The following is a 56,083-nucleotide window of genomic DNA, read 5'->3' as shown; positions in this document are numbered from 1 at the left end:
TCCGCCCAGCCAGAACAGCGGCACGGCCACCGCGGCCAGCAGATACGCGGTGCCCACGACCCGCGCGGCGCCGAACCGGTCCACCAGCCCGCCGGCCAGCGGAGCCACCGCGCTGGAGGTCAGCCCGAAGAGGCCGAAGAGCCCGGCGGTCGCGGTGGACAGGCCGTACGACGGGCCGGTCAGCAGCAGCGCGAGGGTGGTCCACAGGGCGCTCCAGGCGCCGAACATCCCCGCCTGGCGCAGGCACGCCCGCCACAGGTCGGGCGAGCGGCGCAGCAGGCCCGGCAGCTCGGCGATGCCCGAGAACAGGGCGCCCTGCCGTGTCCGCCGCTCCGCCGGCAGGACGAGGGCGGTGGCCAGTCCCAGGGCGAGGGTCAGCACCGCCGACCCGGCGAAGACCCAGCGCCAGCCGAAGGCCTGCCCGGCGAGGCCGCCGAGGACGCGGGCCGCGACGATACCCGTGAACAGCCCGGCGATGACGGCCGCGACGTGCCGGGCGCGCCGGTCGGCGGGCGCGCGTTCGGCGACCAGCGGGACGAGCAGCTGCGGGACGACGGTCGCGGCGGCGGCGGCGAACACGGCGGCGGCGAGGGCCGCGGTGCCGGGAGCGACGGCGGCGACGACCAGGGCCACCGTGGTGGCGACGGAGAGACCGGCGACGAGCCGGCGCCGGTCGACGCGGTCGCCGAGCGGGGCGAACAAGAGGAGTCCGGCGGCGTAGCCGAACTGGGCGACGGAGGCGATCCAGGTCACGGCCGAGGGGACCGTGCCGAAGTCATGGGCGATGAGGGGGAGCAGCGGGGCCGCGAGGTAGATGTTGGCGGCCGTGACGGCGGTGCAGACGGCGATGAGGAGGAGGAAGAGGGAGCCGGAGGCGGGCCGTTCGCGTGCGGGGACCCGGACCTCGTGTGCCTGCTGGGTGTCGGTGGCTGACGGCATGAGCGGAGCTACTCCTTCTAACCCATAACTAACCAGTTGGTTGGAACTGTGCAACAGCGTGCACGGCCCCCGCATTCCCGTCAACCAAATAGTTGGTCACCCGTCGGCGGCGCTCTACCCTGTCCGCATGGGAGCAGTCAGGGACCCCGAGGCCACCAGGACCCGCATCTTCGACGCGGCGCGCGCCGAGTTCGCCCGGCACGGCATCGCGGGCGCCCGCATCGACCGCATCGCCGAGCGGGCCAAGGCCAACAAACAGCTGATCTACGCCTATTTCGGCAACAAGGCGGAGCTGTTCACCCGGGTCCTGGAGAAATCGATGCTCGACCTGGCCGTCGCCGTCCCCGTGGACCCCGACGACATCGAGGGCTGGGTCGACCGCGTGATCGACTACCACGCCGCGCACCCCGAGGTGCTCCGCCTGCTCTTCTGGGAGGGCCTGGAGTACGGCTTCGACACCGAGCTGCCCGATGAGAACGGGCGCCGGGAGCACTACCGGAAGAAGATCGACGCACTCCGGGACGGCCAGGAACGAGGCGTGATCACCGACGCGATCCCGGCCCGCGACCTGCTCTTCCTTCTCATCGGCCTGGCCAACTGGGCCGCCGTCGTCCCCCAGATGCGCCGCATCGTGGTGGGCGCCGAGGACGCCGACCGGGACCGCCTGCGCGCCTCGGTCAGGGAAGCGGCCCGACGACTGGTCGCCCGCTGAGCCCGGTGTCACGCGCGCCCGGCCGACTGTGGCGTCGCGGGGCGGGCGGCCGACCGGCCGTGGTACCTGGCGCGGTCGGCCGGCAGGCCACGGCGCCGGGCGCGGTCGGCCGTCCCCGGTGTCCCGCGCGGGTGGCGCCCGGTGCGGCCGGCTGCCCCGCGCGGCCGGCCGACCCCGGTGTCCCGCGCGGTTAGGGCTGTCCGGTCGATCATGTAACTGCTTCGGGTCTGAGGCGTTGGACGCCGTGAGTAGCCGGAGGAACCGGCAGTCGGCTACCGGACTCACAAGCAGTATGAGGGGTTCACTGTGTTGACCGGTGACAGCGTCGAGCGGCCGTGGGAGTAAGGGCGGCGTCGGCTTTTCACTCATTGAGGTGAGCAGGTCTGTGAGGTTCCGCGGTTTCTGCACGGGCTAACCCAAGATCGCTTCGAGAGTCCGGGACAGCCCCGGATCCGAGCGATTGGGGAACTGTCGATGATGCGGTTTTTGCGGACGGCGGTTGTGGCGCTGGGCGCTGTGGCGGTGATGGGCAGCGCGGCGGCGGTGCAGGCCGCTGACCTTCCGCCGGCGGGCACGCTCACTTACGCCGTTACGGGCAGCACACCCAGCCCGAAGGACATCGTCATGCACTGGGAAGGCACCTGCACCAAGCCTGGAAAACGGCACCATCTCCGCGTGAATGTGCCGGGCTGGGGAGGTAGCCAAGATGTTCAATGCGAGGACGACGGAACCTACCGGGCGGCCTTCATGATCTACGACTACGAGTCCCGGGGTCTGAAGCGCGGGCACAACTTCGACTACACGGGGTTTCTGCTTGGCTTCTCCGAGGAGCCCGCTACGAGCAGTGAGTTCAGCGGCACGGCCACGCTGTAGTACGGCCTCCCTGCACTGTCGCAGGCGTACACCTCACCCACCGGCCGGAATGCTTCCGCCGGGAGGAGACTTCGTGCAGCCGGTCAGTGCGAGGCAGTTCGCAGCCAGATGGCCAGGGCTGCTGCTGTGGCGGTGCCGAGGAAGACATATCCGCGCTTGTCGTAGCGGGTGGCGACTGCCCGGGACTGTTCCAGGAGATTGATCGCCCGTTCGACGGTGCTGCGCTTCCTGTAGCGGTCCTCGTCGAAGCCTGGTGGTCGTCCGCCGCGCGAGCCCTCCCTCAGGCGGGCGGCCTGGCTGTCGGTCTTCTCCGGGATCTGTGGCGAATGCCGCGTCGTCGCAGGTACTCGCGACAGGGTCCGTTGCTGTAAGCCTTGTCGGCCGCCACGCTGTCGGGCTTCTGGCGTGGCCTGCCCGGACCGGTCCTGGGGATGCGGATCTTCTCCAGGACCGGGCTGAACTGGGTGCAGTCCGCACGCTGTCCACCGGTGACCACCACGGACAGCGGGCGGCAGCGGCCGTCCGCACTCAGGTGGAGCTTGCTGGTGAACCCACCCCGCGAGCGGCCCAGGCCCTCACCTCCAGCACCACCTCCACCAGACGGGCGACCACGCTCCACCACGGCGTATCGCCCTGGTGTTCTACCTCTTCGGCCCCCTTTGAGGCCGACGTCGGCGGCGGCTGAATTCGAGCGCCGGCAGCGTGCTGGTGAGCGCGCACGATGGTGGAATCGACCGTGATGTCCCAGTCGATCTCGCCTGCCGCGTCGGCCGCGGCCTGGACCTGCTGGAGCAGACGCTCCCACGTCCCATCGGCTGACCACAGCCGGTGGCGTTCTTAGACGGTCTTCCACGGACCGAACCGTGCAGGCAGGTCACGCCACTGCACCCCGGCCCGCACCCGGTGCAAAATTCCGTCGATCACCTGCCGATGGTCCCGCCACCTGCCACAACGCCTGTTGCTGACCGGCAAGAACGGCCGCAGCCGTTCCCACTTGGCATCTGTCAGATCACCCCGCCCCATGTTCACATCAACGACCCGAGCGCTGAGTAGTCACATGATCGACCGGACAAGACCTAGTTGATCCCGATCCGCGCGAGCAGGTCGACGATCCTGCTCTGCACCTCGGTGCTGGTGGACCGCTCGGCGAGGAACAGCACGGTCTCGCCCGAGGCCAGCCGGGGCAGGTCGGCCTGGTCGACGGCGGCGGTGTAGACCACGAGCGGGGTGCGGTTGAGCTGTCCGTTCACCCGCAGCCAGTCGATGATCCCGGTGTGTCCGGCCCGCCGCCGGTGTACCTGCATCAGGTCCATCACCACCAGATTCGGCCGGAACTGCCCCGCCAGCGTCACCGCGTCGTCGTCGCTCGCGGCGCGCGCCACCTGCATCCCGCGCCGCTCCAGCGTCGAGGTCAGCGCCAGCGCGATCTCCGCGTGCTCCTCGATGAGCAGCACCCGCGGCGGATGCTGCTCACTGTCCCGGGGGGCCAGCGCCTTCAGCAGAACGGCGGGATCGGCGCCGTACGCCGCCTCGCGCGTCGCCTGCCCGAGCCCGGCCGTCACCAGCACCGGAACCTCGGCCGCCACGGCGGCCTGCCGCAGCGACTGGAGCGCCGTACGCGTGATGGGGCCGGTGAGGGGATCCACGAACAGGGCGGCGGGGAAGGCCGCGATCTGCGCGTCGACCTCCTCGCGCGAGTGCACGACGACCGGCCGGTACCCACGGTCGCTGAGCGCCTGCTGGGTCGTCACGTCCGGCGCGGGCCACACCAGCAGCCGGCGCGGGTTGTCCAGCGGCTCCGGGGGCAGCTCGTCGTCCAGCGGCTGCGGACGCGGCGTGTCCGCCACCTCGACGGCCCCACCGGGCCCGTCCAGCGGCTCCGGCCCCTCGGCGGCGTCGGGCTCCGGCGCCCCTATGGCGTACGACCGCCCGATCCCCTCGGTCCCCGGCGCCGGCCGCGACGGGGGCAGGGGAGCCTGTCCGCCCAGCGACGGCTGAGCGGGCGCCGGAGCGGCCGACGGGTGCGGCCGGGCCGCCTGCTCCGGCTGCGGTTCCGGACGCGTGGCCGGGTCGGGGGGCGTACCCAGCCGGCGCCGCCGGCCCGAACCGCCCGGCGCGTGCGGAGGCGGCGTGGCCGTCGGCTGCTGCACCTGCGCGGCCTGACGCGCGAACGGCACGCCCTGTCCGAGAGTACGGACGCTGAACGCCCGCCCCTGCGTCGAGTCGGGGTCGACCGGCCCGCCACCCGCGGCCTCCGCGGGCAACGGCTGCGCGGCCCGCTGCGCCGGTCCACCGGGCAGCGGGGTACCGGGCGCGGGCATCCCCGCACCACCGGTGTCGCCGGCACCCGGCCACTGCCGGGGGGCACCGGGCGGCACGGGCACGCCCTGCCCCGCCGCACCGGTCTCCGTGGGCAGCGGAAGGGCACCCGGCGGTACGACCGGGCCACCGGCGGACGGCGTCCCCGGCTGTCCGGCCGGAAGCTGCGCCGCCGGGGCCTGGGCCGGTCCGGACCGGCCGTGCGTGCCCTGGGCCGGTACGGCAGCGGCCTGCTGCCCGGCCTGGGCGGCGGACGCGGGCTGCGCGGCGGTGCCGTGGGCCGGGGCGGCCGACGGCTGTGTTCCCTGGGGGCCGGGCACGGGCCGGCCGTGCGCCGTGCCCTGGGCCGGGACGACGGGCTGGGTGGCCGTCGCCGGCCGGCCCGGGGCGACGGCACCGGGGCCCGCCTGCGCGGCGCCCGGAGCCGCGGCCTGCGGCTGACCGGCGGGCGGCACGGGACCGGCCTGGACCGGGATGCCCGCCCCGGACGTACCCTGCGCCGGAACGCCGTGTCCCGGGATCCCCTGACCCGGAGCCGTCGGTACGGCCGCGCCGTGCGGGGCATGGCCGGGGGCGACGGGCGCCGCCGGCACCGGCTGCACGGGTGCCGCCTGTCCGGGTGCCGCCTGTCCGTGGACGGCCTGTCCGGGGACGGTCCCCGGCGCCACCGCCCCGGCGGCCCCGGCCGGCTGGGCCACGGCCCGGCGGCGTCGGCCGGTCGGAGCGCTGGTGGGGTGCGGCTGCGGCGGGGTGTGGTCCTCGGACTGGTCGAGCGGTACGGCGTCGTGCCGGCCGCCGTCACCCGGGAAGCCCGGAGTGCCCGGGGTGCCCGGAACTCCCTGGACGGACACCGGCTGCTGCGCGGGCACCCGCACCTGACCGGGCAACGCCCCGGCGTCGGCACCCGCAGCCACGGGGGTCGCGGGAGGCGCGGGGGCCATGGAGGCGTCCGTGGCCGGCTCCGCGGGAACACCGGCGCCCGCCGCCACGGGAACGACGGCATCCGGAGCCGCCACCGGCACCACGGGGGCCGGCCCCGTACCCGGAGCCGCCGTGTCAGCCGTGTCCACCATGTCCGGGGCCCGGTCGGCCTCGGCCGGGGGCAGGGCGAAGACCGCACGCGGGTTGCCCGCCCCCGCCTCCTGGGCCGCGGCCCGCTCCGCCGCCGCGGCCAGCGCCCGCCGGCGCCGCCCGGTCGGCTGCCCGTCGTCATCCGCCGGAACCGCCGGCGCACCTTGGCCGGGAGCCACGTCCGCACCGTCGGCCGGGACCGTGTGCGCCGCGGTGCCTGCCGCGGGCAGGGCCGGCTGCAGGGCGCCGGAGTCGTGGCGGCCGCGCCGGCCCGCGGGCACGGGCACGCCCTGCGGCGGCACGGTGCCACCGAGCCCCGTACCGGAGGCGGCCGCCCCCGCGGCATGCTCGGCCGCGGTCACCACGGCACCCTCGGCCACGCCGGCAGCCTCACCGGTACCGGCGCCGTCGTCGCCGATGCCGGAGGGCCGCCCACGGCGTCGCCCGGTGCCGCCGGACGCGGACGTGGCCTCCGGAGCCTCGGCGGGTACCGCGGCCGGTAGCGCGGCCGGCTCCCCGGCGGGGGACGCAGCTCGCCGCCGGCGTCGCCCGGTCGGCAGGGGCGCGTCCGCGTCACCGGCGTCAACGGCACCGGCCACGTCACTCTCCAGGAAGGCGTCCGTGGAGCCCCGGCGCGCACGCCGCCGCCCCCCGCCGACCCCCTGCTCATCCATGCCGGCATCGTCGGCAGCGGCCTCGGTGGTGGCGCCCGGCGTCCGCTCCGGAAGGGCTGCCTGCCCCGGGAGCGCTGCCTGGCCCGCGACTCCGGCGACCGCACCCGCGCCCCCCGCGACCGCACCCGCTCCGCCGCCGAGCGGCACCTCGAGCACGTACGCGCTGCCGCTCATGCCCGGCACCTCGTGCGTCTGGAGGACACCACCGTGGGCGCGCACGATCCCGCGCACGATCGGCTCGTGCACCGGGTCCCCGCCGGCGTACGGCCCGCGCACCTCGATGCGTGCGACCTCTCCGCGCTGCGCCGCCGCCACGACGACCGTGTTGTCCAGGTAGCCGCCCGCCGATACCGGCGTGTTGCCCGTGGCGTCGACTCCGGCGACGTCCGCCACGAGGTGGGCGAGCGCGGTGGCGAGCCGCTGCGGGTCGACCTCCGCCTCGATGGGCGGCGCGTGGACGGCGAACTGCACCCGCCCCGGCCCGATCAGCTCGACGGCGCCGTCCACACCGGCGGCGACGACGGCGTCCAGCAGCACCTTCGTACGGGTGATGTCATCCGCGCCCGTGTCCAGCCGCTGGTATCCGAGGACGTTGTCGATCAGCGTCGTGATGCGTGAGTAGCCGGCCGAGAGATGGTGGAGCACCTGGTTGGCCTCGGGCCACAGCTGCCCGGCGTCGTCGGCGGCCAGCGCGGACAGTTCGCGGCGCAGCTCGTCGAGCGGCCCGCGCAGCGACTGCCCGAGCAGCGTGAGCAGCTGCTCGTGCCGGCCGGCCAGAGCCTCGTACCGGTCCTTCTCCCGCTCGGCGAGCGAGGCGTACCGCTCCTCGCCGGCCGCCACCTCCTCCGCGTGCTGCTCGCGCAGCTCCTCCAGCTCGGTGACGTGCTGCTGGCGCAGTGCGGTGAGATCGGAGGCGTGCTCCTCGGAGAGCCGCTCCAGCTCCTCCGCGTGCGCCTTCTCGAGCGTGGCCTTCTCCTCCGACAGGGAGTCGAACGGCCGCCGGTCGGTGAAGGTCATCACGGCACCGACGAGCTGGTCCCCGTCCCGTACCGGCGCGGTGGTCAGATCCACCGGCACCTTCCGGTCGCCCTTGGCCCACAGCGCCTGCCCGCGCACCCGGTGCTTGCGCCCGGAGCGCAGGGTGTCGGCGAGCGGCGACTCCTCGTACGGGAACGGCGAACCGTCGGCACGCGAGTGCAGCACCAGGGTGTGCAGCTCCTTGCCGCCCAGTTCACCGGCCCGGTACCCCAGTATCTGGGCGGCGGCCGGGTTGACGAGCACGATCCGTCCGTCGGTGTCGGTGCCGACGACACCTTCCGACGCGGCCCGCAGGATCATCTCCGTCTGCCGCTGCGAGCGCGCCAGCTCCGCCTCGGTGTCGACGGTTCCGGACAGGTCCCGGACCACGAGCATGAGCAGCTCGTCACCGGTGTAGCCGTAACCGTCGTACGCCTGCTGCCCGTTCTCCAGGTTCGCGCTCGTGACCTCGACCGGGAACTCGGTCCCGTCGGTCCGCCGCGCGACCATCCGCGTCGGCTTCGTACGCCCGCGGGGATCCATGTGATCGGGCCGCCGCATGGAGCCGGGGATGAGCCGGGAGTCGAACTGCGGCAGCAGGTCGAGCAGACCGCGCCCGACGAGCGCGGTCCCCGGCGCCTCGAAGGCCTCCAACGCGATGGTGTTGGCGTTGACGACGGTTCCGTTGGCGTTGACCAGGACCAACGCGTCCGGCAGCGCGTCGAGTATGGCTGCGAGGCGAGCAGCGCCTCGGGATGGCCTGCTGCTCACGAGACGCCTTCCTCCCTGTTACCGCACCTTGCCGACCGCTCGGGCCATCTTGCCAACCGGCCCGCGACGTGTCACGCGAGGGAGTCTAAGCGCACGGGTCGCGCTCGGGGCGCCGGATGAGAGGGAGGTCCCACGAGGAAGTGACGCCGAACGTGTGACCACGTGCACCGGCTCCCCGATCCCTCCCCCGGACCTTTACGGAACCACTGCGTCCGCCAAGCCCCCTGCCTGGCCCTCCGCCCGCCGTCTACGCGCCGGCGCGCGGCAGCAGGGGCACCATCCGGTCCCACCGCGCGATCTGGCACCCGTCACCGCGGTCGTACGAGGCGTCGACCGGGCGTCCGGCCCAGACGCCGGTGACATGAGCGGTGGCCGGGCCGCCGTAGAGCGGGGTACAGACGGTGCCCCGGTCCACCGGCGCGAAGGGATCACGGCCCCACCGGGTGTGCGTGTCGAGCGCCCGGCAGGCCCCGGCCACGTTCGGGTGACGGCCGGCGTCCGGGTGACAGGACACCTCGTACGTCCCGTCCCGCCCGGCCCCGGCATGCCGGACGACGACGGTGAGGTGATCCCCCCGGTCCTCGGGCCCGACGGGTGGCGGCATGGCACCGGCTGCGAAGGCGGGAACGGTGGTGAGCGCGAGGAAGGAGGCGGCAGCGGCGAGAGACACCGGCAGCAGGCACCGCCCGGCGCCCGACAGAAGAGAGGTCATACCCCGTCCAACGCCGCACCGCGCGGGACGTTGCGCAACCGCCTCCCTCCACCCCCTCCGATCCCCTTCCCGCCCCGCCGGGCAAGCCCTTTGCCCTGCGGCCCGGCTGCCTAGTACCGTGGGGGGCGATTGGTGACAGGGCGCTCGCCTGTGTCATCATCTGCACGCACCGATCGCGCCTCGCGTGAGCGGTTGTGCTGGAGGCGTCGCCTAGTCCGGTCTATGGCGCCGCACTGCTAATGCGGTTTGGGTCTTAAAGCCCATCGAGGGTTCAAATCCCTCCGCCTCCGCACCGATCCCGAAGCCCCGGTCCCCGTGACCGGGGCTTCGGTGTTCCCCGGCCTTGATCGTCCCCTCCCCTAAGAGCAACGTTTCCGCAGGTCACAAGGGGTATGCGGACCGGATTTCACATGACGGCGGCAGTCATGTAATGTTCTTCCTGTCGCCGCGAGCGGGCCGAAAGGGCCGGGAGCGAAGGCGAAATAAAAGAACAAGCACTCGTAGCTTAACGGATAGAGCATCTGACTACGGATCAGAAGGTTGCAGGTTCGAATCCTGCCGAGTGCACACAGGTGAGAGGCCCCGGAGAGATCCGGGGCCTCTTGCGTTCCAGGGGCGTACAGCAGCGAGTACAGCAACCGCCACCCGGAGTCCGGCGCGACGAGCCCGCAGGGCGAACATGCGGGTCATGTCGCCCGGCTCGATCGGCGTGCCGTACTTCGTGGTGAACACCAGGGCGTGACTGTTCTGCCAGAGCTCCCCCGCGGCCTTCCGGTCCCCGATCTGCTGAGCACGGCGCATCCGAAGCGCCTTGAGGCAGAGTGCCGGCAGAGGGAGGAAGCCGTCGGACTCCTCGGTCTTGGTCTCCCGGTGCAGAATCTGCCCCCCGGCGCGCTGAATTCGGTGATCCACGTACAGCTCGCCCCGCCCGAAGTCGACCGACTTCCACGTCAGGCCCAGGACCTCACCGCGACGCAGGCCGAGGCAGAGCATCAGAACCCAGGCGGCGAACAGGTGGTCATCCCGCGCGGCGGCATCGGTGAGGAGCCGGCCTGCCTCCGCGACCGACCACGGCTTGATCCGACGACGTCGAGGCTTGGGCACCCTCACCGGTGAGGCGACGTTCTTGCTGATCTCCTCCTCGGCGACCGCATGCGTCAGTGCGGCCCGCAGGGCATCCCGTGCGGCCTGGATCACACGGCGGGACGGGTACGACTCGCAGCACTCCCCGAGAGCACAGCACTTCCGGCGAGAGGGCTCCCGTTTCGCGTCCTTGCCCTGGGCACAGCACTGGCAGACCGTGGCCAGCTTGGTCAGCCACTCGCGGACGTCTCGGACCGTGAGCCGCACGGGGAGCGTCGGCGAGCAAGGCAAGCACCCGCAGGCCAGCAGTCACCCGCATACGCGATCTTCCAAACTGGAGACGGCTCGGCATAGAGTCCGGGCCGTCTCTGGGCCGTCGGAGGACGCCCAACGACAACCAACGCTGACAACCGTCGACAACTAAATCGCAGGTCGCAGCGTTGATCGATTACACGGCCGCAGGTCAGAGACCCACCCCTTCACTTCTTCGGCTACTGATCGTCCTCGGCGACTCTTGACTCGCCCATTGAGACTCCGCCGACCTCAGGGACGCAACCGCCGCTCGAACGAACCAGCGGTTGATGTCCATGGGGAAATCTCAAGAGTGTTCCTGGCCCGCGATACCCACCGAGATGCTGAATCTTGTTTCGCATTCTGGACAGGTCGCATACCCGAAGAGGTGGGTCGCCCACGCGGCAACTTGGTCATGGCCGGCGTCACGCGCCATGTTGTAGATCCGGGCGCCGACGCCGGTCAGTTCGTCCGGGCTCGCCGGATGCAGTTCGGCATCACACTCGTCCACGTATTCGCCCAGCAGAATGCAGGTGAGCGCCTCGCACTCAGAGCACTCGGCCTCGAACTCCTCAAAGAGCAGTTCAAGCTGCTGAGACCAGATCGGCACACCTTCAAAGGCGAGCAGGCCCTGCGCGAGGTACACGAACATCTCCGGTTCGTCGGCCGGGACGTCGGCAAGGCAGGCACGGGTCACAGACATCAACTCAGTGATCTGGGAGGCGTACCGGCCACGCAGCGTCGCGTCAGCTTCGGCGACGATCAAGCCGCCCATGAGTACCGCCTGCTTCCGCTCGCCGGGCGCGCGACCGGTCGCGATGGCCGCGAGGGCTGGCAGGGCGGCGTAACTCGCCTCGTACACCGTGCCTTGATGGCAAAGCGCCGACCAGAGGTCGTGCCAAACCTTCTCGTCCTCCTGGCTGCCGTTGAGGCGCACGAAAAGACCAGGTATGTCGTCTGCGGGCCCGTACGCATGGCTGAGCTGCGACCAGTCCACCGCGGGGTGTGTCATGCGTCCGTATTCTGCCTCGCGCCGACAGGTGCGGCTCCCGCCGGACGCTCCGCATTCGTCACGCGTGAGCATGGTCACGCGCCGTGCCACGAGCGTGCCAGAACGGGCGGGGAACAGCGGGGAGCGACGGGGACGGAAAGTGAGTGGAAAGAAGAGTGGCCCCTGACCAAACGTGCTGGTCATGGGCCGATGCTCCCCAGTGTGGCGGCGCCAGTATTCGAACCTGGGAAGGCTGAGCCGGCAGATTCCCAAGCTGATGGTGCGGTACCCAGTCCAGACGGGCCTCAGTAAAGGATGGTCCTCCAGCGCTCGACCCACAGCAGTCGTCCACTGCTCGTATCGAGCACCTGCACTCGGTCGTCCCCCACCTGCCGAACAGTGCCGTAGAGCGTCCTTTCCGGAAGGTCCGCTCTGACGATGTCGTACACGTCCAGGTCGTCCTCGACCGGACGGGACCACGAATGCCCGCATCGCCCGCAGGTGTAGCCGACTGCACCCCGCTCCGCGGCCGGCACGAGGCTGCCCGTGCGGACCTCCTCGGCCAGGCACCGGGGGCACGGGTCGGCGGTGTGCGCGCCTACTGATCGGGACATCGGCCGATCCTGCATGACAGCAACGAAGTACAGCAACCCCAGCAACCGGCAGTGCCCGACGCTGACGCTCACAGCTCCCACCGCAGCCTGTATGACCTCTGCTGACCGATCTCTGTAGAGCTACGGATCAGAAGGGTGCAGGTTCGGATCCTGCCGAGTGCACAGCATGCCAGAGGCCCTGTGGAGTGATCCACAGGGCCTCTGGCTTTTGTCTCGACGGCGATGTTTGACGGCAGCCGCCGTCAGGGGGAGGCTCGCCGGATGACCCTGGAATGGAGACACGTCATCGTCCATTCGGCTGATCCGGTGGCCTTGGGGCAGTGGTGGGCCGAGGCCCTCGGCTGGGTGGTGGTCCACACGTCCGACGTGGAGTTCGCGATCTGCCCGGCGCCGGATCGCCTGCCGGGGCTGGAGTTCGTCCGGCTCGACGAGCCCCGGAAGGCCAAGAGCCGACTGCATCTCGACTTCGTACCGGACGACCAGGCACGCCGAGGTGGCCCGCCTGGTGGCTCTCGGGGCGCGGCGTGTCGACATCGGCCAGGGTGACCAGTCGTGGGTCGTCCTGGCGGACCCCGAAGGCAACGAGTTCTGCGTCCTCGGCCGGCGGTCCCCGTGAGGCTGCCGGCTGGGCGATGAGGACGGGGCCGGGGCGCAACGTCCCGGCCCCGCTTTGAACTACCTGCCGCCGTCCGTGCGTGCGCGCCGGACGGCTATGGGGACACCGGCCGCGCAGTCGTCCGGCTTCCGGGTCGTTGCCGCCCACCCGAGCTCATCGGCCCAGCCGTGCTCGAAGCATGCCCGTCACGGTGTTGAGCTCTTCGACGCGCGTGATGCGGGCCATTGCCGCGAAGACACTCAAAAGGACGACCGTACCGACTGCGAGAGCCACGAGCGAACCTGTAGCAGAATCGCCCAACAGATTCAGGATCACGAAACTCGCCGCACCCGCCATTCCCGCAGCAGGAATGCAGGCCGCGACAAGCCGGGTGTATGTGCGTGCGACCCTGGAGCCGTCCAGGTCTCCTCCCAGACGGCGGCGAAGACGCCGCCAAGCGACCCCCACGCCCACCGCATAAGCGAGGCCGTACCCGGCAGCCATACCGGTGACAGCCCATCGTGCGGGCAAGAGCCAGAAGCTCATCCCAGCCACGGCGGAATTCACCACCGCGACGATCACGGTGTTGTAGAAGGGCGTTCGAGTGTCTTCGTAGGCGTAAAAACCTCGTAGTACCACATACTGGGCCGAGAATGGAATGAGGCCCAATCCGAATGCCATGAGCGTGTACCCGATGTTCTGGGCGCCTGTGCCCGATCCGGCGTACAAGAACGTGGAAAGCGGAATGCCGACGGCCAAGAATGCGAAGGCGCACGGGACGATCGCCACAGCGGAGGTGCGGAGCCCGTAGGAGATGTCATCGCGTACGGCACCGGTCTCGTTGTCGTGGGCCGCCCTGGAGATGCGGGGAAGAATCGCTGTCATCACGGAAACGGTGATGATGGCTTGCGGCATCTGCCAGAGCAGCAGCGCATAGTTGTATGCGGTGATACCGGTGCCTTCATGGTGTTGCTTCTCCGCGATCGCCCCTGCCCGCGTTGCAAGCTGAGTGACCACGATCATGCCCAGCTGATTGGCCAGGACGAACAGGAAAGTCCATTTCGCCAGACCGGCCGCCTTCCCCAGTCCATGCCCGCGCCAGTCGAGACGCAGCCTGATGCGAAAACCGGTCTCCATCAGGTAGGGAACCATCGAAAGCGCCTGAACCACGAGGCCCAGTAGCGTGCCGACCCCCAGAAGTCGAACGCCTTCAGGGGAGATGTTGTGGACGGTCACCCCGGAGGTGGAGAACTTCCCGAAGGCGTAGATGAATGCACCGAAGGTCGTGATGACGACGATGTTGTTGAGGACCGGCGTCCACATCATCGCTCCGAAGCGGCCGCGGGCGTTCAGTATCTGTCCCATGACGACGTGCACCCCCATGAAGAACATGGTGGGCAGGCAGTAGCGTGCGAACGCGACAGTGACAGCCATGCGTTTGGGATCGGACGCAATATCCGGTGAAAGCATGTGGACGAGGTAAGGGGCACCGAGGACGCATAGAGTCGTGACCGCACCCAGGAGCACCATCACGAGTGTCATCAGACGATTCGCGTACGCCTCGCCTCCGTCGTCATCCTCCTTCATCGCCCGCACCAATTGCGGAATGAAGACCGAGTTGAGTGCTCCTCCGCCGGCCAACACGTAGATCATGGTCGGCAGGACGTTCGCGACCTGGTAGGAGTCTCCCAGAGTGCCGACCCCGATGGCTGCGGCCATGACCAGCGTTCGAACGAATCCGGTTAACCGGGAGACAACCGTCCCGGCTGCCATGAGGGCGCTCGACTTCAGAAGACCTTCGGTACGCCCCGGGGTTGCGGCACTTCCCCTCGCGAGGTTCTCGTCCTTTTCCGGTGTCAGCCCTCCAAGAGCACTGTGACCAGGAACCTTGCCCAGCTGGATGGTGGGCTGATCCGGCCACCCATCAATATGGCCGGCGCTGTCCTCGCTCCTACGGGGGGCGGTATCGAATGAGCCGTCCATATTGCTCCCTGTTCGGCAGCCAGGTGTCGGTCGGCCGCTCGGTCCGTGGTGTGGATCAGCGTCTCACCTCATGTACCGACGGATCGAACGCAGTCGATAAGGGTGCCGCTGGTGACTGCCAGAGCCCCACTTGCGCAATCGCAAAGCGTAAGGGATTCCCTAAGAGCCGTCCCGTAATTGATGAGCAGGCGTTAAGGGGTAGTCCTCGGGCCCGTATGCAAGTCGAGGTTCACCTGCCGCCCGACTTGATCCATGGCCATTTCACGATGCAGACCACGACAGGGGCGACGAGCATGGCCAGCAGCCACAGGCCCACGCTCGCTGGAGAGTAGATGTAGTAGCGCCAATGCTCTGGCAGGGGCGACGGCGCAAGCAGGAGCAGGATCAGCGTGGCCCATGTGGCCAGCACGGCTGCTGCCATGCGTGCTGCGGTCATCCCCATCGGCCCCCTCAACGATGTTCGTCTCTATGGATTGGATGATAGGGCGAATGAGATGATCTTGGCGTGGCTGGTGTGATCACGACGTCGGAACCGTTCTGGATAGCCCCGTTCTCCGGGCTGAGCCCGCGGCAGTTCGGGAAGCTGGTGACGGTACTGCGCCGCGCAGGTGCGGACGCGGTACGCAGGGGCCGGCCGTGGAGCCTTCCGCTGGAGGACCGGACGCTGCTGGTCACCGCCTACTGGCGCACCAACCTGACGATGCGGCAGCTCGCTCCGCTGTTCGGGGTGTCGAAGTCGGCGGCGGACCGGATCATCGACCACCTCGGGCCGATGCTCGCGCTCCAGCCCCGCAAGCGGTTCGCCAGGGAGACTGTGCTCATCGTGGACGGCACCCTGGTCCCGACCCGGGACCACGCCATCGCCGAGCAGTCGAAGAACTACAGGTACTCCACCAACCACCAGGTCGTGATCGACGCCGACACCCGCCTGGTCGTCGTAGTCGGCCGGCCACGCGCAGGGAACCGCAACGACTGCAAGGCATGGGAGGAGTCAGGCGCCAAGGCTGCCGTCGGCAGGACCCTCACGATCGCCGACGGCGGCTACCCAGGCACTGGACTGGTTGTCCCGCACCGCCGTGAACGCGGGCAGACCGAGCTCCCGGACTGGAAAGAGGAACACAACAAGTCCCACAAGCGGGTTCGCGCCCACGTCGAGCACGTCTTCGCCCGCAGGAAGGCCTGGAAGATCCTCCGCGACTGCCGCCTCAAAGGCGACGGCGTTCACCACGCCATGCTCGGCATCGCCCGGATGCACAACCTCGCCCTCGCCGGATAGATCAACGGGCCGCGCAACGACCAACCGTGCCCGAGGTCGGACAAACTGAGCAGCCTCCGGGGAAGTGCGCGCCGGTTCTCAGCGTCCCCTTCGACAGGCCAGGACGATCCCGACCGTGCTCAGTACCGCGATCACGATGACGAACCACGTCGGCATCAGCTCGAGGCCTTTGTAGGCGACAGTCGTGGTCCTGGGCATCGAACCTCCTCCGGCGGGCGCGGTGTTCGGGTGCCCGCCGTCCAGGCCGTGATGCCCTGCCGTGCGCAGCGCCGGCCGCGGCACGGTGGTCACCGGGTCCGGGCGTCCGCCTGGGCGGGATGGTCGGGGGAGGGTGGCCGTAGCTGGTTCGCCCGGTCGGTGACGACCAGGGTGGTGACCATCTTGTCCCACAGTTCCTGCCGGTTGCGGTCCCACAGGAGCCAGAAGTACGGGATCAGCAGCGTGAAGGAGGCAAGGACGCCGATGATCCCCTTCGCGATGAACTCCCGGACGAACATGCGCCCCCACCGGGCGGTGCCCGCCTCCGTGATGTGGACGACTCTCATGTGGAGGAGCTGCTTGGCGGGCGTCTGGCCGTGCCGGAAGACGATGAACGCCCAGATGAGCCAGCCGATGCCGAGCGTGCAGACGAACAGTGCCCCTTCCAGCAGGTAGCCGCCGAAGCGGAGTCCGGCGGTGGAGAGCGCGATGCCCCGCGGGAGGAAGAGGACCTGGCCGCAGAACTGGCAGCTCGGCTCGATCCCGGTCGCCTGCCCGCAGGCCGTGCACGCGCTTCTCGGGGCGCACGCCGTCGGGGCGGCCAGCGCCGCCGCTGATGCCGGCCGGGGGCGTGCGGACCATCGCTGTCCCGGCTTGGTCCCCGTACCTCGGCTCTCGCCCGGGTTCGTGGTCATGACCGACTCCCTCGGCACACCCCAGGTGCCTGGTGTCGTGTTCGCGCCCACTGGCGGAATGAGCCGGCCACAACCCTGCGGATGTTCCTCGCCACCACATCCGGAGAGGGGCGAACGGACGGGACGAACGGCCGTCTGCTCTCGCACCGGGCGGAGGAAGGGGAGTCCTCCGCTGTGCTTCACGTCGGACGCGGAGTCCGGCGGCAGGCGGGATGCGCCCGCGGGGCCTACGGCGACGCGGGCAGGACCTGATACCAGGGGAACACGGGGGTGCGGTCCCCGCACCTCGATCACGGGTGAACGGCTCAGCACTCCTCGTCCGGGTCGTTCCGGTTCAGTTTCTCCAGATATGTGTGGGCCAGGGCTGTGGCGCGGGTGAACCAGTCGGTGACGACCGCCAGTTCCTCCGGGGAGTAGTCGGAGAACAGGGCCGTCAGGCGTTCGTAGTGGCCCGCGTACACCGCCTCGACGCGGGTGACGGCGGCCGGTACGGCGGCCACGCGGACCCGGCGGCGGTCCATGGGGTCGGGGCGGCGGGTGACGTAGCCGGCGCGTTCCAGGCGGTTGAGGATGCCGGTCACCGCGCCGGTGGTGACGTGAGCGCGGGCCGCGAGGTCGCCCGCCGTCAGCAGGTTGTCGCCGGCCTCCAGGACGAAGCCGAAGCAGGTCAGGTCGGTGACGTTCAGGCCCAGCCGCCGGGCCAGTTCCTGCTGTCCGATCAGGTGAGCGGCGATGAGGTGGTCCATCGCCGACAGGGCCTGGGCCGGAGTGGCGGGTGGACGCGGCGTGCCGTGCATCTTTCGTTATTCCTTAGCGTGTGAGATATTCGGACCGTAAATCTCTTAGTGTGTGAGGGAAACCGGTCCCCTGGAGGCGTTCCATGAGTCTGTACGACGAGGGTCACACGATCGCCGGGTGGACCGGCGTCGGCATCGCGACCTCGGGCGGCTGCGTGGTGGGGTGGGGGGTGTGCGTGGCCTCACTTCCCGTGATCGCCGGCGGACTGGCCGTCGTGATCCTGAGCGTCCTGGTGACCTGGTTCCTGCACCTGTCCGGCTGGGGCAAGCCACCGGGAGTGCGGCCGCGGTCCGAGTGGGGCATGCGGACCCGGGACACCCGGGCCCGGCAGGGCCACGCCGGCTGCGTCGGCTGCCGGCTGGCGGGCCGGCACCGTGCGACCGCGGTCGCACCGCCGGCGTCCGTGCCGTCCGCACGGCGGACATCCCGAGCGGAGTCGCAGGTCACCGGCGGTGGGGTGGGAGATCGGCGGTACGGGGCCGCCACTGTCAGTGCCCCCCTCTACCCTGACGAGTGATGGCACAGGTCTGGAGATGCGCGGGGCTTCGGTGGGTGACCGGTGGGCCCGTGCTGGAGTGGGGTGGTGGGCGGCGTAGTGCGTTGCCCTGGGGGAAACGGGTCGTGTTCGCGGTGCCGGAGGGGGGCGTGCGGACGTGTGCGGGGGCGCGGGGGCATGCCTGCCCGCGGGGGGCCGCCGTGCCGGGGCGGAGCACGGGGGCCCGGTGCGAGGAGTGTGCGCGGCTGGACCGGGCGCATTCCGTGGCCGCTGACACGATCGCGGACGATCCGCGGCCGTACCGCGTGTATCTGGCGTGGTTCGGGCCGGGACTGGTGAAGGTCGGCATCACCGCACTCGACCGGGGGCCGGCCCGGCTGCTCGAGCAGGGCGCCGTCTGCTTCAGCTGGCTCGGCACCGGTCCGCTGATGGCCGCCCGGCGCACCGAGGAGCTGCTGCGGGCCGCGTTGCGGGTGCCGGACCGGATCGCGTACGCCGAGAAGCGTGCCGTGCGGTCCGCGCTGCCGGGGACGGAGGCGGAGCGTGCCGCCGAGGTGCGGGAGCTGCATGCCCGGGCCGTCGCGCTCACCGGGTGGCCGGAGTCGCTGCGGCGGGAGGCCTGCGAAGTCACCGACCATGTGCGGGCGTTCGGGCTGGAGGAGGTGCCGGCGGCGTGCGGCGAGGTCGTGGAGCTCGTGCCGGGCGGCGCCGTGCACGGTGAGCTGGTCGCGGCTGCCGGGCCCGATCTGCATCTGGCGGTCGCCGGTCTCGGGGCCGTCGTGCTGGACACCCGGCTGATGACCGGGTGGGAGCTGGCCCCGGTGGCCTCGCCGTCCGGCACGCTCACCGTCCCGGTACGGCAGTTCAGGCGGAGGCAGGACGGGTTGTTCTGACGTGAGCGGGACGGGTTGGTCCGACGTACGGACCCGGTGGGGCCGGTCCGGTGGCGTACGGGCCCCGTGAGGCCGGCAAGGTCAAGAATCGGATCCCGCACGGATCCCTTTCGGTCAGGAGCATGGTCCGCGCGGCCCTTCGGCAGTCATCGTGGCCGGTATGAGCGATCAGCCCGCAACGACAACCAAAGCCGCCGCGGACGCAGCCGCCGCCGGCCCCGTCGCCGCTCCCGTCACCGAGCCCGTACCTCCGTACGAACCGCCGTACTACGCGGTCGTGTTCACCAGCGTCCGTACCGACCACGACCCCGACGGATACGACCGCACCGGCGCCCGTCTCTCCGGGCTCGTCAAGGACATCCCCGGTTTTCTCGGTGAGGACCTCGCCCAGACCCCCGGTGGGCTGACGATCTCCGTCGTCTACTTCCGCGATCTGGCCGGGATCGAACAGTGGCGCCGCCATCCCGAACATCTGGAGGCCAAGCGGCAGGGGCGCGAGCACTGGTTCGACCGGTACGTGATCCACTTCGCGCGGGTCGAGCACAGTCACGCCTTCCAGCGCTCCTGATGCGCCTCCCAGGGATCACCTGAGAGGTTCATGTGCGGTTCTCAGAGAAAACACAGATTCCGGCAAGCGTCTTCTCAGAGGACCCCGACAGGGTGTCCGGCATGACCACGACCTCGCCCCAGGGGCGCACCGAACTGCTGAGGCCGGACGGGAGCCCGGTCCGCGTGCTTGTGGTGGACGACGAGCTGTCGATCACCGAACTGCTGAGCATGGCCCTCCGTTACGAGGGCTGGCAGATCAGGAGTGCGGGGGACGGGCAGGGTGCCGTGCAGACGGCCCGTGAGTTCCGGCCCGACGCCGTCGTGCTGGACATGATGCTGCCGGACATGGACGGCCTGGCCGTGCTCGGCCGGCTGCGCCGTGAACTGCCGGACGTGCCCGTCCTGTTCCTCACCGCCAAGGACGCGGTGGAGGACCGTATCGCCGGACTGACCGCCGGCGGCGACGACTACGTCACCAAGCCGTTCAGCCTGGAGGAGGTCGTCGCGCGGCTGCGCGGGCTGATCCGCCGCGCCGGGGCCGCCGACCGGCGGTCCGACTCCGTGCTCGTCGTGGGTGACCTGACCCTGGACGAGGACAGCCACGAGGTGTCACGGGCCGGGGACGACATCCATCTCACCGCGACCGAGTTCGAGCTGCTGCGGTTCCTCATGCGCAATCCCCGGCGTGTGCTCAGCAAGGCGCAGATCCTGGACCGCGTGTGGTCGTACGACTTCGGCGGGCAGGCCAACGTCGTCGAGCTGTACATCTCGTATCTGCGCAGGAAGATCGACGCCGGCCGGGAGCCGATGATCCACACCCGGCGTGGGGCCGGTTACCTGATCAAGCCCGCCGTGTCATGAGCGGACGGCGACGGCCGCGTCAGCGGAAGCGGCGGGCGGGACAGCCGCGCACCCTGCGGACGCGGCTCGTCGTCGCGTCCGTGTCGCTGATCGCCGTGGTGTGTGCCGTGATCGGTACGGTGACCACGCTCGCCCTGCGCAGTCATCTCTACGACCAGCTGGACGGCCAGGTCACCGAGATCGCTGTCCGTGCGGTCGGTCACCTGCCGCAGCCGGGCGGCGGATCGGGCCCCGGGGCGCCCGGCGCGCCGGACACCGTGACACCGGCCGCGAAGGTCGGGAACCTGCTGACGAAGGGGCCGACACCCCTCGGCGCCGTCGCCGCCTACGTGCGGAACTCGTCGATCACGAACGCGGCCGTCTCCCGGAAGCAGACCTACGACAACGGCGCGTACAAGCGGTCGCGGGCCGACGGTCTGAGCACCGCGCAGAAGGCGGCGCTCGTCGCGGTGCCGAGGGACGGCAAGGCGCACACCCTGGAGATCCCGGGGCTCGGGAACTATCTCGTCAGGTACACGACGAGCTGGGACGGTGCCGACGCCTTCTACGTCGCCCTGCCCACCAAGGACACCGACGACAACGTCAACACCCTGATCCTTGTCGAGGTCAGCGTGACCGCCGCCGGCCTGGTCGCCGCCGCCATCGCCGGTCACGTCCTCGTCGGCGTCGCCACCCGCCCCCTGCGCAGGGTCGCCGCCACCGCCACCCGGGTCTCCGAACTCCCCCTGCACACCGGCGAGGTGAACCTCAGCGAGCGGGTCACGGAGTCCGAGTGCGACCCGCACACCGAGGTCGGCCGGGTCGGTGCCGCGCTCAACCGGATGCTGGACCACGTCCACGGGGCGCTGCACGCCCGGCAGCAGAGCGAGACACGGGTACGGCAGTTCGTGGCCGACGCCAGCCATGAGCTGCGCACTCCCCTCGCCTCCATCCGCGGATACGCCGAACTCACCCGGCGCGGGCGCGAACAGGTAGGGCCAGACACCCGGCACGCCCTCGGCCGGATCGAGTCCGAGGCGGGCCGCATGACCCTCCTCGTCGAGGACCTGCTGCTGCTCGCCCGGCTCGACGCCGGCCGGCCGCTCCAGTTCGAGCAGACCGATCTGGTCCCGCTGGTCGTCGACACCGTCAGCGACTCCCGCGCGGCCGGCATGGACCACAAGTGGCGCCTGGACCTGCCCGACGAACCGGCGCTGGTCTCGGCGGACGCGGCACGGCTGCAACAGGTGCTGGTCAACCTGCTGGGCAACGCCCGCAAGCACACCCCGCCCGGTACGACCGTCACCGCGCGCGTGCAGCGGCGCGGGGCCTGGATGTGCGTCGACGTGGAGGACGACGGGCCGGGCATCCCGCCGGAGCTGCTGCCGCACGTCTTCGAGCGGTTCGCGCGCGGCGACTCCGCGCGGTCCCGCGCCACCGGGTCCACCGGCCTGGGGCTCGCCATCGTGCACGCCGTGGCCGCCGCGCACGGCGGCGCCGTGACCGTCGACAGCGTGCCCGGCCGCACGGTGTTCACCGTGCGCCTGCCCGCGCTCGCCCCCGCCGCCCCGCAACCCTCCCCGGAGACCGGCGGGCATGCGTTCTCACAGGCACAGCACAGTGCCACCACACGGGCGCGACAGGCCACTTGACGAGAGTCGGTCCATGCGAACCGACTCTTCTCCCGGCACCCTGCCGGCGCGGGAGCACCTCCCGGCCACAGACGCCGGAACGCCTGTCCTGGACGTAGTGATCCCCGTCTACAACGAGGAGACGGACCTCCGGCCGTGCGTCGTCAGACTGCACGCGCACCTCACGCGCACCTTTCCCTACGCGTTCCGCATCACGATCGCGGACAACGCGTCCACGGACCGTACCCCGCTGGAGGCGGCGCGGCTGGCGGCGGAGCTCCCCGAGGTCGGCACCTTCCGCCTGGAGCAGAAGGGACGGGGGCGGGCACTGCGGACCGTGTGGTCCGCGTCCCAGGCGCCGGTCCTCGCCTACATGGACGTCGACCTGTCCACCGACCTCAACGCCCTGCTGCCGCTGGTGGCGCCCCTGATATCGGGCCACTCCGACCTCGCGATCGGCTCCCGGCTCGCCCGTGACTCCCGGGTCGTACGCGGCCCCAAGCGCGAGTTCATCAGCCGGGCCTACAACCTGATCCTGCGCGGATCGCTCCAGGCGCGCTTCTCGGACGCGCAGTGCGGCTTCAAGGCCATCCGGCGCGATGTGGCCCAGGTGCTGCTGCCGCTGGTGGAGGACACCGGCTGGTTCTTCGACACCGAGATGCTCGTGCTCGCCGAGCGGGCCGGCCTGCGGATCCACGAGGTGCCGGTCGACTGGGTCGACGACCCGGACTCCACCGTGCACATCGTGCGGACGGCCACCGACGACCTCAGGGGTGTGTGGCGGGTCGGCAGGGCCCTGGCCACCGGTTCGCTGCCGCTGGACCGGCTGGCCCGGCCCTTCGGCGACGACCCGCGCGACCGCGAACTGCCCGACGTGCCCAAGGGACTGGCCCGTCAGCTCGTCGGGTTCTGCGTGGTCGGCGGCCTGTCGACCCTGTTCTACCTGGCGCTCTACAGCGTCTTCCGGCAGTTCTCCGGCTCGCAGATCGCCAACGCGCTCGCGCTGCTGGTCTCCGCCGTGGCCAACACCGCCGCCAACCGCCGGCTCACCTTCGGGGTGCGCGGCCGGGGCGGCGCCGTACGCCACCAGGCGCAGGGCCTGGTCGTCTTCGGTATCGGTCTCGCTCTGACCAGCGGCTCCCTGGCCGCCCTGAGCGCGGCGACCACCGGTCCGGCCCACTCCACCGAGCTGGCGGTGCTCATCGCCGCCAACCTCGCGGCGACCGTGCTGCGGTTCCTGCTCTTCCGCGCCTGGGTCTTCCCGGACCGCGACGGTTTCGGCGGCGGTCCGGCCCACAGCGTGACCACACCGGCCGACGGCACGACGGCGCCGTACGCACCGTTGCCGCAGCGCCGGGTGCCGGAGCAGCAGCCGCACGACCGGCAGCCGTACGAGCCGCAGCCGTACGACCGGCAGAGCCACGAGCGGCGGTCGTACGAGCCGCCCTGCCGGCCGTACCGGACCACCCAGATCCGCGCCGGTGACGCCGCGGACGGCACCTGGAGGGACGGCACCATGCGGTCGCAGCCGGTGCGCCCTCACGACAACGACCCGGGGGATGCCCGATGACCACCCACTACGACCCGCCGACCGCACCGCAGGGCACCCCGGGCGGCGGGGAACCCTCCCCGGCCGGACCTTCCCGGGCCCCCGGGGCCGGCGAGCCGCGGCAGCCGCTCGTGCGCGGGCTGTGGCGCGGCCGGCCCGAGGACCCGCGCTGGGCCCGCCCGGCCCTCCTCGGCCTGCTGGCCACCACCCTTCTGCTCTACCTGTACGACCTCAGCGCCTCCGGGTACGCCAACTCCTTCTACTCGGCGGCCGTCCAGGCGGGCAGCACGTCGTGGAAGGCGTTCTTCTTCGGCTCGCTGGACGCGGGCAACGCCATCACCGTCGACAAGCCGCCGGCGTCGCTGTGGCCGATGGAGTTGTCGGTCCGGCTCTTCGGCCTGCACTCCTGGGCGATCCTGGCTCCCGAGGTGCTGATGGGCGTGGCGACCGTCGCCGTCGTCCACGCGTCCGTACGCCGCCGGTTCAGCCCCGCGGCCGGTCTGATCGCGGGCGCGGTGCTCGCGCTGACCCCCGTCGCGGCGCTGATGTTCCGGTTCAACAACCCCGACGCCCTGCTGGCCCTGCTGATGTCGCTGGCCTGCTTCCTCGTCGTCCGGGCGCTGGAGGACGGCCGTACGAAGTGGCTGGTGTGGGCCGGTGTCGCGATCGGTTTCGCGTTCCTGGCCAAGACGCTCCAGGCGTTCCTGATCCTGCCGGCGCTCGCGGCCGTGTACGCGGTGTGCGCGCCGGTGCGGCTGCGGCGGCGGTTCGGACAGCTGGCCGCGGCCACGCTCGCGCTGGTCGTCTCCGGCGGCTGGTGGGTGGCCGTCGTCGAGCTGTGGCCGGCCTCCTCCCGCCCGTACATCGGCGGTTCGCAGAACAACAGTTTCCTGGAGCTGACCTTCGGCTACAACGGTCTCGGCCGCCTCAACGGCGACGAGACCGGCAGCGTGGGCGGCGGCGGTGGTGGTGGCACCGGCATGTGGGGCCGGACCGGCTGGGACCGGATGTTCAGCTCCGAGGTCGGCGGCCAGATCTCCTGGTTGCTGCCCTCAGCGCTGATCCTCCTCGTCGCCGGCCTGGTGGCCACCCGCAGGCTCGGGCGGACCTCCGTCACCCGTGCCTCGTTCCTGGTCTGGGGCGGTTCGCTGCTGATGACGGCGGTGGTGTTCAGCTACATGGCGGGCATCTTCCACCAGTACTACACGGTGGCCCTCGCCCCCTACCTCGCCGCGGTCGTCGGCATGGGCGCCGGGCTGCTCTGGGAGAAGCGGCGGGAGCTGTGGGCGTCGATCGCGCTCGCCGCCTCCGTGGTCGCGGCGGCGGCCTGGGGTTACGTCCTGCTGAACCGGACCTCCGGCTATCTGCCCTGGCTGAAGTGGCTGGTCCTGGTCGGCGGGCTCACCGCAGCGTTCGGCCTGGTCTTCGCGGGCCGCGTGCCGCGGCGGCCGGCGCTCGGGGCGGCTGCGGTGGGTCTCGTGGCCGCGCTGGCCGGACCGACCGCGTACACGCTGAGCACGCTCGGGCAGGGCCACACCGGTTCGATCGTCACGGCGGGCCCGGCGGGCGCGAGCATGATGGGCGGCCGGGGCGGCGGTCCGGGCGGTGACGGCATGCCGGGCGGCTTCGGCGGCGGGGCTCCCGGGGGACAGGGGCAGCAGAACCGGCAGGGGCAGAACCGGCAGGGCAACGGGTTCCCGGGTGGTGGCGGCTTCGGCGGAGGCATGCCGGGCCAGAACCAGCGGAACGGCAACGGCAACCCCCAGACGCAGCCGGGCCAGCCCGGCCGGCAGAACGGCAACGGCTTCCCCGGTGCCGGCCGCAGGGGCGAGGGCGGCCCGGGTGGCGCCGGCGGGCTGCTCAACGGCACGAGCGTGTCGGCCGGGGCCAGGAAGCTGCTGGAGAAGAACGCCTCGGCGTACACCTGGGTCGCCGCCTCCATCGGCTCCCAGAACGCGGCCGGCTACCAGCTCGCCACGGGGGACCCGGTGATGGCGATCGGCGGCTTCAACGGCACCGACCCCTCCCCGACGCTCGCCCGGTTCAGGGAGTACGTCGAGGAGGGGAGGATCCACTACTTCATCGCCGGCGGCGGTATGGGCGGTGGCATGGGCGGCAACAGCGGGAGCGCCTCGCGGATCAGCTCGTGGGTCCAGAGCACCTTCACGAAGGTGACGGTCGGTTCGGCCACGTTCTACGACCTCACGCGCAAGGCCGGCGGCTGACCCCGTCTACGGACGCTGTACACCGTATAGTCCTCGCTATACGGTGTACGGCATGTCCTCCCCCCATGGCCATCCGAGGCGCTGGGTGATCCTCGGTGTCATCTGCCTCGCCCAGCTCACGGTGCTGCTCGACAACACCGTCCTGAACGTGGCCATCCCCTCGCTGACCCGGGAACTGCACGCGGCGACCTCCGACATCCAGTGGATGATCAACGCGTACTCGCTCGTGCAGTCCGGACTGCTGCTCACCGCGGGCAGCGCCGCCGACCGCTACGGCCGCAAGAAGATGCTGATCACCGGGCTCGCCCTGTTCGGCACCGGCTCCCTGGCGGCCGGACTCGCCGGCTCGACCGGGCAGCTGATCGCCGCGCGCGCCGGGATGGGCATCGGCGGCGCCCTGCTGATGACCACCACCCTGGCCGTGGCCATGCAGATCTTCGCGCCCGCGGAGCAGCCGAAGGCGATCGGTATCTGGAGCGCGGTCAACGCACTGGGCTTCGCGTGCGGCCCGCTCATCGGCGGCTTCGTGCTCGACCACTTCTGGTGGGGCGCGATCTTCCTGATCAACATCCCGGTCGCGGCGCTGGCCCTTGCCGCGGTGGCGGCCCTGGTGCCGGAGTCGAAGAACCCGCGCGGTGACCGCCCGGACCTGCCCGGTGCGCTGCTGTCCACCCTCGGCATGGCCTCGCTCGTCTACGCGGTCATCTCCGGTCCCGCGCACGGCTGGACGTCGGCGCGCGTGCTCGGTACGGCGGCGGTGGCGCTGGTGGCCCTGAGCGCCTTCGCCTGGTGGGAGAGCAGGGCCGACGCGCCGATGCTCGACCTGCGCTTCTTCCGGGACCGGCGGTTCACGGGCGCGGTCGCCGGGGCCGTGCTCATCACGTTCGGTATGGGCGGCGCGCTCTTCCTGCTGACCCAGCACCTCCAGTTCGTGCTCGGGTACGGGCCGCTGGAGGCCGGTCTGCGGACCGCTCCGCTGGCGCTGACGGTGGTGGCGCTCAACTTCACGGGCATCGCGGCGAAGTGGTCGGCCCGGCTGGGCACACCGCCGTCCGTCGCCCTCGGGATGGTGCTGATGGCGGCGGGGCTGGTGGCCGTCGCCGAGGTGGGCACCGGCGGCTACACCGGCACACTGCTGGGGCTGCTGCTGATCGGCGCGGGATGCGCGGTCGCGAACCCGGCGATGGCCCACGCCATCATGAGCGCGATCCCCCCGGAGAAGGCCGGGGTGGGAGCCGGGGTCAACGGAACGCTGGCCGAGTTCGGCAACGGGCTCGGTGTGGCCGTACTCGGAGCCGTGCTCAGCTCCTCCCTGGCGTCCGGTAAGTCGCTGTCGGCCGGGCTGGGGGCCGGGCAGCTGGTGGGATCGGTGGCCGTGCTGGCCGGGGGGTTCGTGGCGGCGGGGCTGCTACGGCGGGCGGAACGGGTGTCCGCCTGACAGTGCCGCGTGATGCTGAGGGCGCCGGTGGGGGGGGTAGCCGGGGGACGGCGGGTACACGTGCGGCGCGGGGTCCGGTTCGCCGCGTTCCGGCTCGGTGCCGCGCCCCCTGCGGGCCGGCCGCGGCCCTAGCATCTTGAGCGACATCCGAGGTGGAGGAAGGTGCGCCGGTGACGAAGGCAGCAGGTCGGTCGGCGCGGCACAGCGTGTGGCTGGCGGACAGGGCCCGCCGCGGCGGGCGCAGCGGGCAGCCCTCGGGACTCGACCGGGAGCGGATCACCGAGGCGTCCGTGCGACTGCTGGACGCGGAGGGCCTCGCCGGGTTCTCCATGCGGCGGCTGGCCGCCGAGCTGAACGTCACCGCGATGTCCCTGTACTGGTACGTCGACACCAAGGACGACCTGCTCGAACTCGCCCTGGACGCGACCTACGCCGAGCTGCGGCTGCCCGACCCGGAGAACACGGACGAGGACTGGTCCGAGCAGCTGCGGGAGCTGGCCACCGCGTACCGGACGCTGCTGGTCCGCCATCCCTGGGTGTCCCCGCTGGCCGGGCGCTACCTCAACATCGGACCCCGGTCGCTCTCCTTCTCCCGCGTGGTCCAGCGGGTCGTCCGGCGGGCGGGACTGCCCGCGCACGGGGTGACCGGGGCGATCGCGGCCGTCTTCCAGTTCGTGTACGGCTACGGCACGATCGAGGGCCACTTCCTCGCCCGGATCGCGGACACGGGGCTGAGCCCGGACGAGTACTTCGAGCAGGCCATGACCGTCGTGGCCGAGGCCCCGGGGACCGCCGAGGTGATGCGGGAGTCCAGGACCCTCATGGCGGCCCGCGGCGGCGACACGGTGGCGGAGATGATGGAGCGCGACTTCACCTTCGCCCTGGATCTGCTCATCGCCGGCATCGAGGCGATGGTCGCCCGCGGCTGACTACTCCTCGGGTGCCAGCCGTGCCGGGAAGCCGCCGGTGGCCACGGGACCCCACCGTTCGGGTGTCACCCGGATGACGGACTTGCCCTGCCTGACCATCGCCTGCCGGTACTCGTCCCAGTCGGGGTGTTCGCCGGCGATGTTGCGGTAGTACTCGACCAGGGGTTCCACGGAGTCGGGGAGGTCGATGACCTCGGCCGTGCCGTCGATCTGGACCCAGGGGCCGTTCCATTCGTCGCTGAGGACGACGAGGCTGACACGGCTGTCCCGCCGGGCGTTGCGGGTCTTGGCGCGCTCGGGGTAGGTCGACATCACGATCCGCCCGGAGTCGTCGACGCCGCAGGTCAGCGGGGACGCCTGCGGGCTGCCGTCGGCGCGGCGGGTGATGAGGAGGGCGCGGTGGCGCGGGCGGACGAAGTCCAGCAGCTCGGCTGCCGATACCCGGGTGTTGGACGCGATGTTCGGTGCCATGGACGCAGCCTAGGCCGAGGAGGCCCCGGTCGGCCTGTTCCTGCCAGGGGCAGGTCCGGCTGATCAGGGCCTCGGGGGTGTCATGTGGGGGGCAGGGCCCCGGGGTCTCAGGCGGCGGGCAGGGAGTCTCCCTGGACGGCCTGGATGTCCAGTTCCACCCTGAGGGTGGTGCCGATGGCGGCGATGCCGGCCTGGAGGACCTGGTTGTAGTTCATGGCGAAGTCCTCGCGGTGCAGTTCGGCGGTGGCCCGGAACGCGGCCCGGGTGCCGCCCCACGGGTCGGCGCCGGTGCCCAGGTAGGCCAGGTCCAGGTCGACGGGGCGTACGACACCGTGCAGGGACAGTTCGCCGTGCACGGTCCAGCGGTCCGGGGCGGCCAGGGTCAGGCCCGTCGAGCGGTAGGTGATCTCCGGGTGCCGTTCGACGTCGAGGAAGTCGCCGGAGCGCAGGTGGGCGTCCCGCATGCCGTTGCCGGTGTCGACGGAGGCCGCCCGGATGACCGCCTCCACGCGGGACTTGGCGACGTCGTCGGGCGCGATCTCGATCGTGCCGCCGAACTCGGTGAACCGGCCGTGCACGCTGGAGATGCCCAGGTGCTGGGCGACCGCGGCGACGGAGGAGTGCACCGGGTCGATGGTCCAGGGGCCGGGCGGCGGCAGTTCGGTGCCGCCCTGCCGGGTCAGCGTGACCGTGCCGACCTCGGCCCGGCCGCTCGCGGTGACGATCGCGCTGGACGCGGCGGGCGCGTACCCGACGGCGGTCACGATCACCGTGTACGCGCCAGGCGTCAGCTCGGTGGTGTCCCGCACGGCCCCCTCGGCGTCCGCCTCGGCCCGCAGCACCTGCGTGCCGGTCATGTCGGTCACCGTGACGACCGCGTGCGACACGGCCCACCCGTCCCGCGTACGGATCTTCGCGGTCAGTCCCATCCCGTTCTCTCCCTGGAAAAGCTCAAAAAATGGTCGTATGAGACCGGCCCGTGGCGGGCGCGCCCTCCGTTCAGGGCGCGCCGCCACGGGCCGGGGTGTGGACTACTCGCCGGGGTGGGCGAGTTCGATGTCGTGGCCGTCCACTCCGGGACCGGCCACGGTCAGCGCGGTGGCCACCGGGGGGTAGCCCGTCGCGATGACGGTGTACTCGCCGCTGTCCAGGTCGGTGAAGGCGTACGCGCCGTCGGTGCCGGTGGTGGCGGTGCCGGCCACGTTGCCCGCCTGGTCGACCAGGGTGACGCGGGCGTCGGCCAGCGGACCGTGCGGGGCCCGGACGACGCCCTGGAGGCGGGCGCCGGCGTCCAGGTCGACCTCGATCCGGGTGACGCCGGTGGCGCCGACCTCGACCGGCAGGGCGCGCGGCCGGAAGCCTTCGGCGTTGACCGCGACGGTCACGGTGCCGGGCACCAGGTCGGTGAGGGCGAAGTCGCCCTGCTCACCGCTGGCGGCGGTGGCCAGCAGGTCTCCGCGCACGTCGGTGACGATCACCATCGCGTCCTTGACCGGCAGCGCGCTCCCGGCGGCCCGGACCACACCGGTCAGCCCGCTGGTGCCGCTGAGGAGGATGTCGTACGACAGTGCGTCCTCGCCCACCACGACGGTGGAGGCCTGCGGCTGGTAGCCGTCGGCGGAGGCGATCAGGACGTACGAGCCGGTGCCCGGGACGGCCAGGGTGTAGGAGCCGTCGGCCTGGGCGACCGAGCGGCCCAGCTGGCGGCCCGCCAGCGAGATCAGCGTGACGGCGGCCTGCGGGACCGGGGCGCTCTCGGCGCCGCGGACGAAGCCGTGGACCGGGGTGCCGCCGGCGGTGCCGGGCTCGGCGGCCGAGGCGACGGCCGTCAGCTGCCGGGTGGCGGTCGCCGTGGCGGTGCCCTCGGACACCGGGGCGGCGGAGGCCGGGACCGGCTCGGCGGCGGGGGCCTGGGCCTCGGCGACGGCGGGAGCGGCGGCCGGGTCGGTCACCGGGGCCTGGGCCTCGGCGCCCTGGGCGAGCGCGCCCCTGGTCTTCAGCGGGACCTCCTTGATGAACAGCGTGATCAGGAAGGCGACGGCGGCGAGGAAGCCGGCGATCAGGAAGACGTCGGCGATGCCGTGGCCGTAGGCGCTCTCCAGCAGGGTCCGGATGGGGGCCGGCAGCTTGTCCATGTCCGGGATGGTGTCGGTGGAACCGGAGCCCCCGGCCAGAGCGGCCTGGTACTTGGGGCTGAGGTCGGAGACGCCGTCCTTGACGTAGTCGGTGATCTTGTTCGCCATCACGGCACCCAGCGCGGAGACGCCGACCGCACCACCGAGGGAGCGGAAGAAGGTCACCGTGGAGCTGGCCGCGCCGAGGTCGGACGGGGCCACCTGGTTCTGCGTGGCGAGCACCAGGTTCTGCATCATCATGCCGATGCCGAGACCCAGCAGGGCCATGTAGATGGCCATCTTCCAGTAGTCGGTGTCGTACCGGATGCCGCCGAGCAGCAGCAGGCCGGCCGTCACCAGGACGCCACCGCTGACCAGCCACGCCTTCCAGCGGCCGGTGCGGGTGATGAACTGGCCGGAGACGGTCGAGGAGACGAACAGACCGCCGATCATCGGGATGGTCATGACGCCCGACATGGTCGGGGACTTGTCCCGGGCCAGCTGGAAGTACTGGCTGAAGAACACGGTGCCGGAGAACATCGCGATACCGACGAACAGCGACGCGAGCGACGCGAGGGTGATCGTGCGGTTCCTGAACAGGCGCAGCGGGATGATCGGCTCGCTCGCCTTGGACTCGACGAGCACGAAGAGCGCGCCGAGGACGATCGAACCGCCGACCATCGCGTAGGTCTGCCAGGAGACCCAGTCGTACTTGTCGCCGGCGAAGGTCACCCAGATCAGGAGCAGGGAGACGGCGGCGGCGATGAGGGTCGCGCCACCCCAGTCGACCTTGACGTCCCGCTTGACCACGGGCAGGTGCAGGGTCTTCTGCAGCACGATCAGCGCGATGACCGCGAAGGGCACGCCGACGTAGAAGCACCAGCGCCAGCCCAGCCACGAGGTGTCGGTGATGACACCGCCGAGCAGCGGGCCGCCGACCGTGGCGACGGCGAACGTGGCACCGAGGTAGCCGGAGTAACGGCCACGCTCACGCGGGGAGATCATCGCCGCCATGACGATCTGCGCCAGGGCGGACAGACCGCCGACGCCGATGCCCTGGAACACCCGGAAGGTGATCAGCATGCCCGGGTTCTGGGACAGCCCGGCCGCCATGGAGGCGACCACGTAGATGATCAGCGCTATCTGGACGAGCGCCTTCTTGCTGTACAGGTCGGCGAGCTTGCCCCACAGGGGGGTGGCCGCGGTCATCGACAGCAGGGCGGCGGTGACCACCCAGGTGTAGGCGGACTGGCCGCCGCCGAGGTCCCCGATGATGTGCGGCAGGGCGTTGGAGACGATCGTGGACGACAGGATCGCCACGAACATGCCGAGCAGCAGCCCGGAGAGGGCCTCCATGATCTGCCGGTGTGTCATCGGGGCGTCGCCGTGGGAGCCTCCCCCGTGCTTGGCGTGAGCCCGCACACCGGCTGGTGTGGTCGTTGCCATGAGCTTCCTTTTCTTACGTGCTTGCGGGTGTACGGGTGGTCTCTTCGACTACGGGGGCGGGCAGCCGGAGCGGGGCGGACCGGCAGTCGCCGAAGGACGCGCGCAGGCGCGTCATCAGCCGGATCAGCTGGCCGACCTCCTCGTCGGTCCAGTCCGCCAGCCGCTCGGCGAGCAGGTGCGTGGTCCGCCGGGACAGCTCGACGAGCTGCTCCAGACCCTCGGGCGTCAGGCGCAGGATGCGCGAGCGCTTGTCCGCGGGGTCCGGGTGCCGTTCGATCCAACCGCGTGCGGCGACGTGCGCGACATGCCGGCTGGTGACCGACATGTCCACGGCGAGCAGCTCCGCGAGCTTGCTCATGCGCATGTCGCCGTGGCGGCCGAGCAGGGTCAGCACGGCGGCCGAGCCGGCCGGGCAGTCGGGCGGCAGGATCCGCCCCATGTCCCGTTTCACGGCTCCGACGGCACTGAGCTGACGCGCCAGCTCTTCAAACTGCGCCTGCCCGGCCATCACACCTCCCGTATTCGTTGCTTGAAGCAACCATAAAGGTGCTTGGTTGCTGAAGGCAAACAAGTAGGTGGCCGGCGGCGTAAAAAATTGGCAAAGGCAAGTATTGGTGGTGTAAAGAGGCAGGTGAGTCCGGGGAAGGTGTCCCTCGCCTCCCGGAGCCCGCCCCATAGGCCCCCGCTTGGGCCGCGGGGTGTGACTTCGCTAAGGTCTCGGGCCATGGCTAACACCCAGGGCCCCCAGGGCAATTACGACCCCGCCGGCAACACCCAGATGTTCCGCGCGTTCGTCGACGACGCCCCGCAGGGCCGGCAGCAGCAGGCGGCCTCCTCGGGCCCCCGCATCGGCCTGATCATCGGCATCGTCGTGGCGCTCGCCGTGGTGGCGGGAGTCGCCTGGCTGGCGCTCGGCTAACGCCGGCGGGCCCCGCTGCCCGCACGGACACGTCCTGTGTCCGACGCGCACGCCGACGACGCGGTCGATGCCGAGCGCGCCGATGTACGCCCGCCCGGGGTGCCGGAGACCGGCGGCGCGTGCCTCCTCGGCGTGCCCGGCCCACCGCCGTACCCGTGAGAGCGCCTCGTCCCGCCGCCGGAACCGGTGCCGCGCCAGGGCGGACGACGGACCTGCCCTGACCCCGGACACCGGCCCCGGACGGACGACGGCCGCCGACGCGGCCGTGACGGCGCTTCGGCGGCCACGCGTATCCGTCGTACGCGTCGTCCGTGCGACCCCGCCCGGTCCCGGCTCCCGTCGCTGACGGCTGTCAGGTCGGGGAATCCGGCGGGCGGTGGCCGGGTCAGTCCGAGATCAGTCCCTCTCGCAGCTGGGCCAGTGTCCGGGTCAGCAGCCGGGAGACGTGCATCTGGGAGATGCCGACCTCCTCGCCGATCTGCGACTGGGTCATGTTGGCGAAGAAGCGCAGCATGATGATCCGCCGCTCCCGGGGCGGGAGTTTGGCCAGCAGGGGCTTGAGGGACTCGCGGTACTCGACGCCCTCCAGCGCGCTGTCCTCGTAGCCGAGCCGGTCGGCCAGGGATCCCTCGCCGCCGTCGTCCTCGGGGGCCGGCGAGTCGAGGGAGGACGCGGTGTAGGCGTTGCCGACCGCGAGGCCGTCGACGACGTCCTCCTCGGAGACGCCGAGCACGGCGGCCAGTTCCGTCACCGTGGGCGAGCGGTCCAGCTTCTGCGACAGCTCGTCGCTGGCCTTGGTGAGGGCCAGACGCAGCTCCTGGAGGCGGCGCGGGACGCGCACCGACCACGAGGTGTCGCGGAAGAAACGCTTGATCTCACCGACGACGGTCGGCATCGCGAACGTCGGGAACTCCACGCCCCGTTCGCAGTCGAACCGGTCGATCGCCTTGATCAGGCCGATCGTGCCGACCTGGACGATGTCCTCCATCGGCTCGTTGCGCGAGCGGAAGCGTGCTGCCGCGTAGCGCACCAGCGGCAGGTTGAGTTCGATGAGGGTGTCCCGGACGTAGCCCCGCTCGGGGCTGTGCTCGTCCAGCGCGGCGAGGCGCAGGAAGAGCGAGCGGGACAGGGTGCGGGTGTCGAGGTTCGCCGTGGCCTGCGCGGCCGGGACAGCTTCGGCGGCCGGGGCGACGGCCGGGGACGGCACGGCTTCGAGGGCCGTGACACCCTCGAAGCCGTCGAGGACGTCGAGAGCGTCGAGCTCCTTGGGCGCTGCCTCGCTCATCGTGGGCGTCAGCACCTTCGAGCTGCCCTGGTCTGCGGACATGCCACCCCCTTTGGGTCGCGGGACGGTCGCGGCGGCGTCCTTCTCGAGCGACGCAGCCTTCACCTGAATACCGGAGCCGAAGCCTCGGCAAACGCGCTTCCCGCAGAATGTCACATGTCGGCAACGCGCTGTAGTGACATGTCGACATGTGAGAAGCGAATAGCCGCTGCAAGGAAGGGGTCTGACGGTATGTCGGTCCACAACTGTCGGCAACTGCGCTGGTGAGGGATTCGCTCGCGCCGGTTACCGCTCGCTCGGATTTGCGATGCAGCGCCATCCGGGGCGTGCTTCCGTGCGCCTGCTGTGCAACCACCCGCCGCCCGTTGTAAGAGGGTCCGCGGGGCACGCGGTCCGTGGGTCTACGCCTCGATCCGGTTCGCGGAACGCAGCCGCTGGAAGCTGCGGGCGAGCAACCGCGAGACATGCATCTGGGAGACGCCGAGTTCCGCGCTGATCTGGGACTGGGTGAGATTGCTGTAGTAGCGCAGGAGAAGGATCCGCTGTTCGCGTTCGGGGAGCTGGACGAGGAGGTGGCGGACCAGGTCGCGGTGTTCCACACCGTCCAGCGCCGGATCCTCGTAGCCGATCCGGTCGAGCAGCCCCGGCAGCCCGTCCCCCTCCTGCGCGGCCTCCAGCGAGGTGGCGTGGTACGAGCGTCCCGCCTCGATGCAGCTCAGTACCTCCTCCTCGCTGATCCGCAGCCGGTCGGCGATCTCGGCGGTGGTCGGTGAGCGGCCGTGGAGCGTGGTCAGGTCCTCGGTCGCGCTGTTGACCTGCACCCACAGCTCGTGCAGCCGGCGGGGGACGTGGACCGTGCGGACGTTGTCCCGGAAGTACCGCTTGATCTCGCCGACCACGGTCGGCATGGCGAAGGTCGGGAACTGCACGCCCCGCTCGGGGTCGAAGCGGTCGATGGCGTTGATCAGGCCGATGGTGCCGACCTGGATGACGTCCTCCATCGGCTCGTTGCGGGAGCGGAAGCGGGCGGCGGCATAGCGCACGAGCGGGAGGTTCGCCTCGATCAGCGCCCCTCGCACGCGGTTGTGCTCCGGAGTACCGGGGGTCAGCGTCTTCAGCTCGGCGAACAGCACCTGGGTGAGGGCCCGGGTGTCCGCGCCCCGGCGCCTCTCGGGGGCCGGTGGAGGCGGAGCGGGTGCCTCCTCCTGGGGCGGCGCAGTACTGGCCGACACGGTCAACGCCACCTCTTCACGGTCAATCATCCGTCAAAAGCTGTCATAGCATCACAAGACATGTGCACTGTGTGCAAGCACCGCATAACGCCGTGTTGTGCCCAAATACAGACAAGTTGGGGCTCAGAACGCGTGAAAGCCCCCCGCCGGAACGGCGGGGGGCTTCTGCGGCGAAGGGCTCAGAACTCGTAGTCGGCGATCACCCACGTGGCGAACTCCCGCCACAGCGCGACACCCGCCTGATGGGCCGGATGCTCCAGATAGCGCTGGAGGGCGTCGGTGTCCTCGACGGCCGAGTTGATCGCGAAGTCGTAGGCGATCGGCCGGTCGCTGATGTTCCAGGCGCACTCCCAGAACCGCAGCTCCTCGATCTGCCCGCCGAGTGCCCGGAAGGCCTCGACGCCCGCGACCACGCGCGGATCGTCGCGCCCGACGCCGTCGTTGAGCCTGAAGAGGACCAGATGGCGGATCATGGGAGGTACCTCAGCCCTTTCCTCCGTCGGCGAGCCAGGTCATGAAGTCGCCTATCGCTCTGGCCGCGTCCGATATGCCCTCGAAGCCTATCTGCACGTAGTCGGCCGCCCTGGCCGGATCCGTGATGATCACGTACAGCGCGAAGACCACGAGCACGTACACGGCGATCTTCTTGGCGTTCACCGCCATCGCGGCCTCCCCTGTACCAGTGCCCCGAGGGCCCCCTGCTGCCGGCCGCGAGTGTAACCTTCGTGCCCTCTGCCACCGCGAACAGCCCGCCGGTGCGCCGCGGTTGTGCCCGGGACACGAGAAAGGCCCCGCCGTCGGGCGGGGCCTTTCTGCAAGCGGTAGCGGAGGGATTTGAACCCTCGGTGACTTGCGCCACACTCGCTTTCGAGGCGAGCTCCTTCGGCCGCTCGGACACGCTACCGAGGGAGACCTTACAGCACAGGGTGGCCGGGTTCGAAATCGGTGATCAGCGGTCCCGGAAGAACCCGGTGAGGAGCCGGGCGCACTCCGCCGCGAGCACGCCCTCGATGACCTCCGGACGGTGATTGAGCCGCCGGTCGCGCACCACGTCCCACAGGGAACCGGTGGCGCCCGCCTTCTCGTCCCGGGCGCCGTACACCACCCGGTCCACCCGGGACTGGACCAGTGCGCCGGCGCACATGGTGCACGGCTCCAGGGTGACGACCAGCGTGCAGCCGGTCAGCCGCCACTCCCCGAGCCGGGCCGCGGCCCGCCGGATCGCGAGGACCTCCGCGTGGGCCGTGGGATCACCGGTGGCCTCGCGCTCGTTGTGTCCGGCCGCCAGTACGGTCGTGCCGTCCGCGGACAGCACGACCGCGCCGACGGGTACGTCCCCGCCCCGGGCGGCCAGCCCGGCCTCGTCCAGGGCGAGCCGCATCGCGGCCCGCCAGCGGTCGCGTACCGGGTCCGGTGTGCCCCGCGGGTCCTGGGCGGCGGTCAGCGGACGGTCTCCAGCACCTCCGAGGCGCCCAGGGCCTCGGCGATGGTGTTCAGCGCGTCGTCGGCGTCCAGGGCGCGCAGCTCCTTCTCCCCGATGCCCAGGTCGTCCAGGATCTCCCTGTCGCCCACCGGGCTGTGCGGCACCGAGTCGGCGGCGGGGGCGGCGTCCTCCTCGGCGTCCTCGGACTCGCCGTCCTCCGTGCCGTCGAGGTCCAGGGAGTCCAGGTCCGGGACGTCGTCGGAGCCGGGCTCCCGGCCGAGCAGCTCGTCGGTGAGCAGCAGTTCGCCGTACGCGCTGCGCTGGGCGGCGGCGGCGTCCGAGACGTAGATGCGAGGGTCCTCCTCGCCGTCCACGCGGACGACTCCGAACCAGGAGTCCTCCTGCTCGATCAGGACGAGCACCGTGTCCTCGTCGGGAGAGGCTTCCCGGGCCAGGTCGGCCAGATCCGACAGGGTCTCCACATCGTCGAGCTCCGTGTCGCTCGCTTCCCACCCGTCTTCGGTGCGCGCGAGCAGTGCGGCGAAGTACACCGTGACTCTCCCACTGGTCATAGGCGTGCCGGTTGGGGGTCCCCCCGGCGGAGGTACGTGGGAGGGGAGAGCCTGGGCTCCGAGCCCCACCCACTCGGAATCGTGGCAGAAACAAGGCGTCCAGGGGACGTCTTCGGCTCCCTGTGTCTGGCTGTTTCGATCGCGATCAGTGATCGGTCCACCAGTGCGCTCATTGCCGCCACCTGCGGATCGTACGCGGCTTTCCCCGGCTCTCACGTATGCCCGCCGTCCCGACACCGGCGCGGGCGAGGATCTTGCGGACACCGGCCGTCAGCACCGGGCCGGGCCTGCGCGGATCCGGCCGGCCGGCCGTCTACCGGCGGAACGTCCGCATTCGCATCGCGTGGCGCAATCGGGCGACCTTGGCGCGCCGCGGCTGGACGCGGGCACGCAGTTCCCGGGCCTCGGCGAGATCGCGCAGGAACTGTGCGCGGCGGCGCCGCCGGTCGGCCGCGCTCTCGGGCGCGTCGGGATCGGTCTGGGCGGACCTGCTCCCGGAACCGGCCGCACCGCCGGTGGCCTTGAAGGCGCCCGCACGCTTGTCAGGCAGGTCAGACACGTCACACCACCCCTGTCCTTCCTTCCCACCTTCCCCCGGACGGCCGGTTTGACGCCAGCGTGAGGGGGCGCGCGGCGCAGGTACGGTTAGGGCATGCGTCTCCACGTCGTCGACCACCCCCTGGTCGCCCACAAGCTCACCACGCTGCGCGACCAGCGCACCGATTCCGCGACCTTCCGGCGGCTCGCCGACGAGCTGGTCACCCTGCTCGCCTACGAGGCCACGCGGGACGTACGCACCGAGACGGTCGCCATCCGGACGCCGGTCGCGCAGACCACCGGCGTCAAGCTCGCCCGTCCCCGCCCGCTGGTGGTGCCGATCCTGCGCGCCGGTCTCGGCATGCTGGACGGCATGGTCCGGCTGCTGCCGACCGCCGAGGTGGGCTTCCTGGGCATGATCCGCAACGAGGAGACGCTGGAGGCCTCCACGTACGCCTCGCGCATGCCCGAGGACCTCTCGGGCCGCCAGGTGTACGTCCTGGACCCGATGCTGGCCACGGGCGGCACCCTCGTCGCGGCGATCCGGGAACTGATCAGGCGCGGCGCCGACGACGTCACGGCGGTCGTCCTGCTGGCCGCCCCCGAGGGCGTCGAGGTCATGGAACGCGAACTGGCCGGCACCCCGGTCACGGTCGTCACGGCGGCCGTGGACGACCACCTCAACGAACACGGCTACATCATCCCGGGCCTGGGTGACGCGGGCGACCGGCTGTACGGCGCGGCGGAGTAGGGGCCGCGCGGCCACGAGCCGCGGGCGCGAGGGCTGGGCGGGGCGGGTACTACCGCGTCGCGCAGCCCTTCTTCGTCGTGGCCGAGGGCGAGGCGGAGACCGCGGGTGCGCTCAGGTCGGTCAGGGCCCGGGCGGCGGACGCCTGCCGGGTCAGCCCCTTGAACGCGTCCCCGATGACCAGGTCGAGGTCGGCTCCCTTGCGTCCCGCCTCGGTGCGCAGGTCGGCACCGCCGAGCTGGGTGCCGAGCACCCGCAGCGAGGTGTCCCGCGCGGTGGCGGGGCCGAGGAGCAGCCCCGTGCCTTTGACCTTCTTGTCGAACCGCTCGGGCGCGTTGCCCACGGCACCGATCCGGAAGCCGCGCTTGCGCAGCTGGTCCGCGGTGTCCTTGGCGAGTCCGGAGCGCTGGGTGGCGTTGTAGACGTTCACCGTGATCCGGCTGGGTGCGGGCAGCGCCTCGACCCGGGCCGCCGGGGCCGCCGCGGCCTTGAGCCGGCAGTCCGCCGCGGAACCGGCCGCCGGTTTCCTGCCGCCGGAGAAGACGTCGATGAGCTGCAAGGTGCCCCAGCCCGTCAGGCCGAGCACGGCGGCTGACGCCACCACGACGGCCACGAGCCTGACGCGCCGCCGGGGCGGACGCATCCGCGGGTATGTGTCCCCCGTGATGCGGTACCGGCCGCCCATGCCGGGGGGAGTCAGCATGCTCATGAACGCAGCGTAGTGCGCCCGGGCGACGATGCCTATCAGATGATCAGCTGATGCCGCCCACTGGAACCCGAAAGGGCCTACGGCCGTGTCGCCCCGGGTCAGTCCAGTTCGAGCACGCGTGCGTGCAGCACCTGGCGCTGCTGGAGGGCGGCGCGGACCGCGCGGTGCAGACCGTCCTCCAGATACAGATCGCCCTGCCACTTCACGACGTGCGCGAAGAGGTCGCCGTAGAACGTCGAGTCCTCCGCCAGCAGGGTCTCCAGATCGAGCTGCTGCTTGGTGGTGACGAGCTGATCGAGGCGGACCGGGCGCGGCGCGACGTCCGCCCACTGCCGGGTGCTTTCCCGGCCGTGGTCGGGGTACGGCCGGCCGTTTCCGATGCGCTTGAAGATCACACGGAAAGCCTACCGGTCAAGACGTTCCGGGCGCAGCCATGGTGGCCGAGTGCCACGCTTGAAAAGATGGAACAAATCAGGCGAACGGGCTAGTACGGGAACGGAGGCCGGGGATGAGTGACAGCGACACCGCACCGCCCGACGGCTCGCAGGAGCCCACCGCACTGCCCGCCGAGGCCCGAGGGATCGCCTCCGGGTACGCCTTCACCGGCCCCGCCCTCGACCTCGGCGCCCTCCTGTGGGACGGGCGGTGCCACGCCGGCGCGCCGGTCCGCGTCCCCCTCTCCGTGCTCAACCGGCACGGCCTGGTCGCGGGCGCCACCGGCACCGGCAAGACCAAGACCCTCCAGCTGATCGCCGAGCAGCTGTCGGCGCGGGGCGTGCCCGTGTTCCTCGCCGACATCAAGGGCGACCTGTCCGGCATCGCGCGGCCGGGCCACGACGACGACCGGGTGCGCGGGCGGGCCGCTGAGGTGGGCCAGGACTGGACCGGGGCCGGCTTCCCGGCGGAGTTCCTCGCCCTCGGCGGCCTCGGCCACGGCATCCCCGTACGGGCGACCGTCACCAGCTTCGGCCCGGTGCTGCTGGCCAAGGTGCTCCAGCTGAACCCGACCCAGGAACAGTCCCTCGGCCTGGTCTTCCACTACGCCGACACCAAGGGCCTGGAACTGATCGACCTCAAGGACCTGCGCGCGGTCGTCGCCTTCCTCACCTCCGACGAGGGCAGGGCCGAGCTGAGGGACATCGGCGGGCTGTCCCGAGCCACGGCCGGGGTGATCCTGCGGACGCTGACCGCCTTCGAGGCGGAGGGCGCGGCGGACTTCTTCGGCGAGCCGGAGTTCGACACCGCCGGCCTCCTGCGTACGGCGGAGGACGGCCGCGGCATCGTCTCCGTGCTGGAGCTCCCGGCCGTGCAGGACCGGCCGCGGCTGTTCTCGACCTTCCTGATGTGGCTGCTCGCCGACCTCTTCCACGACCTGCCCGAGATCGGTGACACGGACAGGCCCAGGCTCGTGTTCTTCTTCGACGAGGCCCACCTGCTGTTCCACGACGCTTCCAGGGCGTTCCTGGACGCGATCACCCAGACGGTACGGCTCATCCGCTCCAAGGGCGTCGGCGTCTTCTTCGTCACCCAGACCCCGAAGGACGTGCCCGGTGACGTCCTCGCCCAGCTCGGCAACCGCGTCCAGCACGCCCTGCGGGCCTACACGCCCGACGACCACAAGGCGCTGACGGCGACCGTGCGGACCTTTCCCAGGTCGGCGTACGACCTGGGGGAACTCCTCACCGCCGGACTGGGCACCGGCGAGGCCGTGGTGACCGTGCTCGGCGAGAGCGGCGCGCCGACCCCGGTCGCCGCCACCCGGCTGCGCGCCCCCGAGTCCCTCATGGGCCCGGTGGACCCCGCCGCACTGGACCGGGCCGTACGAGGTTCCTCGCTCCACGAACGTTATGCACAGGCTGTGGACCGCGAGTCGGCGTACGAGAAGCTGGCCACGGCCCGGGTGGAAGAGGAAGCGGAAGCGCCGCCGGCGCGCGAGCCGAAGCGCACGGTGGCCCCCCGCGAGGCGGCACCGCGGGAGGAGCCGTCGCTGGCCGAACAGGTCGTGAGCAGCGGCGTGTTCAAGTCGCTGGCGCGCTCGGTCGGCACCCGGCTGGGCCGGGAGATCACTCGCTCCCTGTTCGGCACGGCCCGGCGACGACGGTAGCCCGGGGGGGGCGGGGAGCAGCGGGGCACCTGCGAGGGCGCGGCGGACGTAGCTGGGTCCCTACTTCTTCGTCGCCTTCATCTCCTGTTTGTACGCGCGGACCTTGGCCAGTGAGTCGGGGCCGGTGATGTCGGCGACGGAACGGAAGGAGCCCGGCTCCCCGTAGGGGCCGGCGGCCTCCCGCCACCCCTCGGGGGTGACCCCGAGCCGCTTGCCGAGCAGGGCCAGGAAGATCCGCGCCTTCTGCTTCCCGAAGCCCGGCAGGTCCTCCAGCCGCCGCAGCAGCTCGGCCCCGCTGCCGGCGTCCCGCCAGACCGCCTCGGCGTCCCCGTCGTAGTGCTCGACGAGGTACTGGCACAGCTGCTGCACCCGCTTGGCCATCGAGCCCGGATAACGGTGCACCGCGGGCTTCTCGGCGAGCACCGCGGCGAACGCCTCCGGGTCCGTCGCCGCGATCTCGTGCGCGTCCAGATCATCGGTGCCGAGCCGGTCCGCGATGGTCCGGGGCCCCTTGAACGCCCACTCCATCGGGATCTGCTGATCCAGCAGCATCCCGGTCAGCGCGGCGAGCGGGGAGCGCCCGAGCAGCGCGTCGGCCGCGGGCTCCTGGGCGAGGTGCAGGGTGACGTCCATGGGTCGATGATCCCGCGCGGTCCCTCGGTCCGCGCGCCAGTACCCAGCGCGTGCACCCGCTGCTCCGGCACGCCCGGTTCCCCGCGGCCGCAGACCGGGAGCGTCCGCGTCGTCGCCGTGTCGCAGGCGATCCAGACGTACGTCGGGGCTGCCGGCGAGGACGGCGGGCAGTCCGGCGCGAACCCGTTCCACCGGATGGGCGCCCGCCTCCCGGCGCGGACCCGTTCCACCGGATGGGCGCCTGCCTCCCGGCGCGGCACCGGCCGTGTCTCGTGCGGGCCGTGTCCGGCCGGGCCGGGCAGGCCCGCCGGTTCACCCCGGACCAGACGGTCGCCGGGGCGGAACCCAGCGCGCCGAGCAGTGAGTCGATGGCGGGCGGGGAGGCCGGGGCGCCGACCGCGGCGAGGTGCGAGAAGGTCGCCACCGCACCTCCCAACGGCCCATGGTCCGTCACGCACCGGCCGGCCCCTGGCGGGCACTGCCGACGGACCCGCCCACCGGATCCGACACCGCAGACCGTGCCACTCCCGGCCTCGCCGGTGACCACGACTGCAGCCGCTGGGTGGTCCCGTCGGCGCCGACGGCGTCCCCGGCGCCGCCCACGACCGCGACCAGCTCGCCCGTGCCTCGCGGGAACCTCGCCCCGGCCGTCACCGACTGGAATCCGGATGTACGAACCGGCCGCCGACCGCGTGGGCGAGTGCTACGACGTCCGCCCCGGCGACCTCGGTGTCCATCTCCTCCTCGCCCCCGCCGGCCCCGACGGCCCGCACCCCGGCTGGACGTCGGCCCCGCCGACGGCTCTGACGACGTTCGTGCGCCAGACCCCGGACCGGCACCGGATCGTCGTCGACCCGGACGTCCGCGACACAGAGGCGCTCGCCCGCTTCGAACGCCAGGGTTTCCACCGCGGTCCCGCGGTCGTCCTGCCCGAGGCCGACCCTCCCGCGCCCGAAGTGCCGCCCCTGAGGACACTCTGTGGACAGCCGGTGTTCGGTCCTACCGCCGGACAGGTGAGCAGACGGGCGTTTCTTCCCGTACCTCTACCGAGGCACTGGCACGGGTGCACATGGTCGTGGGGACGGAGGCTGGCGACGGTGCTGTGCGACGGACACCGACGACCGGAACGGCGAGACACCCGACGCGTCACAAGGCGCCCCCTCCCGGCGCTCCTGCTACTCCCGGCCCTCCTGCTCGGCCTTCTGCCCGTGCTGGTGCTGGGGACGGCCGCCCCCGCCTCCGCGCACGCCGTCCTGCGCGCCACGGACCCCGCCGACGGAACCGTCCTGTCCACGGCCCCCCGCCACGTGACCCTCACCTTCACCGAGTCGGTGGGCCTGCTGACCGACTCCTTCCGGGTGTACGACCCCCGCAACCACCGCCTCCGCACCGGCCCCGCCGGCCACGCCCCCGGCGGCTCCGACACGGCTCGGGTGTCCCTGCCCGCCCGGCTGGCCACCGGCACGTACACGGTGGCCTGGCGGGTGGTGTCGGCCGACAGCCACCCGGTGTCCGGCGCCCTCACCTTCTCGGTGGGCAAGCGCACGGCGACCTCGGCGGCCCCGCCCCCGGACCGCCCCGAGAACCGGGCGACCACGGCCCTCCACACCATCGCCCGCTACCTCGCCTACCTCTCCCTGGCCCTGCTCCTGGGCACGGCCGCGTTCGTGGCGTACTGCCGCCCCCCGGCGACGGCCCACCTGCGCGCCCCCGCCCTGGCCGCCGTGGTCACGCTCGTCCTGTCCACCGTCGCGCTGTACCTCCTGCGCGTCCCCTACGAGGAGGCGGCCTCCCCGGCGGCCGCCTTCAGGCCATCCGCCCTCACCCACACGGCGACGACCCGTGCGGGCCGGCTCCTCCTGGTCCGGCTGGCGTTGCTGCTGCTGCCGGCCGCGGTCGCCGCGGCCCTACCCAAAAGCCGCCGTGCCAGGCTCCCGCGCCGTGCCGGGCTCGCCGCAGCCGCGGTCCTCGCCGTCGCCCTGTCCCTGACCTGGTCGGCGTCCGACCATGCCTCGGCGGGCATCCAGGTTCCGGCGGCGATCGTCTCCTCGACCCTGCACCTGCTGGCCATGGCGGCCTGGCTCGGCGGCCTGGCCGCCCTCCTGTGGACGTTCCGGCACACCCGGGCGCCGGCCGGCCTGCCGGCCACGGTCCCGGCCCGCTTCTCCCGCCTGGCCGCCGTCTCGGTGACGGTCCTGGCCCTGACCGGCGTCTACCAGTCCTGGCGGGGCCTCGGTTCCTGGCAGGCCCTGACGGACACGACGTACGGCCGTACCCTCCTGGCCAAACTGGCCGCGGTCGCCGCGCTCCTCCTGGCGGCGGCCTGCTCCCGCGCCTGGACCGTCCGCCTGACCCGGGCCGCCGTCCCCGCCCGTCCGCGCGTCCCCGAACCGGCCACGGGCCCCCCGCTCCCGCCGCTCCCCCCGGAGCCCGCCCCCGCCGTCCCGCTCCACCTGCTGCGGCGTTCGGTGCTGGCGGAGGCGGGGGCCGCCCTGCTCGTCCTGGCCCTGACCACACTCCTGACCAGCACCGTGCCCGGCCGCGCGGCGACCGCTTCCGTGTCGTCCGGAGCCCAGGCGACGGCGGGCATCCCCACGGCGTCCGTCATGACGATCCCCTTCGACACCGGGGCCCCCGGCGGCCGGGGCACGGTCCAGATCACCCTGGATCCCGGCCGCGTCGGCAGCAACTCCGTCCAGGCGGTGGTCTACGGCCCCGACGGTGGCCTCTCGGCCGTCCCCGGACTCCGCCTCACCCTCACGCTTCCGTCCCGGCACCTGGGCCCTCTGGACACACGGGTCACCGACCGCGGCGGCTACTGGTCCGCCCCCGCCTTCACCCTGCCCCTGCCCGGCACGTGGACGATGAGGGCGACGGTCCGCGTCTCGGACCTCGACCAGGTGACGGTGTCAGCACCGCTACGAGTGACCCGCTAGCTGCCCGGTCCTCGGCGCGCTCTGCTGCGCGGGGTGGTGGACGCGCGTCACTCCGGCGCGTTCCTCGCCCCGCTGTTCGCCGGCCACACGAAGTGCCGCGATCTCGTGTCCGGGACGCTCGGGGAGTACGAGGGTGAAACCGTCGGGCCGCCGGAGCTGCGGCGCTCGCTGAAGCAGACCGCGCCGGCAGCGCTCCCGCGTCGCGGCCCGCGCGCGGGAACCCGTGTCGCCCGGGCCGGTATACGGCGGAAGCAGGCCGCGGCCGAGGTCATCCAGGCCGCCGGAAGTCGTCAGGAGGGCATCGAACCCGTGCGGTGAACTCGGTCATCCGGGAAATCGGCGGGGAGCGCCACTCCCCGAGCGACCTGCCCACCACGGCGATGCCCGGCGGCGGCTGCTCACCGCCGCCCGGTGTGCGTGGCGCCACGCGGTGGGCCGTCGCGGAGCACGGCACGCTGTCCGACGTCGCGGAGGAGACCGGGAACGCCGGGCAGGAGGAAGCGGACGGCGGCCTGTGGTGAAGGCGGGCGCCGCACAGGCCTACGGCGGCGTGACGCGCTCGGGGGAACTAAGCCGCCGCGCGCCGCGCCGGGGCCCTGTCCGGAGCGCTGTCAGGCTCCTGGCCCTCGGCGTCCTCGGTCCAGAGCGTCTCGTCCTCCCCGAAGTCGGGGGCCTGGAAGGGGTTCGTCGCCGGACGCGGCGAGCCCGCGGTGGAACTGCGGGGCTGGCCTTCCGGAGCGGAGAACAGCGACGTCGGTTCGATGAGAGGTCTCTCTTTCGTTACAGGCCCCTGTCGGGGCCCGGCGTGCCGTGACCGGGCACAGCGGTCTACAGCTTGGTCATCTTGGCGTACGGGCTCAGGATCCGCATCTGCGCCGAGCCGAAATCGACGAGCACCGCGATTCCTTCCTCGACGCCGATCACGCGGCCGAGGCCGTACACATCGTGTGTGACCTGGTCGCCCACGGCGAAATGCTTGGGAGCCGGTGCGGCCGGGGCCTTGAAGGGGCTGGTCGGCAAGTGACGCTTGGGTGCAGCAGGCTTTGTCATTGTCCCCAGTATGCGCCCAAGTGGCTCCTGTCCGCTGCGGCGGTTCACATCCGTTGTGTAACGCGACTTCGGCCGGCACCGGCCGCGTGGCGGCGGCTCCCGGCCGGCCCCGCCTGTGACCTGCGCCTTCCACGCGCCGGCCGAGGGCCGCACGTTCCGGCGGCGGCCGACCTCACATCGCCGCGGAGTCCCGGATCGTCCCGCGCCGGGGCGGACGATGTCGAAGGGCCCCACCGCAAGCGGTGGGGCCCTTCGACATCGTGCCCGGTGAGGCACTGGCGGAGGATACGAGATTCGAACTCGTGAGGGGTTGCCCCCAACACGCTTTCCAAGCGTGCGCCCTAGGCCTCTAGGCGAATCCTCCGCCGCAAACATTACATGACCGTGGGGGGTGCTCACGAACCCGTTCCCGCAGGCCCGCATCGGGTACTGACCGCGGGCCCGTATCGGGTACTGTGGGCGCAGCCCCTCACGCGGCGCTATCTGACTGAACTCCCCCAGGGCCGGAAGGCAGCAAGGGTAGGTCGGCTCTGGCGGGTGCGTGGGGGGCGCTTGCGTTCCCGGGGCCCGCTGACGGAGCCCGTTGTCGGTGGGCGCCATTAACCTCGTATGCGTGTCGTCTCTCGCGCTGTACCGCCGCTACCGACCGGAGACCTTCGCCGAGGTCATCGGGCAGGAGCATGTCACCGACCCGCTGCAGCAGGCGCTGCGGAACAACCGGGTCAATCACGCGTACCTGTTCAGCGGACCGCGCGGATGCGGCAAGACGACCAGCGCCCGGATCCTCGCCCGCTGCCTGAACTGTGAGCAGGGTCCCACTCCCACCCCGTGCGGCACCTGCCAGTCCTGCCAGGACCTGGCCCGCAACGGACCTGGTTCGATCGACGTCATCGAGATCGACGCCGCCTCCCACGGAGGCGTGGACGACGCCCGTGAGCTGCGCGAGAAGGCTTTCTTCGGCCCCGCAGGCAGCCGGTACAAGATCTACATCATCGACGAGGCCCACATGGTCACGTCGGCCGGCTTCAACGCGCTGCTGAAGGTCGTCGAGGAGCCGCCCGAGCATCTGAAGTTCATCTTCGCGACCACCGAGCCCGAGAAGGTCATCGGCACGATCCGGTCGCGTACGCACCACTACCCGTTCCGGCTCGTCCCGCCGGGCACCCTGCGGGAGTACCTCGCAGAGGTGTGCCGACGGGAGGACATCCCCGTCGCGGACGGTGTGCTGCCGCTCGTCGTGCGCGCCGGTGCCGGGTCCGTGCGTGACTCCATGTCCGTCATGGACCAGCTGCTCGCCGGCGCCGGGACGGAGGGTGTGACATACGCCATGGCCACCTCCCTCCTCGGATACACCGACGGCTCCCTCCTCGACTCCGTGGTCGAGGCCTTCGCCACCGGCGACGGGGCCGCCGCCTTCGAGGTCGTCGACCGCGTCATCGAGGGGGGCAACGATCCGCGGCGGTTCGTCGCCGACCTGCTGGAGCGGCTGCGGGACCTGGTCATCCTCGCCGCGGTGCCGGACGCCCTGGAGAAGGGGCTCATCGACGCCCCGGCCGACGTCCTGGAGCGCATGCAGGCCCAGGCCGGCACCTTCGGCGCCGCCGAACTGAGCCGCGCCGCCGACCTCGTCAACGAGGGCCTCACCGAGATGCGCGGCGCCACCTCGCCCCGCCTCCAGCTGGAACTGATCTGCGCCCGCGTGCTCCTCCCCGCCGCCTACGGCGACCAGCGGTCGCTGATGGCCCGCCTCGACCGCATCGAGCGCGGCGTCCAGTTCTCCGGCGGCGCCGGCGCGCCGGCCATGGGCTACGCCCCGGGCCCGGAAGCCCACGGCGCCGCCCTCGCGGGCGCCGGTGCGGTGTCCGTGCCGCCCGGCGGCGGCCCCGCGGCGGTCCGTGCGGCCGTACGGGGGGGCGGACCTGGCGGTCCCGGTACGGCGGGTGCGTCCGGTGCCGCGGATGCTGCGGGTGCTCCGGCGGGACCGGCTGCTGCGGCCGCTGCCGCGCCTACGGCTCCTGCTCCGGCTGTCGCCCCGGCTCCGGTTCCCACCCCGGCCCCCACGCCCGGCCCCGCTCCGGCCCCGGCCGCCGTGTCCGCCCCCGTCGCCCAGGCCGCCCCGGCACCACCGTCGGCAGCCCCGGCCGCCCCCGCCCCCGGTGCCTGGCCCACCGCCGCCACCGCCGGCGGCGGCAGGCGCCCCGGTGGCTGGCCGACGGCCGCCGCTCCCGCGGAGGGCCGGCCGAGCCAGGGACCCGGCCCGGCGGCCCCCGCCCAGCCGCAGCCCCAGCCGAGTCGGGCCGCCGCCGTGCCGGCGGCCCCGGCGCCCGCCCCCGCCGGCGGCCCCGACCCGCGCTCGCTCTGGCCGAACATCCTGGAGGCCGTGAAGAACCGCCGCCGCTTCACCTGGATCCTGCTCAGTCAGAACGCCCAGGTGACCGGCTTCGACGGCACCACGCTCCAGCTCGGCTTCGTCAATGCCGGTGCCCGTGACAACTTCGCCGGCAGCGGCAGCGAGGACGTACTGCGGCAGGCGCTGACCGAGCAGTTCAACGTGCACTGGAAGATCGAGGCGGTCGTCGACCCGTCAGGTGGCGGCTCCGGCCCCGCAGCCCCGGGCGGGCCGTCCGGCTACGGCGGCGGGGGTTACGGCGGCGCTCCCACGGCCGGCCACGGCGGCACCCCCGGCGGCGGCTACGGCGCCCCGGCCGCCGCCCCCCGCCAGACGGCACCCCAGTCGGCTCCGCAGGCCCCCGCCGCCCCGCACAGCGCCCCGGGGGGGTCCGCCGGGCCCGCCCCGGCTCCCCGGCCGGTGTCCGCCCCCGAACCGCGGCCCGTCGCTCCCGAGGACGACACCGCCGAGGACGACGACCCGGACCTGGACGAGTCGGCACTCTCCGGCCACGAACTGATCGTGCGGGAACTGGGAGCGACGGTGGTCGAGGAGATCGCCAACGAGTGACGGGCCGCACCCGGTCGAGACGCTCAACGGCCGCCGCCCCGGGGCGTAGCGCTGTTTTGCGGGGTGGCCGGCCGCCGGGGTGATCGGCTGCCCCACCGGGTGACGAGCTTGCCGGCTGGGGACGGGTCCCGGGTGCTGCGCTACCCCGGCGGTGACCGGCTGCCTCGGTTCATGCGCTGCTCCGCGGGCGTCGATTGGCCCTGACGGGTGGTGCGCTGCCCTGCCGGGTGACGGGGTGCTCCGGGTGGTGCGTGCCCCGCCGGGTGATCGGACCCCGGGCGACGGACCGGCTCGCGGGGTGGTGCGCTGCCCTGCCGGCCGACGGGGCTGTCCCGGGCGACGCGCCGACACGTCGCCCCCGCCGTCTGCCGCGTAACTCCGTCGGCTGGTGGGCTCCCCGGCGACCCCCCAACGCGTCCCCCAGGCCCCCCAGGCCCGCCCCCGGACCAGTCCTCCGGAACCCGCCCCCCGGGACCGGCCTCCGAATCGCGCCCCCGCACTCATTCCCCCTGGGCCCCGCCCCGCCCCCGAGGCCCGCCCCCTTGGAGGAACGTACGACAAACCCGCCTCCCTGGCTTCGGCGACCTTGCCATTAGGCTGGGCGCGTGAAGGTCCTCGTCATCGGAACCGGCGCCCGCGAACACGCCCTGTGCCACTCCCTGTCCCTCGATCCCGACGTCACCGCGCTGCACTGCGCCCCCGGCAACGCCGGCATCGCCGAGGTCGCCGAGCTGCACCAGGTCGACGCGCTCGACGGTGCCGCGGTGGCCGGGCTGGCCACCCGTCTCGGTGCCGACCTGGTCGTCGTCGGCCCGGAGGCCCCGTTGGTCGCCGGGGTGGCCGACGCCGTCCGGGCGGCGGGCATTCCCGTGTTCGGCCCCTCCGGGGAGGCCGCCCGTATCGAGGGCTCCAAGGCCTTCGCCAAGGACGTCATGGCGGGGGCCGGAGTGCCGACCGCCCGCTCCTACGTCTGCACCACCGCCGAGGAGGCCGCGGTGGCGCTCGACGCGTTCGGCGCCCCCTACGTCGTCAAGGACGACGGCCTCGCCGCCGGCAAGGGTGTCGTCGTCACCTCCGACCCGGACGTCGCCAAGGCGCACGCCGCCGCGTGTGAGCGCGTGGTGATCGAGGAGTTCCTCGACGGCCCCGAGGTCTCCCTGTTCGCCGTCACCGACGGGCGGACGGTCGTACCGCTCCAGCCCGCCCAGGACTTCAAGCGCGCCCTGGACGGCGACGAGGGCCCGAACACCGGCGGCATGGGCGCGTACTCGCCGCTGCCGTGGGCCGACCCGAAGCTGGTCGACGAGGTGCTGGAGACGGTGCTCCAGCCGACGGTGGACGAGATGCGCCGCAGGGGCACTCCCTTCTCGGGGCTGCTCTACGCCGGTCTCGCGATCACCTCGCGCGGGATCCGGGTCATCGAGTTCAACGCCCGTTTCGGCGACCCCGAGACGCAGGTCGTGCTGGCCCGTCTGAAGACCCCGCTGGCCGGTGTCCTGATGGCCGCCGCCACCGGCGGCCTCGCCGACCTGCCGCCCCTGCGCTGGAGCGAGGACGCGGCCGTCACCGTCGTCGTCGCCTCGCACAACTACCCCGGCACCCCGCGCACCGGTGACCCGATCACGGGCCTGGACGAGGTGGCCGCCGAGGACGCCCCGCACGCGTACGTGCTGCACGCCGGGACCCGGCGGGACGGCGACGCGGTCGTCAGCGCGGGCGGCCGGGTGCTGTCCGTGACGGCCACCGGCACGGACCTGGCCGAGGCGCGCGAGCGGGCGTACCGGGCGGTGGGCCGGATCCGGCTCGACGGCTCGCAGTACCGCACGGACATCGCGGCGAAGGTGGCGCGGTCCGAGCGCTGACCGTCGCCCCGGCGGCGCGGTCGGTGCGCCGGCCCTCGGCTGCCGTCCCTGGCCGTCGCCGGCCCACCCTGTCTGACCTGCTTGTTCTCCCTCAGGCCCCGGATCCCGATCCGGGGCCTGATCTTTGCTGTCTGTCACCCAGCTCTGACCAAAGCCATTCCATCGAGTGAGCGATCCCCCATACGGCTGACTGGCACGTGGGCCCCAACTAGGGTGCCGCGCAAGCGTTCCGGCACTTGGCCCCGCCGGCATTGCGATGTCAGTGGCGGGTGCCACAGTGGGGGAGTGAGCAAGACCAGAACGGCACACGTCGGACAGCGAGGGGGCGAGGTCGGCACGTGACCGGAATCGGTGTGGAGGCGGGCGCGCAGGCCGCGCGTTCCCGGGCGCTCGCGGTGCTGCGGGTGCGGGGCCGGGCGCTGGCCGTGGCCCTGCTGCCCGCGGGCGCCGCGGTGATCCTGCTGACCGGCGCCTCCACCGGCCGTCTCGTCGGCCCGGCCTGGAACGCCGCCCGCTGGACGGTGGGTGTGGTCGCCGTGCTGGTGCTGCTGGCCGCGGCCGGTGTCGGCCTGGTCGTCGCCCGGGCCCGCCCCGCCGTGAGTCCCACGGTGCCGATCGCGGAGAAGACCGCCCCGGACCTGTACCGGATGGTGCGCGATCTCGCCGACCGCCTGGACGTGCCGGTCCCCTCCGCCATAGCGCTCACCCCGGACTGCGACAGCTGGCTGGAGGACCGCACCCATGCGGCCCACGGCCCGCCCCCGCGTCCGGCGCCCGGCGGGCCGGTGGCCGCCGGCCGCCGCCGGACCCCGGTGGCGCCGGTCCTCGTCATCGGCTCCCCGTTCCTGTGGTGGATGCGCGTCGGTGAGCTGCGCGCGGTCCTCGCCCCGGTCATAGCCGGTACGGGCCCCTCGGCGCACCCGGACATAGCCGCCGCCCGCCGCTTCGTGCGCGGGCTGGACGCGGCCGTGGCCGTCGCCTCGACGCCGGGGCGCTGTCCGCCGGTGCGCGGGGTGTGCGCGGCCCTCGGCTGGGTGGCCCGGCTGCTGCTGCGCGGCTGCCGGGAGCACGCCACGCTGATGGAGCGCGGGGTCGCGGCGGCGGCGGCCGAGCGCGCCCGGACGGTGGACTACGGCCTGCGGATCGTCGCCCAGGAGCAGGTGGGGCTCGCCTACGCCGGCTGGGACCGGCTGCTGACCAGAGTGGCGCTGCCCGCCTGGCGCATGGGCCGCTGGCCCGCCCGGCTGGACGCGGGCGTGGTGGCGGCGCTCACCGAGCTGTCCCGCCGTGACCGCCTCGCCGAGGGTTTCACCTCCCGGCTCGGCGAGCGGCCCGCCTGTGACCTGCTGGAGGAGCCCGGCGCCGTGGACGAGGCGGCCTCGCTGCTCGCCGCCCGCCTCTTCCACGGCGGCCCGGCCGAGACCGGTCCGGACTGGGCCCCGGTGGACTGGCAGGCGTATCCGGAGGAGGTCGTGGACCGCGCCTGGCGCGCCCACGCGGCCCGCCTGCACCGCGTCCTGGACTCCCTGGGCGTGCGCCCCTCCCTGGACCCCACGGCCCCCGATCCCGGCGGTGCCACCCTGGCCCGGGTCCTGGACCACCTCACGGAACCGGCCGGCCGGGCCGCGGCCCCGGCCTCCGCACCCGGTACCGACGCCGTCCGCGGCGACGAAGAGGATCCCGATCCCACCACCGAGCGCGGCGCGGTTCTCGCCGCCGGGCTGAGTGCCGCGGTGGCCCGCGAGGAGGGTGCCGTGGCGGGAGGTGCCGACGCGGCGCGGCGCAGCCCGGAGAGCGACCTGTGGGACGACGGCGGTCTGCCGCTTGTCCCGCTGCAACCGCCGCGCACCGCTCGCGAGCTGCTCGCCGATCACGTCACTGCGATGGTGTGCTGCGCGGCGGTCGACACCGCCGGCGCGGCCCCCGCCCTGGACTGGCTGGACGGTCCGTCCCTGCTGCTGGGCGGTGAGCGGGCCGCCGATCTCACGCCCAGGGTGCTCAGTCTGATCGAGGAGGGGGACCCGGTGCCGCTGCGCGACTGGCTGGCCGCGTCCGGGATACGGCCCGAGAAGCCCGTACGGCTCGTCTGACCCTGTCGCACCGCCCGCACCGGCCGCCGTTACGGAGAGGCAACTTCCACTTCAGGTCAATTCGCAACGAGTAGTGACCGGGCCCGTGCGTTATGTGATGTGCTGGGACCGACCACGCCGTTGGCAAAAGCTCGCGACATACGACACGGCGACGTACGACACCGCATACGGCAGCACGGCCGGGCACGGCTCGGCGTGCGCGAACAGGACACGGGGGAACGAGGGAGGGGAGCGACCATGGCCTCGGACCACATCCGCCGCTGGGAGTCCGGAGCACTCGCGCACGCCGTCACGGACCCCTTCGGCCAGGGCCCGGTGCCCTGGCTGCGCGGCAGTGAGACGTACTTCGACGACACCGGTCACGTCGTCCCCTGGTACGTCGACCCCAGCCCGCAGCAGCACACCAGCAGGTCGGGCGCGCGTGTTCCCGCGCCGCGGTCGGCCGGTTCCGGGCCCCGCTCGGCCGACGACGTGCACCGCCAGATCAAGGGCTTCACCGCCACCGGGGCGGTCACCCCCGGCGAGGCGATCGACTTCCACGTCACGGTCGACCCGCCGCAGGAGTTCAGCGTCGACATCTACCGCATCGGCCACTACGGCGGCGACGGCGCGTCCAAGATCACCACGAGCCCCCGGCTCTCCGGCATCGTCCAGCCCCCGCCGCTGACCGCCGACCGCACGGTGTCCTGTCACCACTGGTGGCTGTCCTGGCGCCTCCAGGTGCCCTCCTACTGGAGCATCGGCGCCTATGTGGCCGTCCTCACCACCGTCGACGGCTACCGCTCCCACGTGCCGTTCACGGTCCGCGACGACCACCCGGCCGACCTGCTCCTGCTGCTGCCGGACATCACCTGGCAGGCGTACAACCTGTACCCGGAGGACGGCCACACCGGCGCCAGCCTCTACCACGCCTGGGACGAGCACGGCCGTCTCCTCGGCGAGGCCGACGCGGCCACCACCGTCTCCTTCGACCGTCCGTACGCGGGCGCGGGTCTGCCCCTGCACGTGGGCCACGCCTACGACTTCATCCGCTGGGCCGAGCGCTACGGCTACGACCTCGCCTATGCCGACGCCCGTGACCTGCACGCCGGCCGCGTCGACCCCACCCGCTACCGGGGCCTGGTCTTCCCCGGCCACGACGAGTACTGGTCGGTGCCGATGCGCCGCGCCGTCGAGGACGCCCGCGACCGCGGCACCTCACTGGTGTTCCTCTCCGCCAACACCATGTACTGGCAGGTGGAGCTGGGACCGTCCCCGTCCGGCGTCCCGGACCGGTTGCTGACCTGCCGCAAACGCAAGGGCCCCGGCCGGCCGGTGCTGTGGCGGGAGGTCGACCGGCCCGAGCAGCAGCTGGTCGGCATCCAGTACGCGGGCCGCGTCCCCGAACCGCACCCGCTGATCGTCCGCAACGCCGGACACTGGCTGTGGGAGGCGACCGGCGCCCACGAGGGCGACCCGGTCGAGGGTCTGGTCGCCGGCGAGGCGGACCGTTACTTCCCGCGCACCCAGCTGCCGGAGCACGACGAGCGGATCCTGCTCGCGCACTCGCCCTACACGGACAACGACGGCGTCCTGCGTCACCAGGAGACCTCCCTCTACCGGGCCCCCTCCGGCGCCTGGGTGTTCGCCTCCGGCACCTTCGCCTGGTCCCCGGCCCTGGACCGCCCCGAGCACCTGGACCCACGTGTCCAGCGCGCCACGGCGAATCTGCTGGACCGTATCTGCAAGCGCGACTGACCCCCGTGGCGCGACCGATCGCCCCCGTACGGGAGAATCGAGGCACTTGGACAGAGCCACGGGGAGGAACCGTGTCCGGATTCGTAGAAAAGCCCGAGCCGATCGAGGTTCCGGGCCTGGTGCACCTGCACACCGGAAAGGTGCGCGAGCTGTACCGCAACGAGGCGGGCGACCTCGTGATGGTCGCCAGCGACCGTATGTCCGCCTTCGACTGGGTGCTGCCCACCCAGATCCCCGACAAGGGCCGCGTCCTGACCCGGCTCTCCCTGTGGTGGTTCGACCAGCTGCGCGACCTGGCCGCCCACCACGTCATCAGCACGGACGTCCCCGAGGGCGCCCCCGCCGACTGGGAGGGCCGCACCCTGGTCTGCAAGTCGCTGCGGATGGTCCCGGTGGAGTGCGTGGCCCGCGGCTACCTCACCGGCTCCGGCCTGCTGGAGTACCAGGAGTCCCGCACGGTCTGCGGCCTCGCCCTCCCCGAGGGCCTCGTCGACGGCTCAGAACTCCCCGCACCGATCTTCACCCCGGCCACCAAGGCCGAGGTCGGCGAGCACGACGAGAACGTCTCCTACGAGGAGGTGGCCCGCCAGGTCGGCGCGGACACCGCCGCCCAGCTGCGCCAGGCCACGCTCGCCGTGTACGCCCGCGCCCGGGACATCGCCCGGGACCGGGGCATCATCCTGGCGGACACCAAGTTCGAGTTCGGCTTCGACGGTGACACGCTCGTCCTCGCCGACGAGATCCTCACCCCGGACTCCTCCCGCTTCTGGCCGGCCGACCAGTGGCAGCCGGGCCGTGCGCAGCCGTCGTACGACAAGCAGTTCGTGCGCGACTGGCTGACCTCGCCGGAGTCCGGCTGGGACCGCAAGAGCGAGCAGCCCCCGCCGCCGCTGCCGGAGAAGGTCGTGGCGGCGACCCGGCAGAAGTACGTGGAGGCGTACGAGCGTCTGACGGGCACCAGCTGGTCGTAGGCCGGCGTGGGGGGGGGGGGGGGCCCCCCCCCCCCCCCCCCCGCGGGGGGGGGGGGGGGCCCGCCCCCCCCCCCCCCCCAAAAAACCCCCCCACACCACGCGCGGGGTGAGAGGGGAAGCGAG

At 72.1% G+C, this 56,083-nt stretch carries 48 protein-coding genes, 4 tRNA genes, 1 other RNA gene and 4 pseudogenes (1 of these 57 only partly in view); 29 read left to right on the top strand and 28 right to left on the bottom strand.

All coding sequences use genetic code 11. The features are described 5' to 3' along the window. Nucleotides 1-939: the 5' portion of an MFS transporter gene (locus tag ACF1BE_RS04555; RefSeq protein ID WP_392197492.1), read on the bottom strand. The gene continues 285 nt to the left of window position 1, outside the view; only the first 939 of its 1,224 coding nucleotides appear in the window; the start codon lies at nt 937-939; its stop codon lies beyond the left edge, outside the window. Nucleotides 940-1,066: 127 nt separating this feature from the next. Between ACF1BE_RS04555 and ACF1BE_RS04550 the strand changes: the two genes are divergently transcribed. Together ACF1BE_RS04550 and ACF1BE_RS04545 are read left to right on the top strand one after the other, a co-directional pair. Then, on the top strand, nt 1,067-1,651 hold the full coding sequence (locus ACF1BE_RS04550) for a TetR family transcriptional regulator (protein WP_392197491.1): 585 nt from the start codon (nt 1,067-1,069) through the stop codon (nt 1,649-1,651). Between the two features lie 474 nt (nt 1,652-2,125). Further along, nucleotides 2,126-2,524 (top strand): hypothetical protein, encoded by a 399-nt coding sequence (locus ACF1BE_RS04545; RefSeq protein WP_392197490.1) that lies wholly within the window; start codon nt 2,126-2,128, stop codon nt 2,522-2,524. A gap of 83 nt (nt 2,525-2,607) precedes the next feature. Here ACF1BE_RS04545 and ACF1BE_RS04540 read toward each other — a convergent pair. From ACF1BE_RS04540 to ACF1BE_RS04530, 3 genes and pseudogenes are all read right to left on the bottom strand, one after another. Then, nucleotides 2,608-3,547: pseudogene (locus tag ACF1BE_RS04540) on the bottom strand (IS5 family transposase). Between the two features lie 53 nt (nt 3,548-3,600). Beyond that, entirely contained in the window at nt 3,601-8,376 is a 4,776-nt protein-coding gene (locus tag ACF1BE_RS04535) for a PAS domain-containing protein (RefSeq protein ID WP_392197489.1), read from the bottom strand. Nucleotides 8,377-8,623: 247 nt separating this feature from the next. After that, nucleotides 8,624-9,088 (bottom strand): SSI family serine proteinase inhibitor, encoded by a 465-nt coding sequence (locus ACF1BE_RS04530; protein WP_392197488.1) that lies wholly within the window; start codon nt 9,086-9,088, stop codon nt 8,624-8,626. A 199-nt stretch (nt 9,089-9,287) separates the two neighbouring features. On the opposite strand from ACF1BE_RS04530, the gene ACF1BE_RS04525 reads away from it, so the two are divergent. Together ACF1BE_RS04525 and ACF1BE_RS04520 are read left to right on the top strand one after the other, a co-directional pair. Continuing rightward, nucleotides 9,288-9,378 (top strand) — tRNA-Ser (locus tag ACF1BE_RS04525). 204 nt (nt 9,379-9,582) lie between these two features. After that, nucleotides 9,583-9,655: transfer RNA gene (locus tag ACF1BE_RS04520), tRNA-Arg, on the top strand. 75 nt (nt 9,656-9,730) lie between these two features. On the opposite strand, the pseudogene ACF1BE_RS04515 reads toward ACF1BE_RS04520, so the two are convergent. From ACF1BE_RS04515 to ACF1BE_RS04505, 3 genes and pseudogenes are all read right to left on the bottom strand, one after another. After that, nucleotides 9,731-10,435: pseudogene (locus ACF1BE_RS04515) on the bottom strand (site-specific integrase); the annotation flags it as partial. Nucleotides 10,436-10,769: 334 nt separating this feature from the next. Continuing rightward, on the bottom strand, nt 10,770-11,657 hold the full coding sequence (locus ACF1BE_RS04510) for a hypothetical protein (protein ID WP_392197487.1): 888 nt from the start codon (nt 11,655-11,657) through the stop codon (nt 10,770-10,772). Between the two features lie 101 nt (nt 11,658-11,758). Then, nucleotides 11,759-12,139 (bottom strand): hypothetical protein, encoded by a 381-nt coding sequence (locus tag ACF1BE_RS04505; protein WP_392197486.1) that lies wholly within the window; start codon nt 12,137-12,139, stop codon nt 11,759-11,761. A gap of 189 nt (nt 12,140-12,328) precedes the next feature. On the opposite strand from ACF1BE_RS04505, the pseudogene ACF1BE_RS04500 reads away from it, so the two are divergent. Continuing rightward, nucleotides 12,329-12,683 (top strand): annotated as a pseudogene (locus ACF1BE_RS04500) (VOC family protein). Nucleotides 12,684-12,836: 153 nt separating this feature from the next. On the opposite strand, the gene murJ reads toward ACF1BE_RS04500, so the two are convergent. Then, the gene (gene murJ / locus ACF1BE_RS04495; protein ID WP_392197485.1) at nt 12,837-14,645 is read right to left on the bottom strand and encodes a murein biosynthesis integral membrane protein MurJ; all 1,809 of its coding nucleotides are present in this window, start codon (nt 14,643-14,645) and stop codon (nt 12,837-12,839) included. Nucleotides 14,646-14,874: 229 nt separating this feature from the next. Continuing rightward, nucleotides 14,875-15,081: a hypothetical protein gene (locus ACF1BE_RS04490; RefSeq protein ID WP_085574018.1), complete on the bottom strand. Its 207-nt coding sequence runs from the start codon at nt 15,079-15,081 to the stop codon at nt 14,875-14,877. Nucleotides 15,082-15,150: 69 nt separating this feature from the next. Here ACF1BE_RS04490 and ACF1BE_RS04485 point away from each other — a divergent pair, with 69 nt between their 5' ends. Further along, the gene (locus ACF1BE_RS04485) at nt 15,151-15,921 is read left to right on the top strand and encodes a transposase (protein WP_392197484.1); all 771 of its coding nucleotides are present in this window, start codon (nt 15,151-15,153) and stop codon (nt 15,919-15,921) included. Between the two features lie 287 nt (nt 15,922-16,208). Here the strand turns inward: ACF1BE_RS04485 and ACF1BE_RS04480 are convergent, their stop codons facing one another. Further along, on the bottom strand, nt 16,209-16,814 hold the full coding sequence (locus tag ACF1BE_RS04480) for an RDD family protein (protein ID WP_392197483.1): 606 nt from the start codon (nt 16,812-16,814) through the stop codon (nt 16,209-16,211). A 305-nt stretch (nt 16,815-17,119) separates the two neighbouring features. After that, nucleotides 17,120-17,611, bottom strand: coding sequence for a MarR family transcriptional regulator (locus ACF1BE_RS04475; RefSeq protein WP_392197482.1), 492 nt, complete (start codon nt 17,609-17,611; stop codon nt 17,120-17,122). A gap of 83 nt (nt 17,612-17,694) precedes the next feature. On the opposite strand from ACF1BE_RS04475, the gene ACF1BE_RS04470 reads away from it, so the two are divergent. From ACF1BE_RS04470 to ACF1BE_RS04430, 9 genes are all read left to right on the top strand, one after another. Then, a complete protein-coding gene (locus ACF1BE_RS04470; protein ID WP_392197481.1) occupies nt 17,695-18,129 on the top strand; it encodes an HGxxPAAW family protein in 435 nt (144 codons plus the stop codon). After that, entirely contained in the window at nt 18,129-19,001 is an 873-nt protein-coding gene (locus ACF1BE_RS04465) for a DUF2797 domain-containing protein (RefSeq protein WP_392197480.1), read from the top strand. The genes ACF1BE_RS04470 and ACF1BE_RS04465 overlap by 1 nt, the downstream gene beginning before the upstream one ends. A gap of 160 nt (nt 19,002-19,161) precedes the next feature. Then, entirely contained in the window at nt 19,162-19,569 is a 408-nt protein-coding gene (locus ACF1BE_RS04460; RefSeq protein WP_392197479.1) for an antibiotic biosynthesis monooxygenase family protein, read from the top strand. 101 nt (nt 19,570-19,670) lie between these two features. Then, a complete protein-coding gene (locus ACF1BE_RS04455; protein ID WP_356819245.1) occupies nt 19,671-20,411 on the top strand; it encodes a response regulator transcription factor in 741 nt (246 codons plus the stop codon). Next, entirely contained in the window at nt 20,408-22,042 is a 1,635-nt protein-coding gene (locus ACF1BE_RS04450; RefSeq protein WP_392197478.1) for an ATP-binding protein, read from the top strand. Before ACF1BE_RS04455 ends, ACF1BE_RS04450 begins: the two co-directional genes overlap by 4 nt. A 13-nt stretch (nt 22,043-22,055) precedes the next feature. Next, a complete protein-coding gene (locus ACF1BE_RS04445) occupies nt 22,056-23,591 on the top strand; it encodes a glycosyltransferase (protein ID WP_392197477.1) in 1,536 nt (511 codons plus the stop codon). Continuing rightward, entirely contained in the window at nt 23,588-25,795 is a 2,208-nt protein-coding gene (locus ACF1BE_RS04440) for an ArnT family glycosyltransferase (RefSeq protein ID WP_392197476.1), read from the top strand. Before ACF1BE_RS04445 ends, ACF1BE_RS04440 begins: the two co-directional genes overlap by 4 nt. Before the next feature lie 52 nt (nt 25,796-25,847). Beyond that, on the top strand, nt 25,848-27,233 hold the full coding sequence (locus ACF1BE_RS04435; protein ID WP_392197475.1) for an MFS transporter: 1,386 nt from the start codon (nt 25,848-25,850) through the stop codon (nt 27,231-27,233). Nucleotides 27,234-27,403: 170 nt separating this feature from the next. Continuing rightward, nucleotides 27,404-28,162: a TetR/AcrR family transcriptional regulator gene (locus tag ACF1BE_RS04430; RefSeq protein WP_392197474.1), complete on the top strand. Its 759-nt coding sequence runs from the start codon at nt 27,404-27,406 to the stop codon at nt 28,160-28,162. Here the strand turns inward: ACF1BE_RS04430 and ACF1BE_RS04425 are convergent, their stop codons facing one another. The 4 genes from ACF1BE_RS04425 to ACF1BE_RS04410 form a co-directional block, all read right to left on the bottom strand. Next, nucleotides 28,163-28,633 (bottom strand): PPOX class F420-dependent oxidoreductase, encoded by a 471-nt coding sequence (locus ACF1BE_RS04425; RefSeq protein ID WP_392197473.1) that lies wholly within the window; start codon nt 28,631-28,633, stop codon nt 28,163-28,165. It lies immediately after the preceding gene. A 107-nt stretch (nt 28,634-28,740) separates the two neighbouring features. Beyond that, entirely contained in the window at nt 28,741-29,562 is an 822-nt protein-coding gene (locus ACF1BE_RS04420) for a YceI family protein (RefSeq protein WP_392197472.1), read from the bottom strand. A gap of 102 nt (nt 29,563-29,664) precedes the next feature. After that, entirely contained in the window at nt 29,665-32,193 is a 2,529-nt protein-coding gene (locus ACF1BE_RS04415; RefSeq protein WP_392197471.1) for an MFS transporter, read from the bottom strand. Between the two features lie 13 nt (nt 32,194-32,206). After that, a complete protein-coding gene (locus tag ACF1BE_RS04410) occupies nt 32,207-32,701 on the bottom strand; it encodes a MarR family winged helix-turn-helix transcriptional regulator (protein WP_392197470.1) in 495 nt (164 codons plus the stop codon). Between the two features lie 216 nt (nt 32,702-32,917). On the opposite strand from ACF1BE_RS04410, the gene ACF1BE_RS04405 reads away from it, so the two are divergent. Beyond that, nucleotides 32,918-33,112: a hypothetical protein gene (locus ACF1BE_RS04405; RefSeq protein WP_392197469.1), complete on the top strand. Its 195-nt coding sequence runs from the start codon at nt 32,918-32,920 to the stop codon at nt 33,110-33,112. A 36-nt stretch (nt 33,113-33,148) separates the two neighbouring features. Further along, the gene (locus ACF1BE_RS04400; RefSeq protein WP_392197468.1) at nt 33,149-33,271 is read left to right on the top strand and encodes a hypothetical protein; all 123 of its coding nucleotides are present in this window, start codon (nt 33,149-33,151) and stop codon (nt 33,269-33,271) included. A gap of 226 nt (nt 33,272-33,497) precedes the next feature. On the opposite strand, the gene ACF1BE_RS04395 is transcribed toward ACF1BE_RS04400, so the two are convergent. The 8 genes from ACF1BE_RS04395 to ACF1BE_RS04360 form a co-directional block, all read right to left on the bottom strand. After that, nucleotides 33,498-34,439 (bottom strand): RNA polymerase sigma factor SigF, encoded by a 942-nt coding sequence (locus tag ACF1BE_RS04395; RefSeq protein WP_392197467.1) that lies wholly within the window; start codon nt 34,437-34,439, stop codon nt 33,498-33,500. A gap of 359 nt (nt 34,440-34,798) precedes the next feature. Continuing rightward, complete coding sequence (locus ACF1BE_RS04390; RefSeq protein ID WP_392197466.1) at nt 34,799-35,659, bottom strand: RNA polymerase sigma factor SigF; 861 nt, start codon at nt 35,657-35,659, stop codon at nt 34,799-34,801. 149 nt (nt 35,660-35,808) lie between these two features. Next, nucleotides 35,809-36,102, bottom strand: a complete 294-nt coding sequence (locus ACF1BE_RS04385; protein WP_392197465.1) for a Dabb family protein — start codon at nt 36,100-36,102, stop codon at nt 35,809-35,811. Nucleotides 36,103-36,112: 10 nt separating this feature from the next. Next, nucleotides 36,113-36,292, bottom strand: a complete 180-nt coding sequence (locus tag ACF1BE_RS04380; protein ID WP_392197464.1) for a hypothetical protein — start codon at nt 36,290-36,292, stop codon at nt 36,113-36,115. Nucleotides 36,293-36,448: 156 nt separating this feature from the next. Continuing rightward, nucleotides 36,449-36,533: transfer RNA gene (locus tag ACF1BE_RS04375), tRNA-Ser, on the bottom strand. 45 nt (nt 36,534-36,578) lie between these two features. Further along, complete coding sequence (gene tadA / locus ACF1BE_RS04370) at nt 36,579-37,010, bottom strand: tRNA adenosine(34) deaminase TadA (protein WP_392197463.1); 432 nt, start codon at nt 37,008-37,010, stop codon at nt 36,579-36,581. A gap of 59 nt (nt 37,011-37,069) precedes the next feature. After that, complete coding sequence (locus ACF1BE_RS04365) at nt 37,070-37,603, bottom strand: hypothetical protein (RefSeq protein ID WP_392197827.1); 534 nt, start codon at nt 37,601-37,603, stop codon at nt 37,070-37,072. 334 nt (nt 37,604-37,937) lie between these two features. Next, nucleotides 37,938-38,183 (bottom strand): hypothetical protein, encoded by a 246-nt coding sequence (locus ACF1BE_RS04360; RefSeq protein WP_392197462.1) that lies wholly within the window; start codon nt 38,181-38,183, stop codon nt 37,938-37,940. Nucleotides 38,184-38,276: 93 nt separating this feature from the next. Between ACF1BE_RS04360 and upp the strand changes: the two genes are divergently transcribed. Further along, on the top strand, nt 38,277-38,912 hold the full coding sequence (gene upp, locus ACF1BE_RS04355; RefSeq protein ID WP_373908690.1) for a uracil phosphoribosyltransferase: 636 nt from the start codon (nt 38,277-38,279) through the stop codon (nt 38,910-38,912). A gap of 49 nt (nt 38,913-38,961) precedes the next feature. Here the strand turns inward: upp and ACF1BE_RS04350 are convergent, their stop codons facing one another. After that, nucleotides 38,962-39,618 carry a LytR C-terminal domain-containing protein gene (locus tag ACF1BE_RS04350; protein WP_392197461.1) on the bottom strand — a complete coding sequence of 219 codons (657 nt, stop codon included), beginning with the start codon at nt 39,616-39,618 and terminating at the stop codon, nt 38,962-38,964. A 98-nt stretch (nt 39,619-39,716) separates the two neighbouring features. Continuing rightward, on the bottom strand, nt 39,717-40,013 hold the full coding sequence (locus tag ACF1BE_RS04345) for a type II toxin-antitoxin system VapB family antitoxin (protein ID WP_004943146.1): 297 nt from the start codon (nt 40,011-40,013) through the stop codon (nt 39,717-39,719). Nucleotides 40,014-40,126: 113 nt separating this feature from the next. On the opposite strand from ACF1BE_RS04345, the gene ACF1BE_RS04340 reads away from it, so the two are divergent. Continuing rightward, a complete protein-coding gene (locus ACF1BE_RS04340) occupies nt 40,127-41,722 on the top strand; it encodes a helicase HerA-like domain-containing protein (RefSeq protein WP_392197460.1) in 1,596 nt (531 codons plus the stop codon). Between the two features lie 60 nt (nt 41,723-41,782). Here the strand turns inward: ACF1BE_RS04340 and ACF1BE_RS04335 are convergent, their stop codons facing one another. Then, nucleotides 41,783-42,355, bottom strand: a complete 573-nt coding sequence (locus ACF1BE_RS04335) for an HhH-GPD-type base excision DNA repair protein (RefSeq protein ID WP_392197459.1) — start codon at nt 42,353-42,355, stop codon at nt 41,783-41,785. Between the two features lie 233 nt (nt 42,356-42,588). Between ACF1BE_RS04335 and ACF1BE_RS04330 the strand changes: the two are divergent. From ACF1BE_RS04330 to ACF1BE_RS04315, 4 genes and pseudogenes are all read left to right on the top strand, one after another. After that, nucleotides 42,589-43,266: pseudogene (locus ACF1BE_RS04330) on the top strand (GNAT family N-acetyltransferase); the annotation flags it as partial. A 261-nt stretch (nt 43,267-43,527) separates the two neighbouring features. Further along, on the top strand, nt 43,528-45,291 hold the full coding sequence (locus ACF1BE_RS04325; protein ID WP_392197826.1) for a copper resistance CopC/CopD family protein: 1,764 nt from the start codon (nt 43,528-43,530) through the stop codon (nt 45,289-45,291). 33 nt (nt 45,292-45,324) lie between these two features. Then, nucleotides 45,325-45,609 carry a hypothetical protein gene (locus tag ACF1BE_RS04320; RefSeq protein ID WP_392197458.1) on the top strand — a complete coding sequence of 95 codons (285 nt, stop codon included), beginning with the start codon at nt 45,325-45,327 and terminating at the stop codon, nt 45,607-45,609. After that, entirely contained in the window at nt 45,606-45,812 is a 207-nt protein-coding gene (locus tag ACF1BE_RS04315; RefSeq protein WP_392197457.1) for a hypothetical protein, read from the top strand. Before ACF1BE_RS04320 ends, ACF1BE_RS04315 begins: the two co-directional genes overlap by 4 nt. Nucleotides 45,813-46,119: 307 nt before the next feature. On the opposite strand, the gene ACF1BE_RS04310 is transcribed toward ACF1BE_RS04315, so the two are convergent. Both ACF1BE_RS04310 and ACF1BE_RS04305 read right to left on the bottom strand, forming a co-directional pair. Next, complete coding sequence (locus tag ACF1BE_RS04310) at nt 46,120-46,341, bottom strand: hypothetical protein (RefSeq protein WP_392197456.1); 222 nt, start codon at nt 46,339-46,341, stop codon at nt 46,120-46,122. Nucleotides 46,342-46,617: 276 nt separating this feature from the next. After that, nucleotides 46,618-46,705 (bottom strand) — tRNA-Ser (locus ACF1BE_RS04305). A gap of 96 nt (nt 46,706-46,801) precedes the next feature. On the opposite strand from ACF1BE_RS04305, the gene ffs reads away from it, so the two are divergent. The 6 genes from ffs to ACF1BE_RS04275 all read left to right on the top strand — a co-directional run bounded on the left by ffs (nt 46,802) and on the right by ACF1BE_RS04275 (nt 55,960). After that, nucleotides 46,802-46,900: signal recognition particle sRNA small type (ffs, locus tag ACF1BE_RS04300), an RNA gene on the top strand. Between the two features lie 54 nt (nt 46,901-46,954). Then, complete coding sequence (locus tag ACF1BE_RS04295) at nt 46,955-49,300, top strand: DNA polymerase III subunit gamma and tau (RefSeq protein WP_392197455.1); 2,346 nt, start codon at nt 46,955-46,957, stop codon at nt 49,298-49,300. A 605-nt stretch (nt 49,301-49,905) separates the two neighbouring features. Beyond that, nucleotides 49,906-51,162 carry a phosphoribosylamine--glycine ligase gene (gene purD / locus ACF1BE_RS04290; protein ID WP_392197454.1) on the top strand — a complete coding sequence of 419 codons (1,257 nt, stop codon included), beginning with the start codon at nt 49,906-49,908 and terminating at the stop codon, nt 51,160-51,162. 338 nt (nt 51,163-51,500) lie between these two features. Further along, nucleotides 51,501-53,252 carry a hypothetical protein gene (locus ACF1BE_RS04285; RefSeq protein WP_392197453.1) on the top strand — a complete coding sequence of 584 codons (1,752 nt, stop codon included), beginning with the start codon at nt 51,501-51,503 and terminating at the stop codon, nt 53,250-53,252. Between the two features lie 237 nt (nt 53,253-53,489). Beyond that, nucleotides 53,490-54,989, top strand: a complete 1,500-nt coding sequence (locus ACF1BE_RS04280; RefSeq protein ID WP_392197452.1) for a N,N-dimethylformamidase beta subunit family domain-containing protein — start codon at nt 53,490-53,492, stop codon at nt 54,987-54,989. A gap of 71 nt (nt 54,990-55,060) precedes the next feature. Beyond that, nucleotides 55,061-55,960 carry a phosphoribosylaminoimidazolesuccinocarboxamide synthase gene (locus ACF1BE_RS04275; protein WP_392197451.1) on the top strand — a complete coding sequence of 300 codons (900 nt, stop codon included), beginning with the start codon at nt 55,061-55,063 and terminating at the stop codon, nt 55,958-55,960. Nucleotides 55,961-56,083: the final 123 nt, after the last annotated feature.

The sequence above is a fragment of the Streptomyces sp. NPDC014991 genome (assembly GCF_043080665.1).
Taxonomy (GTDB): domain Bacteria; phylum Actinomycetota; class Actinomycetes; order Streptomycetales; family Streptomycetaceae; genus Streptomyces.
Note: the sequence above shows the minus strand (reverse complement) of the source record. Positions and strands in the feature narration are given on the sequence as shown.

What these genes read in the sequence shown, in the direction of transcription:
- ACF1BE_RS04550 (WP_392197491.1), top strand. Translation starts at nt 1,067, where the DNA reads ATGGGAGCAGTCAGGGACCCCGAGGCCACCAGGACCCGCATCTTCGAC.
- ACF1BE_RS04545 (WP_392197490.1), top strand. Translation starts at nt 2,126, where the DNA reads ATGATGCGGTTTTTGCGGACGGCGGTTGTGGCGCTGGGCGCTGTGGCG.
- ACF1BE_RS04530 (WP_392197488.1), bottom strand. Translation starts at nt 9,088, where the DNA reads ATGACCTCTCTTCTGTCGGGCGCCGGGCGGTGCCTGCTGCCGGTGTCT.
- ACF1BE_RS04510 (WP_392197487.1), bottom strand. Translation starts at nt 11,657, where the DNA reads ATGACCAGCACGTTTGGTCAGGGGCCACTCTTCTTTCCACTCACTTTC.
- murJ (WP_392197485.1), bottom strand. Translation starts at nt 14,645, where the DNA reads ATGGACGGCTCATTCGATACCGCCCCCCGTAGGAGCGAGGACAGCGCC.
- ACF1BE_RS04490 (WP_085574018.1), bottom strand. Translation starts at nt 15,081, where the DNA reads ATGACCGCAGCACGCATGGCAGCAGCCGTGCTGGCCACATGGGCCACG.
- ACF1BE_RS04480 (WP_392197483.1), bottom strand. Translation starts at nt 16,814, where the DNA reads ATGACCACGAACCCGGGCGAGAGCCGAGGTACGGGGACCAAGCCGGGA.
- ACF1BE_RS04475 (WP_392197482.1), bottom strand. Translation starts at nt 17,611, where the DNA reads ATGCACGGCACGCCGCGTCCACCCGCCACTCCGGCCCAGGCCCTGTCG.
- ACF1BE_RS04470 (WP_392197481.1), top strand. Translation starts at nt 17,695, where the DNA reads ATGAGTCTGTACGACGAGGGTCACACGATCGCCGGGTGGACCGGCGTC.
- ACF1BE_RS04465 (WP_392197480.1), top strand. Translation starts at nt 18,129, where the DNA reads ATGGCACAGGTCTGGAGATGCGCGGGGCTTCGGTGGGTGACCGGTGGG.
- ACF1BE_RS04460 (WP_392197479.1), top strand. Translation starts at nt 19,162, where the DNA reads ATGAGCGATCAGCCCGCAACGACAACCAAAGCCGCCGCGGACGCAGCC.
- ACF1BE_RS04455 (WP_356819245.1), top strand. Translation starts at nt 19,671, where the DNA reads ATGACCACGACCTCGCCCCAGGGGCGCACCGAACTGCTGAGGCCGGAC.
- ACF1BE_RS04450 (WP_392197478.1), top strand. Translation starts at nt 20,408, where the DNA reads ATGAGCGGACGGCGACGGCCGCGTCAGCGGAAGCGGCGGGCGGGACAG.
- ACF1BE_RS04445 (WP_392197477.1), top strand. Translation starts at nt 22,056, where the DNA reads ATGCGAACCGACTCTTCTCCCGGCACCCTGCCGGCGCGGGAGCACCTC.
- ACF1BE_RS04440 (WP_392197476.1), top strand. Translation starts at nt 23,588, where the DNA reads ATGACCACCCACTACGACCCGCCGACCGCACCGCAGGGCACCCCGGGC.
- ACF1BE_RS04435 (WP_392197475.1), top strand. Translation starts at nt 25,848, where the DNA reads ATGTCCTCCCCCCATGGCCATCCGAGGCGCTGGGTGATCCTCGGTGTC.
- ACF1BE_RS04425 (WP_392197473.1), bottom strand. Translation starts at nt 28,633, where the DNA reads ATGGCACCGAACATCGCGTCCAACACCCGGGTATCGGCAGCCGAGCTG.
- ACF1BE_RS04420 (WP_392197472.1), bottom strand. Translation starts at nt 29,562, where the DNA reads ATGGGACTGACCGCGAAGATCCGTACGCGGGACGGGTGGGCCGTGTCG.
- ACF1BE_RS04415 (WP_392197471.1), bottom strand. Translation starts at nt 32,193, where the DNA reads ATGGCAACGACCACACCAGCCGGTGTGCGGGCTCACGCCAAGCACGGG.
- ACF1BE_RS04410 (WP_392197470.1), bottom strand. Translation starts at nt 32,701, where the DNA reads ATGGCCGGGCAGGCGCAGTTTGAAGAGCTGGCGCGTCAGCTCAGTGCC.
- ACF1BE_RS04405 (WP_392197469.1), top strand. Translation starts at nt 32,918, where the DNA reads ATGGCTAACACCCAGGGCCCCCAGGGCAATTACGACCCCGCCGGCAAC.
- ACF1BE_RS04395 (WP_392197467.1), bottom strand. Translation starts at nt 34,439, where the DNA reads ATGTCCGCAGACCAGGGCAGCTCGAAGGTGCTGACGCCCACGATGAGC.
- ACF1BE_RS04390 (WP_392197466.1), bottom strand. Translation starts at nt 35,659, where the DNA reads ATGATTGACCGTGAAGAGGTGGCGTTGACCGTGTCGGCCAGTACTGCG.
- ACF1BE_RS04385 (WP_392197465.1), bottom strand. Translation starts at nt 36,102, where the DNA reads ATGATCCGCCATCTGGTCCTCTTCAGGCTCAACGACGGCGTCGGGCGC.
- ACF1BE_RS04380 (WP_392197464.1), bottom strand. Translation starts at nt 36,292, where the DNA reads ATGGCGGTGAACGCCAAGAAGATCGCCGTGTACGTGCTCGTGGTCTTC.
- tadA (WP_392197463.1), bottom strand. Translation starts at nt 37,010, where the DNA reads ATGCGGCTCGCCCTGGACGAGGCCGGGCTGGCCGCCCGGGGCGGGGAC.
- upp (WP_373908690.1), top strand. Translation starts at nt 38,277, where the DNA reads ATGCGTCTCCACGTCGTCGACCACCCCCTGGTCGCCCACAAGCTCACC.
- ACF1BE_RS04350 (WP_392197461.1), bottom strand. Translation starts at nt 39,618, where the DNA reads ATGAGCATGCTGACTCCCCCCGGCATGGGCGGCCGGTACCGCATCACG.
- ACF1BE_RS04340 (WP_392197460.1), top strand. Translation starts at nt 40,127, where the DNA reads ATGAGTGACAGCGACACCGCACCGCCCGACGGCTCGCAGGAGCCCACC.
- ACF1BE_RS04335 (WP_392197459.1), bottom strand. Translation starts at nt 42,355, where the DNA reads ATGGACGTCACCCTGCACCTCGCCCAGGAGCCCGCGGCCGACGCGCTG.
- ACF1BE_RS04310 (WP_392197456.1), bottom strand. Translation starts at nt 46,341, where the DNA reads ATGACAAAGCCTGCTGCACCCAAGCGTCACTTGCCGACCAGCCCCTTC.
- ACF1BE_RS04280 (WP_392197452.1), top strand. Translation starts at nt 53,490, where the DNA reads ATGGCCTCGGACCACATCCGCCGCTGGGAGTCCGGAGCACTCGCGCAC.